This window comes from Aequorivita sp. IT1183 (assembly GCF_058068265.1).
In genome coordinates this window covers 1-57,671 of the sequence record NZ_JBYRHS010000006.1, presented here as the reverse complement: position 1 = coordinate 57,671, position 57,671 = coordinate 1, and the positions used below count along the sequence as shown (strand labels likewise).

Below are 57,671 nucleotides of genomic sequence, written 5' to 3'. Positions count from 1 at the left end.
TGCAGGATACTGCCGAAGTGCTTTCAAAGCTAGATCTTTCAGCTTCAAAAAGTAAATTGTTGGCCATTATTGCGAACCTTCGCGGAGCCGAAGACGCCGTAAAGCATCCCGAAATTGATTATTTAGGTTATCCATTTTCTATTTCTGAAAACTTTCAGATGCGCAATACGCATAAGACTATTTCAGAATCTTTGGTATTACTTCAAGATATATTAAACCTTGCTCATAAAAATGATAAAGAAGTTGTAGCCTATCTATCAATGGGCTTCGGAAATCCATATGGCGACCCGTGGAATGTTGAAATAGTGGGGGAGTGGACAGAAAAACTTTCAGGAATGGGCGTTAAAATATTGTCGCTTAGTGATACGGTAGGGACTTCGACACCAGAGATTATATCCTATTTATTTGCTAACTTAATACCTAAATATCCTAATATAGAATTTGGAGCGCATCTACATACCACTCCAACCGCTTGGCACGAAAAAGTTGATGCGGCTTATAAAGCTGGTTGCCGAAGATTTGATGGCGCTATTCAAGGTTTTGGTGGTTGCCCAATGGCGAAAGATGAATTAACGGGAAATATGCCCACTGAAAAGATGCTCAGTTATTTTACAGCTTCAAAAGTTACGAGTAATATAAACCCGATGTCGTTTGAAAGTGCGCACAATGAAGCCACAAAAATTTTCACTAAATATCATTGATATGAAAAGCAAATTACTTTTAGCCATTCTTTTTGGCTATTTTGCAGTAGGTTGTTCATCAATTCAACCAACTGTTAAGAATCAAAAAAAAGATGCGGCGGTCATTACTGTTAAGTTTGTTCAGATTAATGATGTATACGAAATTGCTCCCTTAAGTGGTGGCGAATACGGTGGATTAGCTCGTGTAGCACATATTCGCGATTCAATTAAACAGAAATTTCCAAATACATATTTGTTTTTAGCTGGCGATTTTTTAAATCCTTCATTAATTGGGACTTTAAAAATAGACGGAGAGCGCTTAAATGGAAAACAGATGGTAGATGTGCTAAATGCCATGGAAATTGATTTGGTTACATTCGGAAACCACGAATTCGATTTAAGTGAAAGTGATTTACAAAAGAGATTAAACGAGTCTAATTTCGAGTGGACTACCGCCAATGCGCGTAAAGTTACCGAAAACGGACTTGTGCCTTTTACAGCCAATAGAAATAATAGTGCTATTCCAGCCACAGATTATTCCACATTTGAAGCAATAGGAACGGATGGGAATAAAATAAAATTTGGCGTATTTGGTGTGACACTGCCGTCAAATCCAAAAGATTATGTTTCGTACGGCGATATTTATGAAAATGCAGAAAGAGCTTATAAAATGGCGCTTCAAAATTCAGATTTTGTAGTTGGCCTTACTCATGTGGCAGTAGATGAAGATATAGAAATAGCTCGCCGTTTGGGGTCTATTCCTCTAATTATGGGTGGTCACGAGCATTTCAATATGCTAGAAAAAGAAGGCACAACTATTATTGCCAAAGCAGATGCTAATGCAAAAAGTGTTTATATACACACTATTACATATAACCCGAACACTAAAAATCTTCAAGTCAATTCAGAGCTGGTGATGGTAACTGATAAAATAACGTCTTCAGCAAAAATTGAACCTGTTGTGCGCAAATGGACCGAACTTGTAGACGAAAAACTCAAGGAAGTTGTGGACAATCCTGGAGATGTAATTTATAATGCTGTAGTTCCATTAGATGGCACCGATACCGCTAATAGAAGCAAACAAACCAACATGGGCGAATTAATTACGCGCTCGATGGCTTATGCATATAATGATAAAGTTGCCGGCGCTCTTGTAAACGGTGGCTCTATTCGTATTGACGATAAACTAGAAGGCGACATTAGTAGTATCGATATTTTTAGAGTGCTTCCCTTTGGAGGAAGTGTGCTGAAAGTAGATTTGAAAGGAAGTCTTTTAAAGCAAGTTTTAGATTACGGTGAATTACAAAGTGGAGAAGGGGCCTATCTGCAGCGATATAATTTCTCAAGAAATAATAAGGGAGCTTGGCAAATAGGCGATGGTGTTGAAACTATAAATGATTCAAAAACATATACAGTTGCTTTCAGCGACTTTTTACTAAAAGGATTAGACATTCCGTTTTTAACTTCAGATAATGAAGGGATTATAAAAATTCACACCCCAAAGGAAAACGAAACTGCTGCCGACATACGGAAAGCGATTATTTTCTATTTAAAATCTCAACAAAAATAAAGATGAAAAGAATTATTAAAATAGTTTTAATAGTAGCACTTCTTGCTTTAATCGCAATTCAATTTATACGCCCTGAAAAAAATAACGGTGGTTACGATAGTGTCGCTTTGTTTGAAGCAGAAACAAAACCTTCAACTAAGGTTGCGGCAATTTTAAAAGAAAGTTGTTATGACTGCCATAGCAATCAAACCGTCTATCCGTGGTATGCAGAAATTGCGCCTGCTTCTTTTTGGCTGGATGACCATATTATAGATGGAAAAAAACATTTAAATTTTTCTGCTTGGGAAGGTTATACCATAAAAAAGAAGGAGCACAAACTAGAAGAACTTGTTGAAATGGTAGAAGATGGCGAAATGCCGTTGCGATCCTACACAATAATCCACGGCGATATTTCCGAAGACGATAGAAAATTATTGTTGCAATGGGCTGGTATGACGCGACTTCAATATAAAAAGCAGTTGGAGGTTTCTGCAACCGAATAAAATTTCTATAATCTATTTAAATTAAGTCTAAATAAACTTGTGAGATTTCATAAACGCTATTATTTTTGCGGCTGAAAAACTAATCTATATTAATTCAGTCTAAATAATATTAAATGAAATCAATCATCACCTTCGCAGTTTTGTTTTTTAGTGCAATAGCCTTTGCGCAAAACGATTCCGACACAATTCCATCAAATTCTCAACAACAACAAAATTCTTCTCAACGTATACTTTCCAATTCATTAGGAAATGCAGTAACGCTTGGAGGTTATGGACAAATAGACTTTAACCAACCAGAAGGCGATAACGGCACCTTGGATGTTCACCGATTGGTACTACTTTTTGGATATAAATTTGATGACAGAACCCAATTTGTTACCGAAATTGAAGTTGAACATGTAGAAGAAATTTATGTAGAGCAGGCATTTGTAAATTATGCAGTAAGCAATAATGTAAGCCTTCGCGGTGGTTTAATGTTAGTACCAATGGGCATAGTAAACGAATACCACGAACCTACTACATTCAATGGTGTGGAACGACCGGCTGTAGACCACGATATAGTACCTACCACTTGGCGCGAATTGGGAGTAGGGGTAACGGGGCGTTTTCCTGCAATATCCTTAGGCTACCAAGCGTATATTTTTAATGGTTTTAAATCTACCGCCCCAAACGATGAGGGAGGAATAAAAGGATTTTTAAAGGGTAAGGATGGTTTGCGTGGCGGACGTCAAAAAGGAATTGAATCTACCGTAGATAGCCCAACTTTTTCCACAAAATTAGATTATTACGGAATTCCGGGCCTTCGTTTTGGATTGTCTGGATATTTTGGAAAGACTCAAGCAGAAGATGAGATAGAAGATATAGATGGCGCCAATATTGGTATTTCGATGGTAGGATTTGATGTACGCTATGCCTTCCGCAAATTTACCGCTCGCGGCGAGTTTATTTATGCTTCCCTTTCAGATACAGATAAATACAACTCCTTAACAGGAATGGACCTAGGTAGTGCTTTGATGGGCTATTATGTTGAAGGAGCGTATAATTTGTTACCACTTACAGCCAAACAAAAACTCTTCGCCTTTGCTAGATATGAACAATATGATACCCACGCTGGCACTGAAGGAAGTTTAATTGGCAACGATGCCTATAACCGTCAAGATATAACCGCGGGCTTATCATACCATATAGCCAATGGGGTTGTAGTAAAAGGCGATTACCAAATTAGGGATAATGCTATGGAAGGTGCCGAAGTTGCTAATCAATTAAACTTTGGAATTGGCGTTTGGTTTTAATAAGCCTTGTTGAATACTAAATTTGAAATCAATACCTTTGCGTTATGAAAATGAAACTGTCCATACTTTTTATTTTAGCACTCGTTTTTGCAGCCTTTTCCGTACCGGATAATGTTGCCAAAGTAGCCCAAAAAGAGATGGTAAAATTTTATGGGACCGAAAAAATTTCGAAAGAAATTATTTCGGTCACCAAAGATTTGAACGCGAAGACCATGACAGAGTTTGGCGATGAAAATTTATTTAAGATTAAGTCTGGCGAGAAGCTGTTGGGCTACGGTTATATAGGAAACGCCCCAAGTAAGACTGCTACTTTTGATTATCTGGTTTTGTTCGACAACAATTTCGTTATAACCACAAGCAAAGTGCTTATTTATCGCGAAGAATACGGCGGGGAAATTAGCAGCAGACGGTGGCTAAAGCAATTTGTGGGTTCTTCACCAACCTCTAAAGAACTTGAATATAACCGCAATATCATGCCTATAAGTGGCGCAACAATTTCAGTGAGATCCTTAACCACCGAAATGAACTCACTATTGAAGAGTATTGCAATTCTTCAGAAAAATAAAGCTCTTTAAATGCAGCTGCACGGCCGTATCCATGACCTCCCTCGCTACGCCAAGCAATTTATTGCGGCATTTATTATTGTGTTGAGTGTAGGTTATTTTATCGGTATAAACTTTGTTCGCGAAACCGACTCGGCCAACCCTAGCGGCCTGGAGGAAAACTATCTTGGCAATGAAGATGCTGAAGATATAGCGGTAATGAAGTTTAAAAAAGGGCAGCGCGAAATGCTAACCATTTTGCACACCCACATTCTTTCCATTTCGTTTATCTTTTTTATGCTTGGTGGTTTGGTGGCTATCACTTCACTGCCTGCCAAGGCAAAAGCTTTTTTAATGGTTGAGCCCTTTGTTTCAATCCTTTTAACTTTTGGCGGCATATATTTTATGTGGAAAGGCGTGCTTTGGATGAAATGGATTGTTATGATTTCTGGTTCCTTGATGACGGTAGTCTACATAATAGCCGCAGGAGCAGTGCTGCTGCAATTGGTTACTTCGAAAAAGAAATATTAATTTTTGATTGACTGCCCCACTCTAATTGCTGCGTTGAAGGTTAAACTATAAAATAATTCAGAATCCATAATTCTTAATTATTTTACTGTACATTTGCACGCAATTAATCCATAACCACTTTCGCTCTTTCGGAAGTTAACTTAATTGCAATGACTGCACACAACAACAAAATTCTTGGAGAAGGCCTTACTTACGACGACGTACTTTTAGTGCCTGCCTATTCTGAAGTTTTACCACGCGAAGTTTCTATCGCCACAAAATTTTCTCGAAATATTACACTTAACGTTCCTATTGTTTCCGCAGCGATGGATACAGTTACGGAAAGCGCTATGGCTATTGCCATTGCTCGTGAAGGTGGTATTGGAGTGCTTCATAAAAATATGAGCATTGAAGAGCAAGCAGCCGAAGTGCGCAAAGTAAAACGTGCAGAAAGTGGAATGATTATAGACCCCATTACACTTCAGAAAGAACACACTGTTGGCGATGCCCAGAAAACAATGCGCGAATACAGCATTGGTGGAATCCCCATTACTGATGAAAAGGGAAGTTTGATAGGGATTGTTACAAATCGCGACCTACGTTTTGAAAAGGACGTTAAACGTCCGTTGAGCGAGGTTATGACTACCGAGAATTTAGTTACGGTTGCTCAGGGTACTTCCTTGAAAGAGGCTGAATTAATTCTTCAGAAAAATAAAATTGAAAAACTTCCAGTTGTAAGTGATGATGGAAAGCTTTTAGGGCTTATTACATTTAGAGATATTACAAAACTTACTCAAAAACCAAGTGCAAATAAAGATCAGTACGGAAGGCTTCGTGTTGCTGCCGCTCTTGGCGTAACCGCAGATGCTGTTGAAAGAGCTGAAGCTTTGGTAAATGCACAGATAGATGCAGTAATTATTGATACTGCCCACGGCCATACAAAAGGTGTGGTGGAAGTTTTGAAAAAAGTAAAACAACGATTCCCAGATCTTGATGTCGTAGTAGGAAATATTGCAACTGCCGAAGCTGCATTATATTTAGTTGAAGCTGGCGCTGATGCTGTTAAAGTAGGAATTGGACCTGGTTCTATTTGTACAACTCGTGTAGTTGCCGGAGTAGGTTTCCCACAATTTTCAGCCGTGCTTGAAGTTGCAGCTGCTTTAAAAGGAACGGGTGTTCCCGTTATTGCCGATGGAGGAATTCGTTATACAGGCGATATCCCAAAAGCACTTGCAGCAGGTGCTGATTGCGTAATGTTGGGTTCTCTACTTGCAGGAACAAAAGAGTCTCCAGGAGAAACTATTATTTACGAAGGAAGAAAATACAAGTCGTACCGTGGAATGGGTTCTGTTGAAGCCATGAAACAAGGCTCTAAGGACCGATATTTCCAAGATGTGGAAGACGATATTAAAAAATTGGTCCCTGAAGGAATTGTGGGCCGCGTACCATATAAAGGCGAACTGGTAGAAAGCATGACTCAATTTATTGGTGGCCTAAGAGCGGGAATGGGCTATTGTGGCGCCAAAGATGTAGAAGCATTAAAGGAAAATGGTAGGTTTATAAAAATTACCGCTTCCGGAATCAATGAAAGCCATCCGCACGATGTTACCATTACAAGTGAATCTCCTAATTACAGTAGATAGAGCTTCAAAAAAATATAATTTCTAAAAAGCACTGGATTTTTCTGGTGCTTTTTGCGTTTAAAAGAGTTGCAACTTTTCTAGAGTGTAGTTAATAAAGCTTGAAAGTATTCAACTATATTCTCTAATTGATCGCTGTTTTTTCTTTTTAATTTAGCGGTGTATGAAATTTGGTTGTTTTGAACGGTAATCTTTGAAACTGGAAAGTAAAGTAGCGCGCGGGTGTATTGATTTGAAACTAATTTTTCTGACAGTTCTGTTCTATCGCCGCTCATATTGTATTGTGGCGATCTTAAAATTGATCTTAAAAATTGTAATTTTTTAATTTCGAAAATAGCAGTATCCGTAATTAGTGACTGCTCGCGACGAATATTAATAGTGATTAGTCTTTTCCATTGATAGCTAATTTGATACTCAAGATCGTCTATAAAAATAGATTCATCTATATCCCCGAAAGGGTTATTTTTAATTTTTTCAATAGTTGCTTGAGACATCTTCGGTATTAATTTGTTTTTCAATGCATTTTAAGATTTCGATGAAACTTTCAAGCTGTACGTCACTTTCAATTCCGTGTGGTGGTGTTAGTATTATATTTGAAGTGTTTGCCTTCGAGATACGGATATAAACCTTATGTTTCTGCAGCTGTTCTATGAACGATTTTTTCTTCAGCAATTGTTCTACAATTTTTCCATTTCCTTGAAATACATACTTGTATTTCAGCTTTTTATTTTTGGTTTGCAATATCTTTTGAAACATCCTTTCTATAAAAGTAGAAGGATAGATGTCCAAGCTATCTTCACTGTTTTTAGAAAGATGAAGTGTTATTCTGAAAGGCTCTGCCGTGGGAATCGCTCCGCCAACTTCATCAATATTTAGTGAGATTTTTGAACCATCAATTAAGAATTTTGCCTTTTTTGGCTGGTAAATCATTCTGCCAATTTGTGAGTAAACATTTTTAATGTTTACTTCTTCATATTGCCCGTTATGTTTTTCGGCAAAATCTTTAATAATATTCATTGTGAAACGAATTTGGAGTATTTAAAAATATACTTTCCGGATAAATATAGGCAAAAAAAAACGTGAGACTTAGCGCCTCACGTTTGTACTATTAGTAAAGAAAGGACTATTTACCTTCTTCTACTGTAATTGTGATGCCTAATTCAGTAAGAATTGGTACCGTTAAGTCATAACTTGGATCCAAGAAAACCAAGTCTTGAGTGGTTTGCATTACCTGCGTATAATTTTGAGCCATCGCTACTTTTTCCAAAGCTACACCTATTTTAGCATATAGGGGCTTAAGGCCTTCCTGCTGCTTAATTTCCATTAATTTGGCACCGTTTTGCTGAAATTTTTGAATGTCGTCATCAAGTTTTAAAAGCTCGGTTTGTTTTGCCTTTTTTTGCTCTGCAGTAAAGGTGGCTACTCCAGCTTTATAGGCTTCGGCTAGTTTTTTGTATTCGTCCACCTTTTTGTTTAGGTCGATGTCCAATTGTTGGCCATACGTTTCTACCTGGGTTCTTACGGTTTGTAATTCAGGCATTTTTGAAAGAATGTATTCTACGTCTACTGCTCCAACCTTGCTCTGTGCAAAAGCGGAAATACCAATAAAGAATATGGCGATTTTAAGAAAATTCATTGTAAATGTTTTAAAAATTTAGAGCACAATATTACTATAAATATTGCAATTATTAGTGCTGAATATCAGCGTTTGTAAAAAATATAGTCGGTAACGATTGGTTCTACTCCTTCAGACTTTAAAAGGCTAATTAACTGACCCCGATGATAGGTGCTGTGATTTATAAAATGAAAAAAAATATCGCTCACCGTATTTGTGAAATTTTGCCCTTTACTATTGGTGTAATTTATTTTCTCGTCTAATTGTATTGTTTCAATAAGTTCAATGCTGTGTTCAAAGTTTTCGTCGTTTATCTTTTGTAAATAACCAATCTCCAGTTCCTGCCAAACTGAAAGTGCTGGCCTAACTGTAAAAATTCTATGATTCCAAATATGATGTGCGTTAAGCGTATGGCTTGTTAAAGCGCTTATTTTTTTCTGAAAGAGACTGGGGTTTTTTAGCAATACATCAATTAATTGCTGGTTGCAATGGTGGGTGTATTCAAAGGTATTTTTAAAAAAGACTTTCATTACTCATCGTATAATTGCCCACGGGTTGGTTTTAAAGATTCACGTAAAGTGTTCATCAATGATTTCTCAACTACCATAAATGCTATAAAGTGCATAGGCGTTACTTGTTCGTGGCCTGTAAAACTGTCCTTTAAGTTTTCAGATTTAGAAAATTCACTAAGATGTTTTGCGTGGTGCTCGGCTATTTGTTGGGCGTTTGCACCTCTAAAATCCCATATAAGTTTTACTCTTTCAGTCATTTGTAAATAGTTGTGGAGAAATTTTAAAGTATTATTTTTCTCCTTTTTAAAAACTAATGCAAGTTACGGCTTTTCAACATTTTTTTTAAAATTGTAAAACACTATAATTATATTAAATTCGTTTGCTATTCTGATGTGTGTTACCATAGCTTTTTGCTATTTTTGCGACGCTTCAGTAAAAAATAAATATTCAATAACAATGATGAAAAATTTTCTTACCCTATTCATTTTAGGCTTTTTGAGCGCCACTACCGTTTTTTCTCAAAACAAAAAAGAAGTGTTAATGACTATAGACGGGCAATCTGTATATGCCAACGAATTTGAGCGTGTCTACAAGAAAAACCTCGATCTGGTTCAGGATGAATCACAAAAAGATATTGATGGCTATTTGCAGCTTTTTATAGATTACAAATTGAAAATTGAAGAAGCACAAGCTCAAAATTTACATAAAGAAAGTGCTTATATAAACGAGTTTTCAAAATACCGCGACCAGCTTTCAAGAAATTATCTTTTCGAAGATAAGGTAACGGAAGAACTGGCTAAAGAAGCGTATGAGCGCAGTAAATTTGAAGTTAAGGCTTCTCATATTCTAATTAGAGTAGATTATGAATCTGTGCCGCAAGATACTTTAGCGGCATACAATAAAATGAAGTCAATACGCGAAAGAGCGCTAAAAGGGGAAGATTTTACACAGTTGGCAAAAACATATTCTGAAGAGCCTGGCGCAAAAGAAAGAGGAGGAGACTTAGGATACTTTACAGTATTTAACATGGTTTATCCTTTTGAATCTGAAGCGTATAAAACCAAGTCTGGCGAAATTTCAAATATAGTGAGAACAAGTTTTGGTTATCACCTTATTAAAGTAAACGACAAAAGAGCAAAACTGCCGAAAATTGCAGTTTCGCACATTATGATTTCTGAGAGTAAAGGAGCCCGTACATTCAACCCAGAGGAGCGCATCAACGAAATTTACACTATGCTTAAGCAAGGCGAATCTTTTGAAAGCCTAGCAAAGCAATTTTCAGATGATAAAAATTCTGCCGTAAAAGGAGGAAAATTGAATCCATTCACAAAAGGTGATCTTCGGGCTACAGAATTTGAAAATGCAGCCTACGAACTTAAAAATGTAGGCGATTTTGGTAAGCCAATTAAAACAGATTTTGGCTGGCACATTATTCGTTTGGATGAAAAATTACCAATGGAAAGCTTTGATGAGCAAAAGCAAACACTAGAGAAAAAAGTTTCTGATGGCGATCGCGCTAAACTAGTAACAACCGCTACAAATAATAAAATAAAGCAAAAGTATGGCTTCAAAAAAGGAGCGAGCTTTTTGCCTTACTTCGATACATACGTTACAGACGAAGTACTGAAAAGAAAATGGACCATGGAGCCTATTCCAGCAGATAAGGAGCAAACGCTTTTCACTATTGGGGATAAAAAAGCAACTTATACAGATTTTGCAAAATTTATTGATAGCCGCCAAAAAACCACTAGACTTTACAAACTAAAGGAATCATTATTGGTTGAACTTTATGATGAATTTGAAACGGAGCAGCTAAAAGATTACTTCAAAGAAAAACTGGAAGACGACAATGAAGAGTATGCCGCAGTGCTTACTGAATATCGCGATGGCCTTCTAATTTTTGATGTGATGAGCAAAAATATCTGGCAAAAAGCAAAGACCGATTCTTTAGAGCTTCAGCAATTTTTCAATAAGACAAAGGAAAACTACAAGTGGAAACAACGTGTTGATGCAGATATCTACTCGGCTACTTCAGAAAATTTCGCGAAGCAAATTCAAAAAATGTTAGCAGAAGGCAAAACTTCCGAAGAGATAAAAGCGGTAATTAATACAGATGATAAAATAAACGTATTGATAACGCCGGGAATTTTTGAAATTAACCAATCTGAGCTTCCAAAGAACTTAGAGATAAAAAGCGGCGTTTCTTCTGTATATCCAAACAACGATTCGTTCGTGGTAGTTAATATTAAAGAAATACTCGCTCCCGGATATAAAACTTTAGACGAGGTTAAAGGTAAAGTTTTGAGCAATTATCAAAATGAATTAGAGCTGACTTGGATGGAAAGCCTTCGCAAAAAGTATAAAGTTGAAGTAAATCAAAAAACTTTAAAACACGTTAAAAAGGAGTTGAAATGATTCGTCAAATTCTTTATATAACTATTGTTAGTGCTTTCTTGGTTTCCTGTGAGTATTTTAAAACGGAAACTAAAGAAAATGTTATAGCCCGTGTAAACGACAACTATTTATATGAAGCAGACATTGTAAAACTGATAGGCGCAAATACTTCGGCAGAAGATAGTACGCTCATTGTAAATAATTACATAAACCGTTGGGCTACCCAACAGCTGCTTATTGACCAAGCAAGAATAAATATACCTGCAGATAAGCTAGATCAATACGATAAGCTTGTTCAGTCATATCATAATGATTTACTTACCGAAGCTTATAAAAATGTAATTGTTAGCAAGCAATTAGATAGCGTTATTACAGAGCAGGAATTTCGGGAATATTACGAAACCAATAAAGAAAACTTTAAATTAAAAGATCAATTGGTAAAATTGCGTTACGTTCAATTACCTGTAAATTATGACGGTTTGCCCGCTGTAAAGGAAAAATTGAACCGTTATAACGAAAAGGATAAAAAATCGCTCACCAGTCAGAACTACCAGTTTATTTCCTCAAACTTTAACGACACTGTTTGGGTGAAAAGAGAAGTTTTACTGAACACTTTACCAGTAATTAGAAGCACTAGCGATCAAGTGTTAAAAAAATCCAATTTTACACAATTGCAAGATTCATTAGGAGTATATTTGGTGAAAATTGAAAATGTGCTCAACCCCAATGATACGGCACCTATTTCCTACATTATGCCTACTTTAAAACAGATTATTCTGAATAAAAGAAAGCTTGAGCTTATTAAAAAACTTGAAACAGATATTACAAAAGATGCTATTGAAACAAATAATTTTGAAATCTATAAAAATGAATAAATTTTTATTGGTGTTGCTTTTTTCTACTGCAATACTACAAGCACAAACCGTTGTGGAGCCAGATAGTACCGGCGTTGCAAAAAGCAACGACTCATTAGTTATGCAGAAAACGGTAAAGCGCGATACATTAAAACCTTTTAAAAGATATAAAGCCGAAGGCGTTAGCGCCGTTGTTGGAGAATATGTTATTCTTGACAGTGATATTGATAAGGCTTATGTTGAAATGCAATCGCAAGGAATGTCTATTGAAGATATTACCCGTTGCCAATTAATGGGTAAATTAATGGAAGACAAATTGTACGCTCACCAAGCTAAACAAGATAGTATCTTGGTTCCAGATGCAGAAATTAATGGAATGATAGATCAGCAATTACAATATATGATTGGTGAATTGGGAAGCGAAGAAAAAGTAGCGGCTTATTATAGAAAAGATAATATGGCCGATTTAAGAAGAGATCTTTTTGAAGCCAATAAGAGTATTAAACTCGCAAGTTTGATGCAACAAAAGGTAATTGAAAAACTAGAAGTAACACCTGAAGAAGTACGAACTTTTTTCTACTCAATTCCAGAAGAAGATCGCCCAATTTTTGGCGCTGAAATTGAAATTGCTCAAATAGTGGTAGATCCAGAAGTTACAAAACAAGCAATAGATGAAGTTGTTGGAAGGTTAAATGCTATCCGCGCAGATATTCTAGACAATGGGGCTAGTTTTTCTACTAAAGCGGTTCTTTATTCTAAAGATCCAGGCTCAAATTCTAAAGGAGGACTTTACACGGGCGTTAAGCGCGATTCACCTTGGGCTAAAGAGTTTAAAGATCAGGCCTTTTCACTTTTAGAAGGTGAAATCAGCGAACCTTTTGAAACGGAATTTGGATGGCACATACTGTATGTCGAAAAAATTCGAGGACAAGAAGTTGATGTTAGGCATATATTGATGTTTCCAGAAGTTTCTCAGAAATCTATCGATGCAGCACAAAAGAAGATTGAAGATTTAAAAACGAAAATTGAAGCAGGCGAAATTACTTTCGCTGAAGCAGCTCGAAAAAATTCAGACGATAAAGAAACCCGTAATAACGGCGGACAATTAGTAAATCCAATTTCATTCGACACTAAATTCGATCTTACCAAAATGGATCCAACTCTTAGTGCACAAGTGTATAATTTAAAAGAAGGTGCAGTATCAGAAATTTTTACCGACCGCGACCGCACAGGAAAGAGTAGTTTGAAAATTCTTACCGTGACTAAAAAATACGTTGAACACCAAGCCGACTATACAAATGATTATGAGCGAATCAAGCAACTAGCATTGCGCGAAAAGCAAATTAAGGTAATCAACAAATGGCAGAACGAGAAAATAAAAGATACGTATATTAGCATCAATCAAGATTACCAGGATTGTGAATTTGCTGGAGGTTGGTTAAAAAAATAATATAGAAAAACACTATGTCAGACGTAGCAGCGGTAAAACAACTGGTTTCAAAATACAACGCCCTTAAACAAGAAATTAAAAAAGTAATAGTAGGTCAAGATGAAGTGGTTGAGCAGGTTTTGCTCGCTATCTTTTCTGGCGGACACGCATTGCTTATTGGCGTTCCGGGTCTTGCAAAAACCTTGTTGGTTAATACCGTCGCCGAAGCACTTGGCCTTAATTTTAAGAGAATACAGTTTACGCCAGATTTGATGCCGAGCGATATTTTAGGTTCTGAAATCTTAGATAATAATCGCGAATTCAAATTTATAAAAGGGCCAATTTTCGCCAATATTATTCTAGCAGACGAGATTAACAGAACGCCGCCCAAAACCCAAGCGGCTCTTTTAGAGGCTATGCAGGAACGCGCAGTTACTGTAGCTGGCCAACATTACAAACTAGATTTACCATATTTTGTACTCGCTACACAAAACCCAATAGAGCAGGAGGGAACTTATCCTTTGCCAGAAGCACAATTAGACCGTTTTATGTTTGCCATAAACCTTGAATATCCTTCGTTTTCTGAAGAAGTTGAAGTAGTTAAACAAACCACTTCAGGCGAAACCCAAAAAGTAAATGCACTTTTTTCAGCTCAAGAAATAATCGATTTTCAACAGTTAATTAGAAGAATTCCAGTGGCGGATAACGTTGTGGAATATGCAGTTACTTTAGTTAGCAAAACCCGCCCTAATAGCGATACTGCAACAGAAACTGTAAAGAACTATATTGATTGGGGCGCTGGCCCAAGAGCTTCACAAAACCTTATATTGGCAGCAAAAACAAACGCCGCAATACACGGTAAATTTTCTCCAGATATCGAAGACGTGCAAAAGGCTGCAGTTGCAATCCTTCGTCATCGATTAATTAAAAACTACAAAGCGGAAGCAGAAGGCTTAAGCATTGAAGAAATCATTAAAAGTTTGTATTAAATAAGGTACAATCACGCTCCACTCAAAGATTTTTTATAAGCATTAAAACCGAAAATTTTGAATTTCTTAAAATTAGCTATCTAATATTAAGGATTTGATAATTTTACGCAATAGAAATTACTATTTAGTGAATTATATTCACTAAATAAGCAATTCCTTTATATACTTTTTAATTATTATAAAATTTTGTAATTTCGCAACTAGAAAAAATACAACTATGGCATTTGATATTGATATGATTAAAAAGGTTTACGCCCAGATGGCAGAACGTGTTGATAAAGCACGTGAAATCACGGGAAAACCACTTACACTTTCAGAAAAAATATTATACTCTCACCTTTGGGACGGCAATCCGAATAAAACATTCCAACGCGGAAAGGATTATGTAGATTTTGCGCCTGATAGAATAGCTTGCCAAGATGCAACTGCACAAATGGCTCTTTTGCAATTTATGCAAGCGGGTAAGAAAACAGTTGCAGTTCCAACCACTGTACATTGCGATCACTTAATACAAGCCAAACAAGGCGCAGTGCCAGATTTAAAGCGCGCTAACGAAACTAGTAACGAGGTTTTTGACTTCTTAGAATCTGTTTCAAACAAATACGGAATTGGTTTCTGGAGACCGGGTGCTGGAATTATTCACCAAGTTGTTTTAGAAAATTACGCTTTTCCAGGTGGAATGATGATTGGTACCGATAGCCACACTGTAAATGCAGGTGGTTTAGGAATGGTTGCCATTGGTGTTGGTGGCGCAGATGCTGTTGATGTAATGGCAGGAATGCCTTGGGAATTAAAATTCCCAAAATTAATAGGTGTTAAATTAACTGGCGAACTTAACGGCTGGACGGCTTCAAAAGATGTTATTTTAAAAGTAGCTGGAATCCTTACTGTAAAAGGAGGAACAGGGGCTATTGTTGAATATTTTGGACCAGGAGCAAAAAACCTTTCTTGTACAGGTAAAGGAACAATTTGTAATATGGGTGCCGAAATTGGTGCAACCACTTCAACCTTTGGTTATGATGATGCAATGGAGCGTTTCCTAAGAGCAACAGACCGTGAAGATATTGCAGACGAAGCAAATAAAGTCAGAGAACATTTAACAGGTGATGACGAAGTCTATGCGAATCCTGAAGCCTACTTCGATCAAGTTATTGAAATAGATTTAAACACTTTGCGTCCACACTTAAATGGACCTTTTACTCCAGATTTAGCAACTCCGGTTGGCGAATTGGGTGAAAAAGCAAAAAAGAACGATTGGCCTATAAAAGTAGATTGGGGTTTAATTGGTAGTTGTACAAACTCATCTTATGAAGATTTAACGCGTGCTGCTTCTATTGCGCAACAGGCAATCGATAAGAAATTAAAACCTAAAAGTGACTTCGGAATAAATCCTGGTTCGGAAACAATTCGTTTTACTGCGGAACGTGATGGCCTTTTGGATGTTTTCGAAAACCTTGGCGCAACTATTTTCACAAACGCTTGCGGACCGTGTATTGGTCAGTGGGATAGAAGTGACAGAAAAGGAGATGAAAAGAATACGATCGTGCATTCTTTCAACAGAAACTTTTCTAAACGTGCCGATGGAAATCCTAACACCCACGCTTTTGTTGGTTCACCAGAAATGGTTGCCGCAATTGCAATTTCGGGCCGTTTAGATTTCGACCCAATGAATGATACGCTTTTAAACGAAGACGGTCAAGAAGTAAAATTTGATATACCAGTTGGTTTAGAACTTCCTCCAAAAGGATTTGCTGTAGACGACAATGGATATTTAGCACCTAAGGAAGATGGTAGCTCGGTTGAAGTGAGAGTTGCTACAGATAGCGAACGTCTTCAATTATTGAAGCCATTTGTACCTATTACGAATTCTGAATTGCAAGGCGTAAAATTGCTAATTAAAGCTTTCGGAAAATGTACAACAGATCATATTTCTATGGCTGGACCTTGGTTGCGTTACCGCGGACATTTAGACAATATCTCTAACAATACTTTAATTGGAGCTATAAATGCTTTCAACAAAAAGACCAATTTTGTAAAAAATCAATTTACAGGCGAATACGGTGGTGTACCAGATGTGCAACGTGAGTATAAAGCTAAAGGAATTAAAACTATTGTTGTGGGCGATCACAACTATGGTGAAGGTTCCTCAAGAGAACACGCAGCTATGCAGCCAAGATTTTTGGGTGTTGCCGCGGTTCTAGTAAAATCTTTTGCAAGAATTCACGAAACAAACCTTAAAAAACAAGGAATGTTAGGTCTTACATTTGCGAATGAAGCAGATTATGATTTAATCCAAGAAGATGATACTTTCAACTTTGTGGATATTGCAGATTTTGCTGAAAACACGCCCTTAACTATTGAAATCGTTCATAAAAATGGAAATAAAGACACGATTAAAGTGAACCATACTTATAACGATGCGCAAATAAAGTGGTACCGTGAAGGATCGGCTTTGAATTTGATTAAAATACAAAACGGTTAAAAACCGTTTACTAAATATTCAAAACCTAACAGATTTAAAATACCTGTTAGGTTTTTTTATACCCTAAAATTATGATTCCATTTCTAAAAAAACACTGGAGCAACATTTTATTTGTCGCTATATTGGTTTTGCTTATTTTTCCGCAAACACGCATGCCCATTCAGGTATTTGTGCAACGACTTATTTCTTTTTCTCCTTCTGAAAAAGCTGAAAGTGAGCGAGAATCACTTCAAGATTACGATTGGAATTTGCGAAAATTAAATGCCGAAGAAGTAAACTTTTCACAATCTAAAGGGAAAGTAACTATTGTGAATTTTTGGGCTACTTGGTGCCCTCCCTGTGTAGCAGAAATGCCTTCATTCCAAAAATTATACGATGTTTATGGCAATAAAGTAGACTTCTATTTTGTGACTTCGGAAATGCCTGAAAAAGTTGAAAAATTTATGGTGAAGAATGCTTACACCCTGCCCATCTTTCTTCAAACTTTTGAAGCACCAAAAAAGTTGGAGGCACACGTTTTGCCCACTACTTATTTAATTTCCAAAAAGGGCGAAATTATAATAGATGAACAAGGCGCAGCCGATTGGAATAGCGAAAAAATGAAAACACTTCTGGATAAACTGCTAGAAGAATAATCTGTAAAAACTATACAGAATAGTAAATTTCTTTAATAGATTTCATCTCCTTTTTTCCTTCTGCAATTGCAGTAATTCTATCCCACGATTTCGCACTTAATAAAGATTTCAAAGGTTGATCTACCTTTATAATTTTTGGAAAATTTTTAATGAGTTGCTTGTCCCAAGTTTCGTGATGATTTAAAAGATCGTCAGGATATACAGTTTTACGGCGCGTGCCTTCTTCTATACCTGTAAAAGGCTCAGAAACATTTAGGTATCCATAATCATCGGTTAATTCTTCTCCGGGATGTATATCGCGGATTGCAATTTCAAAGTCGTAGGCGGTAGATATGCAATTGCTTTTAAAACTATGGTTTACGTAGCGGCCATAATCCCAACAAAGCACGTAGTTTCCTTTCCGGTTTCTATAGCAATAAGTGTCTAAAATGTTTTGGTAAAGCGCGTTCATTTTCTTTAGTTTGGCGGGAGTAAACTCACGGTCCAAATCGTCTAAAGCCCACGTTATTGTGCCAGCGGGAATAAATTCTGTAGCAACTACGCCATATCCTACTTCCTTGCTTATAAACTTTAATTCTGTTTTAGGGTGTATCATAAACAATGTAATTTTGCGGAATAAATGTAATGCAAATTCTTAATCAATTTACATCTTTCCTTCTATTGCATATGAAATTTTATAGCAGTTAATTTGTCGATTTTTTCAGAAAATTATTTTGCTATTTCAATTGGTTTTGAACCGTATTTCTCCCTAAATTTTTCCATTAAAACATAGATAGTCAGCAACATTGTTAATGCATAAATACTGTCTTCAATCGGTACTGTGCCTACTCGTATACCCAAATTTTGTGCGTCGTTATACCAAACTACTTCTTCGTGAATCCAACTTCCAGTAAGGAAACCATTCACAATAAAAAAGGGAACCAAAAGGATGAGGAAAACTGGAAAGAAAACGTTTAAAACATCGCGTTTATAATTATAAACCATAACCAATAAAACGATTGCATATCCAAAATTTACGGCCGTATACCACCGATCATAAAAATAAAGTAGCGTAACAATTAAAACAGTCTGTAGTGTATAATATACTATATCCGTGGTTTTATTTGATAATGAAAACTTGGGAAGCAAATTTTTAAACGCATAAATGGTAAAAATACAAGCGTATGGAATGCAGATAAAGAAAATCCATTCCTCTAAAGGAAGGGCAGCTAAACTTATTCCGGAGAGATATTTTTCATTAAAACCCCAATAGCCATTTTGCGTAAAAATGATATCCCAGGGTATAAAAAAAGCCATCATAATAAAGGTGGCGGGGAAGAAGTATTTCCAAAGTTTATAAAACTTCAATTTTGGGTGAAAGCTGAACAAAAATGGAACGCTAAACGATGCAATATTCAGCAGAAAATAAAGATGCCACATGGTTTATTTTTTAAAATATTTTAATGGCGGAAAAAGCATCCCGAAGCACTCACCTTTATCTTTTCCTAAGTGTTTGTGGTGCATTTTGTGAGCGCGTCTTATACCACGAGCATACCAATTATTGGCGTTTCGGAACATTTTAAAACGTTGGTGTATAAAAATATCGTGAACAAAAAAATAGGCAAGTCCGTAAGCGAAAATACCCAAACCTATAGGCAATCCAGCCCAAAAGCCGAAATAGCTCCAGCCAATAAAACAGCTGATGCTAACCAATGCGTAAAAAATGAAGAAATAGTCATTACGCTCCCACCAACTACCGTGATCTTTGTGGTGATGGTCCTTGTGTAGCTTCCACAGAAAACCGTGCATAACGTATTTATGGGTAAACCACGCCATAAACTCCATAATACTGAAAGTGACAATGAAAATTAATATCCAAAGAACAGTGGTCATTTTACTTTTTAATTTGTGATTTTGAAATTCCTAATGTGAAATAAATAGGAAAAATAACTAAAATTATTTCACCAAATTTAATTGATATTTTACATAGCTCCGCGTTAAAAGCCCAATTTTTTCAACATTCGGAACGCGGATGCGCACATTTTTAATTTCGGTTGCGGGTGTTTGCTGAAGTTTTTTCAATAAACGTTTGTAATATCTATACGCTACAAAAACACCGAGTTTAGAATCGTGCGGTAATTGTAAAATTCCCTGGTATCCGTGGTTGAAGTTTTCTTCAATCTCTTGTATTATTTGCGCTTTTGAAGCTTCGTCTAAAGCAGCCAAATTTGTATTTGGAAAATAGGTTCTGTTTAAGTTTTCAAAATCTTCTTTTAGGTCGCGTAAAAAATTTACTTTTTGAAACGCCGAACCCAAACTCATAGCAGATTCTTTTAACTGATGGTATTTTGCGTCATCTCCTTTTACAAATACTTTTAAACACATTAAGCCTACAACATCTGCAGAGCCATAGATGTAATCATTAAATTCTTCAGTAGTATTATAAACACTTTTGGTTAAATCTAAGCGCATACTCGACATAAATTTGTCGATTAAGGTTTTGTCAATTTCGTATTTACGGACTGTTTCCTGAAATGAATTTAAAATTGGGTTCAAACTAATACCATCTTCAAGTGCTTCAGCCAAACCGTACTCAAAGCGGTCGAAAAGAACTTCCTTATTATAATCGTGAAATGAATCAACAATTTCATCTGCAAAACGCACAAAACCGTAAATATTATAAATGTCTTGGCGAATGGAAGGTCCAAGCATACGAGTGGCTAACGAAAAGGAAGTACTGTAAGTTCCAGTAACCTCTTTGCTGCATTTACGCGATACTATGTCAAAAAGTTCTTTCAATGTGTGTTCTCTTTTTAGATTAAACCTGCAACTAATTTTCCTGAGATAAGGGCGGGTGGAACTCCTGGTCCCGGCACGGTGAGCTGTCCGGTAAAAAAAAGATTTTTCACTTTACCACTTTTCAATTTTGGTCTTAAAAAGGCCGTTTGCAATAGTGTATTTGCCAAACCATACGCATTACCCTTGTAACTGTTGTAGTCTGAAACAAAATCATTAATACAAAACGATTCCTTAAATATAACGTATTTTTTAACCTCTTGGTTTGTTGTTTTTTCAAAACGATCCATTATTTTCTCGAAATAATCTTCTCTAATTTCTGGAATATCATCTAATCCAGGAGCTAACGGAATCAGGAAAATACCTGCTTCTTTGCCTATAGGCGAAACACTAGCATCTGTTTTTGAAGGGAAACTTGCATAAAATAATGGTTCATCTGGCCATTGTGGGGAATCGTAAATTTCTTGTGAATGCTTTTCAAAATCTACATCGAAAAACAAGGTGTGATGATCTACGTTTTCAATTTTTTTATCGAAACCAATATAGAACAGCAGGGCAGAAGGGGCAAAGGTTTTTTTACTCCAATAGCTTTCTGAATATTGACGAAACTGCTTGTCTAAAAGTGTTTCGGTATGGTGGTAATCGGCGCCGCTTAAAATTACATCGGCCTCAATTTTTTCACCGTTTATAAGCAACGAATTTGCTTTTCCGTTTTCAACGATTATTTTTTCTACATTCTGATTGGTTTTTATGGTTACCCCTAAGTCTTCAGCTAGCGTTTTCATTCCTTCAACTACAGAATACATGCCTTCTTTTGGATGAAAAGTTCCGAGTCCGAAGTCGGCATAATTCATAAAACTATAAAATGCTGGGGTGTTGGAAGGCTTCGCTCCTAAAAATAAAACAGGGAATTCTAAAATTGAAATTAATTTTGGATTCGTAAATTCTCTGCGAACGTCCTTACTAATAGTGCTGAAAAACTGCCCAATCTTTTTCATTGTAGTAACAGTAACCAGCTCTAAAGGAGAAACGCCTGGGCGATATACCAAATCTTTGATAGCTATGTTGTAGTTATCCATAGCTTGATCCATGAATTTCCGGAGTTTTATGGAACTTCCAGATTCTTCCTTTTCAAAAGCAGCGCATATTTTTTCGAGCGTATCTTCTATTGTGATGAAATCATCTTTTCCAAAATACACACGGTATGCTGGATTTAGCTTTTCAAGCTCATAATAATCTGAAGGTGCTTTCCCGAAATCATTGAAAAAGCGTTCAAAAACGTCTGGCATCCAGTACCAAGTAGGGCCCATGTCAAAAGTGAAACCGTCTTTCTTTAACTGCCTAGCTCGGCCACCAATCGTACTGTTTTTTTCGTAGATAGTTACATTATTTCCCGCTTGAGCCAAGTAACACGAAGCCGCGATGGATGAAAAGCCGGAACCAATAACTGCGATTTTTTTCATATTGTTTAACAAATCTACATTATATTTAAACAAAAATAAAAGTTGCAGATCATTTTTGGCTTTTATTTAATAAATTAGAGAGACTAAACCTTTGGTAGATTTATTTTAAAAGGACTAGAAATTAACTGTTTGAAAGGCTTTCAACTTGATCTGTAAAATGTTTTACGTCTTTAAAAAGCTTTACATTTTTTGTGCTCTTGTAGTTCTTACTAAACTTGCGGCCTAAAACCCAAAGTTCACTGGGGCCTTTGGCGCAAACTTCATTTTGAAATTCGTTTAAATATTTCTCAAGGTTATCATTCTCTGGTTGTACAGTAAAATAGGTGACAAAAGTTATTTTGGTTTTGGTCTTTAGAACGTGCTTTAAGCTATCCATCGGTATATTAGCGCCTAGGTATATGGTCCTGTATCCAGCTGATAGCAGCTCATAATTAGCATAGAGTAAGCCAATCTCGTGAATTTCTTGGAAAGGAAGATAAAGCGCAAATAGCTGCGTATTTTTTCGGTCAGTAGTATGCTTATGCTTAGCCGAATGCTCGATAATGGAATGTTTTATTTTCTCTGAAATAAAATGTTCGTGCGATGGATCAATAGTTCCCGAATGCCAGAGAATACCCATTTCATTAAGTAGTGGCACGAATATTTGTATGAAAACATCTCTGAAAGATCGTTTCTCCAAAAATTTGTCCAAGGTAGCGTCAAAAAGTTCATCGTCAAATTCAAACATTGCCGATTTAAAAACATTGAGCATATACTCTGAATCGAGCCCATTTATGCTTTCCCTAATCAACTTTTGAATTTGCGTAGAATCTAAACTTGCAAGTTTCGAAATTTTATACCCGGCATTATATAGGTAAGCTATATTTAATAGCTTTTTTAGATTTTCGAGATTGTACTTTCTAATGTTTGTATCGGTACGGTCTGGCTCAAGAAGGTTGTATCTTTTCTCCCAAATCCTAATGGTATGGGCTTTTACGTTGGAAAGATTCTCGAGATCTTTAATGCCAAATTGTGTTTTGACCACTGAAGAATAATTTATTATTACGAGGTGAAAGTACTAAAAAGATGTGAGATTGTTTAGAAAAATGTTGAAAACTCTAAACAAATATTAATGTCAGATTTTAGGGATAGAACTAGCTTTTTCTAAATAAGAATTGCGGGCCCCATTTTTCATTCTCGGAGTACATTCGAATGTAAGTCAGATTATAACAATTTTGTTATATAACAAAATTGTTATATATTTGGATTATGAAATCAAGTTCCTTGATAAAGATGATTGAAAAGGATGGTTGGTACATTGTGAGAACCAAGGGCAGCCATCACCATTTCAAACATCCAGTGAAAAAGGGATTAGTTACTATTCCCCATCCAAAAAAGGATGTGCCGATAGGAACAGTAAATTCAATCTTAAAACAAGCGGGGCTTAGTATTTAACACCACTTTCATTATTAAAGAATTAGGTGGCAATGCAGGGTAAAAAAAGACAGCAAAAATGGAAAAAAAAAGAATTAAAGTCTATGTCGAAAAAGCAACGGACGGTACCTATTGGGGTACGACAGAAAATTTAGACGGAGTAGTTTCAGCCTATGGGAATTCACTATCTGAATTGAAAAAAGAAATTCAAAAAGTATTTGATGAACACTTGGAAGTAGCTCAGGAATTAAAAGAGGACTGGGTCGTTAAGTATAAAAATGGAGTGGAATTTGAGTATAAAATGGACCTTGAGAGTTTCTTCAATCTTATACCAGAGGTAAAAATTGGATCAATAGCCGAAAAAGCAAATATCAATTCTTCCTTGTTACGTCAATATAAAACCGGCAAAGCAAATGCCTCAGAAGATCAGGCCAAAAAAATCGAAAAAGCGGTGCACGATCTCGGAAAGGAGTTACTATCCGTTTCCTTCTAATGCTATCAATATTAAAGAAGTAGAAATTTTCTGAAGACTGTTCCTAAATTTGATAATCCAAAAATTGAAAAACCCCATAAAACATAGTCTTACGGGGTTTTATTCGTACCCGGAATGGGACTTGAACCCACACGCCCAAAGGACACATGGCCCTCAACCATGCCTGTCTACCAATTCCAGCACCCGGGTGGGTACATATTATAAAAATACTTAAAGCCGCTGCAAAAATGTGCAAAACAAAAAAAAGTTAAACCATTGGATTAACTTTTTAACCTGTCCAGGTTAGTATTATTACAATGTGCAAAAGTAATCATATTAATTGAGTCGTCCTAAAATGAAATTCAAAGATTCACGCAGGATTAGGGCTTGTATTCCCTGGTGATTTGAAAATCTGTAAGTTGCGAGATTTATTGTTTGATATGTTTTTAAATTCGGCCTACAAAGCCACAATCCCTGTTGAAAAAGCAATAGTTAAATTCAATATTAATGTCTTGTTTACCCTTCACCTTATTGCTAAATTTATAACCTAAATTAAACCCCATTCTATAAATAGTAGTTTTCCCTTCATCCTAGCTTTGTAATACTTCATGTTATCCCTAATTGAATCTTATTTTTCGGTTTTAATGCTTTTTGGTGCGTCCCAAGCGGTGACGGGTATTTACCTCACAACCAAAAACAAAGACAGGCCCTTTGCCAATAATATGCTTGCCCTACTTCTGTTTGTATGGGGATTTTCCTGTTACTGGTTTTTTGCCTTCATCCACCAAGGCCCATTTTTTAGCGTAGCGCTTACTACTTTTATAGGCCCGATGATCGCCCTTGTTTTGTTTCCTCCCATCTATCTCTATGTTAAATTTCTTTTCTACGAATATGAAGGCTTCCAAAAGAGTGACCACCTGCATTTTTTGCCAGTGTACCTTTATGTAGCCTTTACTTTATATCTGTTTTTTGACAGTGACTTTTCTATTGCTACTATGCGGCAGCACGAGTGGTATCGTACTAGAACCTTGCTTTGCTCTTACCTCGCAACTATACAGGGGCCTTTTTATTTTATTAAAACAAACCGCATTTTAAAACTGAGGCATCAGCGGCTCAAGGAGCGATATTCTGAAATTGAAAGCAGGCAACTGGAATGGCTACATATTATAAATTACAGTTTTGCCTTGGTCTTTGTTATTGGTGGAGTATCTACCATTTTACGGATTACCTATCTTGATCCTTATATTCTATACATGGCATACCACGCCGTGATTGCTGTTAGTTTATTCTATATAACCTTAATGATATATAAATACCCTTTAATTTTCGATCGGGTAGACCCTCATGCCGAAACTTATTCAAATGAAACCCATTTAAATGATGTTCCCCAAAGCGCATACGATTCGCCTAAAATTTTACACGCCTATAAACTAGATCTTCTCAAAGACGATACTATTATCGATAAAGTTGAAAAGCTTATGAGCGAACAAAAAGTATATAAAAACCCAAACTTTAGCCTAAACGATTTAGCCGACGCAATTTCGGAAAGCAGAAATGCCATTTCGCATAGCCTCAATAATAGTTTAAATAAAACCTTCTACAATTATATAAACGAATTGCGCATCGAGGAAAGCAAACGCTTGCTTGCTGGGGAAACCCTTCTTCATTTTACCATTGAAGGTATTGCCGCAGAAGCTGGTTTTAAATCTATGTCTGTCTTCTATAGATTTTTTAAAGACATTGAAGGAGTAACCCCAGCTGTTTATCGGAAAAAACACCTCAATTCATAAAATATTCATATATAACATCTTATCATTTCTGGGTGTCTGTTTGGGACCAAACGGAGTAATAAAATTTGGTCAATTGAAGCTAAACTGATTAGTTTGCTCCCTCAATATATTTTTTTGAATTAAGTCTTCTTGATTGTAAAAAAACCCTAAAAAAAACATTTAGAATGAAAAAAACAAACGCTACTTTACTGTTTGCCCTCTTAATTGCCATTACTGGCTGGGCGCAGGGACAGTTACAACCCTTTAATGATGATGTAGAATCACATGCCGATTTTACACAAAATAATATCCTTGGATGGACCTCCGTCGATGTGGATGGTTTAAATACCGCTGGCCCATTTCAAAGTTTTCCAGGAAAGGGCGACCCATTAGGATTTATAGTTTATACACCTTCGCAAACCAGTCCACCTAACACTCTTAATGGTTTCGACACCCATTCAGGTGAAAAATATTTCGCAAGTATCTCTTCATGGGATGGCCCAGTAAACGACTGGCTAATTTCTGATGAATTGGTAAATCATCCAGGTGGAAGCTTCTCGTTTTACCTTAAAAGTGCCGCCGATTTTTTGGGTCCTGATGCCTTCAAAGTAGGCTATTCAACTACAGGAACAGACCCTCAGGATTTTATACTCTTTAATGGAGGAAACACCACAACTCCCTCATTAAACTGGACAAAGTTTGAGTATGTAATTCCTGCTAATGCAAAATACTTAGCTATAAATAGTGTATCCCAAGGTTATATGATGCTTGTGGACGATCTTCAATTTTCTCCAAATACAGAGCCTTTAGCGCCAGGCGCGATCACTCAGTTTACTGTAGAAACACAAATTGGAACTGAATTTGAAGCTCATTTTGACTGGGTTAATCCTACGGTAGATAATGCGGGTAATACGCTTTCAAATATGACGGGCGTAAAGATTTATAGAGGTACAAACCCAATGAATCTTATTGAAATTGCAGATCTTCCTTCAGCTGTGGGCCAAAGCATGAACTATATAGATGTACTGCCTGCAGAAGGCACTTATACCCATAGATTTGTACCTTATAATAATGCTGGCAATGGTATTCCTTATAATACCCCATCTACCTTTTTTGGATATGAAACTACTCCTGGAGCTCCTGCTAATATAACATTTACACAAGATGCAAGCTCAAATACAGTGATCTCTTGGGACGCGGTAGATTACGGCGCAAATGGAGGTGTATTACAAGATCCTGTGGTAGGTTATACTATTAAACGTAGTCTTGGTGCTACTACCGAAACATTAGTAGAGATGCATCCAGGAACCACTTTTACTGAAAACAATATTCCCGCATTATACCTTTATACTTATAGCATCACCGCACAAACGAGCCCTGCTAATTTAGGCGTTTCTGCAATTGTGTCTGCTTACTCAGGCCTGGGAGAAAACCAAATGTCTGTAACCAGCGGCAATGCTGTTGCCACCCAGCCTTTCGAACTTAGTAGAGGTTCTGTTATTTCGCAAAGTATTTATACGCCTGAAGAAATAGGTAACAGTGGCCTTATTACATCAATTTCTTATTTTGGAAATTTAGGAACTACAACTACAGCTCGTTATAAAGTATATATGAGTTTATCGAATCGCGATACTTTTGGAACAACCATTTACAATGCAGTATGGGAATACTATGGCGATCAAAAACTATTGTTTGATGGCGATGTTGAATTCCCTGCAGGAACAAATGAAATTGCAATCGATTTAGACCAACCTTTTTATTACGATGCTAGCAGTAATCAAAATGTAATTATAACCATCGTAAAACCATTACTGGCAAATCCACCGTCGGTAAATCCAAGAAACTTTTACAATACACCGGTCGACGGAATGCGTACGTATTATGCAAATGGTACCTCTGTAGATCTAAGTGTAGTTACATCGCAACCGGCATCTTGGGCTACTACGGTAGTACCTACTATCCCAAGTATCGTTGTTGAAAAAACCACAGATTACGGTAGCTTATCGGGTACAGTTACACTTCTTTCAGATGGCTCACCATTGCAAGATGTAACAGTAACTATAACTCCAAATGGAGGTAGCGCTTACCAAACCGAAACAACTACTACAGATGCTACAGGAAATTATACAATCCCAGCGCTTATGGCTGGCGATTACGTAGCTACCTTTAGCAAAAATACGTTTAACACTATTGAAATAGGTTTTACTATTGCACCTAACGAACAACTTGTTCTAGATGCTGTTTTAGATAATTCGCTTCCAATAGTAATCTCTGGAACTGTGATTGACGAGGCAGGGTTAGGAATAGAAGGTGTTAACCTTCATTTAACTGGCTTTTCTGAATTTTCTACCATCAGCGATGCTACTGGTAATTATACTTTAGATGCCTTCGCCAATAAGCAATACGATCTTGAAGCTGTACATCCGTTATATAGTGCGGAAACAATAAATATTACAAGTGAGGCGGCAGATTATACACTAGACCCTATTACCCTAAATCTAGCAACACCTAAGCCAGGTAATGTGATGGCGGTAAATAATAATGGTGTTGGCGAAGTAAACTGGAGAGTTCCAGTTGGCTATTCTAACGAAACCTCAATAGGGTGGGGAGACTTTGTTACCGCAGGAGATTCTTGGGGGAATGGAGGCGATCCGTTTATTGCAGGTATAAGATTTCTGCCTTCAGATTTGCAAAATCAAGTAAATGCTGATGCAGAACTTACACATGTAAAAGCTTACATAGCTAACAATGCCGAGATCATCATTAAAATTTTTGAAGGAGCCAACGGGGCAGAACTAATACATTCACAAACCGCTTCTATCACAACGGAAGGATGGTATGATTTTGAACTTTCACAGACAATTGCTATTGATAATACGAAAGAACTTTGGATAGGAATTGAATTTCTTGCCGGTCAATACGGCGCTTACCCAATAGGACTAGACGATGGACCAAACGTCCCAGCTTACAAGGGAAGTATGAAGTACGAGAATGGTGTATGGACCGCGATGAGCCTTACTAATAAGAACTGGAACATCTACGGTATTACTAATAATACTACAGCTGCCAATCCATCAGGTTATAGAGTTTATAGAAGCCCTGCAGCCGCAACTACGTGGACAGAGCTTACTACGGCCCCTATTACAGCTACCACTTTTAACGATCCCACTTTAAGCAGTGCCGCGCCCGATATGTACAAATACGGAATTACCGCTGAATATGGTAATAGCCTTGTTTCTGAAAAAGGTATTTCAAATGAAATTGAACATAATATGTTCTTCGATTTCACTTTAAACCTAACAACCGATAGTGGTAGTTTAGAAGGAGCCTATATTTCTATTTCGAATAGCAATAATTTTGCAGAAACAACTGTGGCAGCACCACCATCTGTAACATTCGATCATTTATTACACGGTACGTATAACATACGTATTGAATTGGATAACTACGAAATCGTAGAACTTACTGACGTAGTAGTAGAAGAAAACGGTAGTCTTACAGTTCCGGTTAATTTGAATAAAGTACAACCTTCAAATCTTACAGCTACTATTATAGGTACAGATGCAGCCCAACTTGATTGGACACTTCACAGTACCTATACAGATCAAATGGAAAGATATGACGATTTTGAACGTCAGAATATTTCAAATTATATTCTTAGGGATTTAGACGGATTAGAAACGTACACCTATACTAATTTCAACTTCCCAAGTGCTGGAGACCCTATGTCGTTTATGGTTTTTAATCCATACGCAACATCGCCACCAATAGCAATGGAGGCAGTTTCTGGACGTAGATTTTTAACTGGCTTTGCTGGTCCTAATGGTGCTAATAACGACTGGATAATAATTCCTGCCGGAACTGGTGAGTTTTCATTCAGCGCAGCTTCTTTAGTAGGCGCAACCCCAGAAAATATTAGAGTACTATATTCTACTACTGGAACCGATGTATCAGATTTTACAGCATTCGGAAATGAAATTACTGTTCCTGAAGCTTGGACTCAATATTCTTTTGATACACCCGTAGATGCTAAATATGTTGCTATTAATTATGTAAGTAACGACAGTTATATCCTTAAAATAGATGACATCAAATTTGAAAGAGAGTATGACCACGCTCTTTCCTATAACATTTATCTAGATGGCAACTTAATTTCTGAAGATGTAACAGAAACAACATTCTTGTTAGAAAACCTTACACCACAAGGGCACATAGCAGAAGTTGAAGCAGTTTATGAAACTGGAGTTTCAGAAAAGACACAGGTAGAGATATTTATGTTGGGAGTAGAAGACCAAAACTTACCCGAATTCTTGGTATATCCTAACCCAACTTCAGGTAGATTCACATTAGAACTGCCAAGTCGCGCTACGGTACGTATAGTAGATCTTAATGGAAGATTATTATACTCTGCTGTAAAGGAAGCTGGAGCAACTATGATGGAACACCATCTTTCTGCCGGCACCTATATTATTCAAGTAGAAACAGAAGCAGGAGTTTCCACCAAGAAACTACTCTTTCTATAATTAGCACATTTTAATTCCTCAATTCTACCCCAAGTGTAAGCCGTCTCATTTTCTAAAAATGAGGCGGTTTTTTTTATTATTTAGTTATCGAATAGTACTACATCTTCAATTTCAATTTAACCAACCTCACTACCAAAGGCACGATCCAAAATCTAAATTCAACAACTTACAACTTAATCCCCACATCCTACGTCCTACGTCCTTCAGTCCTACGTCCTAAGTCATTCAATCCTAAATACTACAACCACAAGCTACACCCTACAACCTATATCCCACCGTCCTAAGTCTTTCAACCTAACGTTCTTCACCACTAATTCTCAGCCTCAACAAAGGATTTTCGTTAATCTTCTTTTTATTTACGCGGTCAAAGTGTATTTTCGTCCCTCAATTTTAAAAACAATACTATGAAAGACTTAATCGAGAAAATCAACGCTGAATTTGAAACTTTTAAAACAGAGGCAGATTCGCTTACTGAAAAAGGAGTTAAAGCCGCAGGGGCAAGAGCGAGAAAATCTACGCTAGAAATGGAAAAATTATTAAAACAATTTAGAAAAGTTTCTATCGAAGAATCAAAAAAATAATGTTTTCAAATCTATTCTGATACTTCTAAAGAATGACTTTATAAGTATCAGACATAGATGTTGATGTTATATTTTATTAAAAAGGCTGGTGCTAAAACACTGGCCTTTTTGTATTCCTAAAGTTGATCAATTTAGATGTGGGTGTTTTTTTTTGACCGGCACATCAAAGCTTTTATATTTAATTTTACAAGTAAACTTCCAACTTCCAACTTCCAACTTCCAACTTCCAACTTCCAACTTCACATTTCACATTTCCCATTTCCCATTTCGTATTATGTATTTCATATTTCCAACTTCACATTTCACATTTCGTATTTCCCATTTCGTATTATGTATTTCATATTTCCAACTTCACATTTCACATTTCGTATTTCGTATTTTGTATTTCCAATTTCCCATTTCCAATTTCCAATTTCCCATTTCGTATTATGTATTTCTTATTTCCAACTTCACATTTCGTATTTCCCACTTCGTATTTCGTATTTTCTCCATCCCACTTCCCATTTCCCATTTCTTATTTCCCATCCCATTTCCCATCCCACTTCCCTGATATAGATTGACCATTTTAAAATGGAAATCAATGAAAATAAATGCAGCGAGTAATCGCTATCTTATTCCTATAAAAACAAAAAAAATCGCCTGAGGAATTTCCTCAGGCGATTTGATTTTAAAAATTATTAATTCTGAAAACTACTCTTTTATAAGTCGTTTGGTTATCTGCCCTTCTTTGCCTTTGATTATCACTACATAAGTAGCGGCGGCAAGGTTGTCAACGTTCAGGGTCTTGGCTGTAGTCATTCCCTTTAGGTTGAAGGTTTGTACCAACCTTCCCGTCAAGTCGTAAATATTAGCACTCTCAAGCTCTAGGCTCTGTGGGTTTCCGATAGTCACACTTCCTTTTGCTGGGTTGGGGTACATTGCTATGCTTCCAAGATTTTGGTTGTTATCACCAACACCAAGTACACTTTCTACTATTAGCTCGAAATCGCAAGTACTAGTGTTGCCGTATTCGTCTGTCGCTGTTAGTGTGATTGTATACGTTCCATCAGAAAGTGGTGTTCCTACTGCTGGGCTCTGTGTTGTTATTGTAACAGGATCTGTACAGTTGTCGATAGCTGTAGCTTCACCTGTTGCAAAGTAATCTGGAAGAATATAGAATATATTTCCAGGTCCCGGATCAACAGTTTGATCTGCTGGACAAGTAATTACTGGTGCTAATAAATCTACAACTGTTACTTCTGCAGTACAAGTTGCAAGGTTGCCATTTAGATCTATTGTAAATACCTGAACCGTAATTGGCGCGCCAATATCTGAACAATCGAAAGCTGTAATATCTACTGCCGAAGCAAAGATGCCACAAGCATCATCGTTAGAGGCTATCACATTACTTGGGTCAAGGATAGCAGTACCATCTGCACCAAGTTCTAAAGTGAAGTCTTGACAAACAAGTACTGGGCTAGTATTATCTTCAACCGTTACTGTAGCATTACAAGTTGACGTGTTTCCGTTTACATCGGTTACAGTTAATATTACTGTGTTTGCTCCAACATTTGAACAATCGAACGTGGCCATATCCAAAGTATAGGTATCTATTCCACAAGCATCAGTGCTTCCGCCGTCAACGTCTATTCCCGCAATGGTTACTGTACCCGAAGCATCGAGTACTACTGTAATGTCTTGGCAAACCACTACTGGCGCCGTTACATCTTCAACAGTTACTACAGCTGTACAAGTTGAAGTATTTCCGTTAACATCTGTTACCGTTAATATCACATTGTTGTCTCCAACATCTGAACAATCAAATGTATTGATGTCAATAGTTGTAGAGGCTACACCACATTGGTCTGTGCTTCCACCATCAACATCTGCTGCCACAATTGTTGCATTACCAGCTGCATCAAGTTGAATAGTGATATTCTGACAAACAGCTACTGGAGCTTCATTGTCGGTCACTGTAATATTGAAGCTACAAGTGCTTGTATTTCCGTTTACGTCTGTTGCAGTAAACTCAATAGTATTTACACCTACTGGGAAACTGCTTCCGCTTGGATCGCCCATTGTTTGAATAATAGTAGCAATGCCACAATTGTCAAAAGCTACTGGTGTAACAAACGTAACCGTAGCAAAACAATCTCCCGGATCTGTGTTTGCGGTGATGTTTGCTGGACAAATTATGGTTGGTGGGATGCTATCTTCAACAGTTACAATTGTTGTACAAGTTGAAACGTTTCCGTTAACATCTGTTACAGTTAAGGTCACTGTATTTGGACCAACATCTGCACAAGTAAATGTTGATTTATCAATTGTTGTGCTTGCAATGCCACAGGCATCTGTACTTCCATTTTCAATATCTCCAACTGTAATGCTTGCATTTCCAGCAGCATCTAATTGAATTGTGAACGGAGCAGCACAATTTGCTACTGGCGCAACATTGTCTTCAACTGTTACAACTGTTGTACAAGTTGAAACATTTCCGTTTACATCAGTTACCGTTAAAGTAATTGTATTTGGACCAACATCTGCACAATTGAACGTTGATTTATCAATTGTGGTACTTGCAATGCCACAGGCATCTGTACTTCCGTTTTCTATATCTCCAACTGTGATGCTTGCATTTCCGGCGGCATCTAATTGAATGGTGAACGGCGCAGCGCAATTTGCTAAAGGCGCTACATTATCTTCAACTGTTACAACTGTTGTACAAGTAGAAACATTTCCGTTTACATCAGTTACCGTTAAAGTTATCGTGTTTGGACCAACATCTGCACAAGTGAATGCTGATTTATCTATTGTTGTACTTGCAATGCCACAAGCATCAGTGCTTCCGTTTTCAATATCTCCAACTGTGATGCTTGCATTTCCAGCAGCATCTAATTGAATAGTGAACGGCGCGGCACAATTTGCTACTGGCGCAACATTGTCTTCAACAGTTACAACTGTTGTACAAGTTGAAACATTTCCGTTTACATCGGTTACAGTTAAAGTAATCGTGTTCGGACCTACATCTGCACAAGTGAACGTTGATTTATCAATTGTTGTACTTGCAATGCCACAGGCATCGGTGCTTCCATTTTCAATATCTCCAACTGTAATGCTTGCGTTACCCGTAGCATCTAATTGAATCGTAAATGGTGTAGCACAATTTGCTACAGGCACTACATTGTCATCAACAGTTACAACTGTTGTACAAGTAGAAACGTTTCCGTTTACATCAGTTACCGTTAGGGTTACTGTATTCGGACCTACATCTGCACAAGTAAAACTTGTTTTATCTATTGTTGTAGTTGCAATTCCGCAGGCATCCGTACTTCCGTTTTCAATATCTCCAACCGTAATGCTTGCATTTCCACTGGCATCTAATTGAAGGGTAAACGGTGCAGCACAGTTTGCTATTGGCGCAACATTGTCTTCAACAGTAACAACACTTGTACACGTAGATACATTTCCGTTATCATCCGTTACCGTTAGGGTTACCGTGTTTGGACCAACGTCCGCACATGTAAAATTATTAGGGCTCACCGATATATTGGCAATACCGCAATTATCTGTACTTCCACCATCAATAGTCGCGGGATCCAATATTGCTTGGCCATTTACATCCAATTGTATTACAATAGGAGAGGAGGTAGCCCAAACATAATTTATTTTACTATAATCAGAATGATCATTTACCCAAGCAGATACCGCAGAACCTAATCCACCTGGATCACTATAGCCGGGGGCTCCAGTATCCAAACTATAATTTTCAGCATTGATCGCAAAACCAGACCCCCAACTATCAGTCCAACCAGTATTGGTAATGGTGTTCGGATCAGTTGTGTTGGGATCAACAGAGATTGCATAATCTGATGCATTACCTCCAAAAATTAAAGCAGCGGCATCTTGCGGGCTATAAACGGGAGGATTAGTACCCCAATTTGGTCCATCACTAACCTTATAAGATCCTATGAATATTGGAGTAGATCCAACACATACCGCTATCGGTGCTATGTTATCCTCAACTGTTACAATTGTTGTACAAGTTGAACTGTTGCCATTTACATCGGTTACTGTTAAAGTAATTGTATTTGCACCTACATCTGCACAGGTGAAAGTTGATTTATCTATTGTAGTGTTCGCAATTCCACAGGCATCGGTGCTTCCGTTTTCAATATCTGCAAGAACAATGCTTGCATTTCCAGCTGCATCTAATTGAATAGTAAACGGAGCAGCACAATTTGCTACAGGCGCAACCTTGTCCTCAACAGTTACAATGGTGGTACAAGTTGATACATTGCTATTCGCATCTGTTACTGTTAATGTAACTATGTTTGGTCCCAAATCTGCACAAGTAAAGTCTGTAATGTCTATCGAAGTGCTTGCTACCCCACAGTTGTCGGTACTGCCATTTTCAATATCTAATACTGTAATACTCGCATCTCCATTAGCATCCAATTGAATGATAAATGGGGCAGCACAGTTGGCTACTGGATTCTCGGTATCGTTTATTGTTACATCAAAACTACAACTGTCGGTGTTCCCACTCGCATCGGTTACTACAAAAGTATTCGTAGTAGTCCCGACTGGGAATATTTGCCCTGAAGCCAAACCTGCCGTTTGAACCGTGGAAGCGCCAGAACAATTGTCCGTTCCAACGGGAGCAATATAGGTTATCATTGCACCACAATTCCCTGAATCATTATTCGCAATTATATTTGATAAACAAGTGGAACCACCACTATAAACCTTAAAAGTATAATCATAGTTAGGAAATGGGTTATACCCTGCATTTGCATAAATATTTCCATTTGGATAAGGATTTGCTGTATCTCCCGCTATGCACTGTATTCCATTGGTACCGGTAAAAACAAGATAATATGTATTTCCCGGTGTAACCGAAACAGTGGGCCAAGAGGTATCTGCCCATTCATTTTCCGATACGCCAATTGCCGTTCCACTCGCCATTAAAACACCTCCATTGTTAGGTAAATTATCATAAAGTGCTATGGTAACGTCTCCTGTTCCGGGATTTCCTGAGAGTAATATAGAAGCTCCGCTCAAATTGTTCAAAGATGGAATAAAAGACTGCGCAAGATCTAACTGACTAAAGTTAGCCATACAAGTATTATTTGATAAGCTTTCTTGATCAACCACTAGTGGATCTCCAAAAGTTGGTGCCTCTGTATCATTCACTGTTACCTCAAAACTACAGCTTTCAGTATTGCCATCGCTATCAGTAGCCTCAAAAGTGTTAGTGGTAACACCAATAGGAAACACTGAACCAGATGGTAAACCAGCTGTTTGCGTTGGTACTAATGGCCCATCGTCAGGGTCTGATGCTGTTACTGTATAATTCACTACTGCACCACAAATACTTGAGTCGTTAGGCACTATTATGTCTCCAGGACAGCTTACATCTGGAGTGGAAATAATCCGCCAAACGTAATTTGTACTTCCTAAACAGTTGTCAGTAACATATGCTGATGTAGCAGTATTTGTTCCTCCTGGATCATTATAACCAGGGGCTCCTAGATCAAGAAAATAATTTTCAGCTACTTCTTGACAATTAGATACACCCCAAGTAGTTACCCATGCGGTATTGGTTATTGTTGTAGGATCAGTAGTATTTGAATTTGTAGAAATAGCATAATCAGTAGGGGAACCTCCAAATAGTAGTGCAGCAGCCTCCACAGCACTCAGTGCTGCTGGGTTAGTAGTATAAAATGGACCGTCATTAGTTTTAAATGATCCTACGTATGTAGCAGTTAGTGATCTGTTAAAGGTCGGCGGAACAGTAATGGACTGCCGCCTCAGGGCCACTTCTATTTGACCTTGCATCTCTAAAGAAACAGCTACTGTATTTGCACTGCCCGATGAGGTGGATATTGTTTGTGCCGAAACGGCTCCCACAATACCCAATAATATAATAGTTAAGAATTGGGTAATTTTTTTCATTGATTTGGAGTTTTAATTAAGGGCGCTAAAGTAAAAAATTATGTTAAAGTGGATATACGTGGTACTACGTACTTAACATAAATTGAATTAAAAAAACATATAAACAATTGCTATTCATGGTTTTAAAAATTAAAAAAAAATTATTTTGTTGAAATAAACGATAGAAATGGACATTTTATACCTCTGAAAACAACTTATTTAACCAATTTGCTATGGTATTCCTTTAAAAATTGCTCACATCAGCAGCATTCGTTATCCGCTTTTATTGATTTTTTATAATTTTTAATGCCTTACTGTAAGCATCGAAATTGGTAGCAGGGCTAAATTTGAGAGTTAAGCTGTATCAAGTTCAAGTTGAAAATGTATTTTAGTAACCTTGCTTCAAAACAATTAAAGAATATCGCTCAAGGAAATTCCTCGTTCAACTTCATTTTAAAGATTAATTCCGAATTCTATTTTTTTAGCAAATGTTTGTTGTCTATCATATAAGCTTTACCAATTCCAACCTTTTCACCTCCAAACCTCAGCCTAAACCTAATGCCAGTGTAAGCAGCCTGTCCTGAGCGTAGTTCTGATGTCAGGGTGAGCGCAGTCGAACCCCCTTATACCTCCAAACGTATGTAAATCGCTACGGAGAAAAACAAAAAACATTTCAATATATGAATGAGGCAAAACACTTCAATTTTTTATCCCAGACAATTTTTCATCCTATAATTTTATATTTCCGGAGATGAAGATAAAACCTCACATTTAAATAATCAATTTATTTGGGCCTCATCATGTGAGTTGAGCGATTCTGATAGTGAACACCCCCCTAGTGCCAGTGAACGACCTATTTAACAATTTTTTCAAATTGTCATTTTAATGATATTGCTTCATAAAAAATAATGCTTCCTCAAGCAACGCGAGTTTAAAATGTTTGCCAATACCACTCTAGCTGTCGCGCGTTTGCATCGCGAATCAATGCACCAATCCAATAAACCAATCAACGAATCCCGTATTCGTTTTCGATTTCACCCAAAATGTCGAAATCGGTTTCAACACCGCGCGCTCCTTCCCCTTTTAAAAATCATCAATACTACCTCTAAAGCTACAACAAAGGGGAAGGTGGCAGCTGGACGAAAAAGTTCGATTGTACCTCTAAATCTCCATCCCGGCTGACGGAAGGGGTAAATCATACTTGGAATTGGGAACTTTATTCTTGGTTTCTGCCTAGAACATCCCCCCAGCCCCCCTTCAAAGGGGGGAGTAACAGGGCGTTTTCGGTATTAACGCTGTGTTCCTTCCACATGTGATTCGTGTTCCATCTTTTAAATTGAAGTGACTCCAGCACCTGCCCACCGAAGGATCGTCGTGATTCCCTTAAGTCGTGGTTCGTGTTTCCATTTTGTCTTACGTCTTACGTCGTTTTCAATTTCATCTTCATCTCCGTTTCTTCCTTTCCACCGAGCTCCTTCCCCTTCTCGATATTTTAGTTTGAAAGAAAGAAGTTTCTTGAAGGGGAAGCCAGCCTAAACACATACGGGCAGGGTGGCAGCTGGGCTAAAATGTTTGTTCGCACCCCCAAATCTCAATCCTAGCTGACGGAAGGGGTATAAGTATATTTGCTTGCATCCTATATCTCTCATTTAGTCACTACAGCAAGGTCCCCAAGTACCCGACGACAGGAGGGTGTATCGAGGGGCCCGACTTCGGAATCCTATAACCTCAATACAAATTTTAGATCCCGCGCCCTCTGTGTCCTCTTTGCCACTATAGTAAACCATTCCTGTTTTCTTTCATCCGGGTTTCCTATTTACTGACCTGCGCCCCGCTGGCCCGAGTGTACAACGCGTGACCTTGCTATTTGTAATTACAGTGATAAAATTAATGAGTGTAAATGAAAAAGGAAGGTCGGAATACGCTAAAAATAAACCGATTATGCCTAAAAAAGTAACGATTGTGCCTAAAAGCTTAGGTTTTGTAAATAATAATTTAATAATAAGGAGGTGACACTAAATTTTATGGAGCCTCAAAATATGAAGGGCTGTCCGCATATTAAATATAGTTTTGCCTTTTTAATACTCTCAACAAATCAGTATCAATCTTCCTCAAGTAGTGCGCGTTTAAAATGTGTATCACCAACCCCAACTCCTTCCTTTCCACCTCTGTGCTCTTTGTGGCTCCTTAGCGCCCTCTGTGGTTAACCTACGCAAACGTCATTACGATGCAGCCACCATCATGAGCCCCCGGCCTCCAATACCATAAATGCATTCGTGGCACCCCTCATCAATCCGCACTCCCCCCCTTCGAAGGGGGGCAAGGGGGGATGTAATCCCGACCCTGCCAAACCGAGAAAATAAAATTCGTGTATTCGTGGTCCCCTTAACCTGTCTACAAACCCGTCACACTCAGCCCACTCGAAGTACCCAAATTCTCAACCCCCACTGCATTTGCACTTCTAAATAAATAATACGTCCCCTGCACTTCCTGATAAAACTTCATCCCCAGCACGGCCATTGCAGTCCCAGTTACCTCTGGCAGATCCACCTGCATTTCAAAAGAATTCGCACTGTAGTTCTTGTCCAGATAGAGCGGGGCACTATTCTTTAAACGATATTCAAGCGTGTCGAAGTCGAAGTGTAAAAGACCCAAAGTAAGCGCCATATGCGTGGCACCGCCGGGAAATTTAATAGTCTTCGCATCAAAATTTGTGATGCTTAGCCTTCGCGTAGTAAAATCAAACTCGGCAGAGGCCGCTAAGGTCTCTATAACATTGCAGGCAGGCGTAAATTCAAAATCCTTCAGCAATTTGCTGCCCATGGGAGTTTCTAGGCCACGACCCACATTTCTTTTGCCGCGAGTGTTTATTTTATCCCTATCCTTAATTCTAGTAAACATTTGCACCATCCGACCGTGGAGTTCGCCGTCCTTGCGCACGCATAAAAATGGCGCCAATGCAATTTTAAAAAACTTCTTGGTCTTACTACAACGTCCAAATTCTGAAGCGTTTTCCATAGTGCGCACAAGACTCTCCTTATTCTTCCTGTCCTTACTAAAGCCACCTCCTGCTGCTCGCGCAAGGTGCCCTCCGTTCTTGGAGTTGTAATAATTAATATCTCCAATAGTTCCTTTCAGTTTAACAATCCCTACTTGCTTTGCCATAATAAAATGTTTTAGATACGACTAATATAATCATTAATCAACTAAAAGTCAGGTTTATAGCGTATTTAAAGTATGGTTATAGTATATATATAGTATGTCTACAGTAACTATAAAGTATGTTTATAGTATCTAAAGCATATGCAAAACACATCACAAATCTATTCCCCCCCTTCGAAGGGGGGCCAGGGGGGATGTTCACATAAACCCGTGCAAAGCGAGAAATAAATAAAATTCGTGTATTCGTGGTGGTTTTAAGGCAACCGTAGAAAAAAGTATTCGTGTATTCGTGGTCCCACTACCATAAACTCGAGCAAAGCGAGGAATAAATAATATTCGTGTATTCGTGATCCCACTACCATAAGACCGCGCAAAGCGAGGCATAAAAATAAATTCGTGTATTCGTGGTCCCACTACCATTATTCCTTTAAAGAATAACCCCAATTTTTATATAACTAAATCAATTGAACTTGATCTATTCCCCCCTTCGAAGGGGGGCCAGGGGGGGATGTTCATTCGCAGAACTCAAAAACCCTATAAAACAATAAAAACCCCTTGAGTTATCAAGGGGTTTTAAGCATTTTGTGACCTGGCCGGGGCTCGAACCCGGGACCACCTCCTTAAAAGGGAGGTGCTCTACCAACTGAGCTACCAGGTCTTCCTTTATGCGGGTGCAAATATACTATGATTAAATTAAATTTTCAAAACGAAATTGCAATAAATTTCAATAAATTTCAAAAGCACTGAAATACAGGGTCTCCCAACTCAACTTTTTTTTAAATCTTCCTTTTTAAAGTAAATATCTGCATAATATTGGACGATTCCTTGCTCAAAGAAGCAGAACTTCGCAACTTTACAGCTATGCAAATACTCTTAATTGGATATATGGGAAGTGGAAAATCTTCCGTGGGAGAAAAACTCGCCAAAGTTTTAAAGATTCCCTTTAAAGATATGGACTCCGAAATTGAAAGCGCCGAAGGTTTAACCATACCCGAGATTTTTTCAACTAAAGGAGAAATTTATTTTAGGAAAGTAGAAAATAAAGTTTTAAAAGACCTTTTAAACCAATCGGGCAGTTTTGTTTTAGCCACTGGCGGCGGCACACCTTGTTACGCCGATTCCTTGTCTTTTATGCTGCAACAGCAAGAAACTATTTTAGTGTATTTAAAGACGCCTCTCGATGTTTTGACAGCCAGATTGCTTTCAGAAAAGGATAACAGACCATTGCTGGCACATTTAAACACCGAGGAAGAGGTGAATGACTTTATTCGTAAACATCTTTTTGAAAGAGCATTTTACTACAATCAAGCAAATATTAAAATAGATACTACTACAGAAGATGTAGCGGAAACTGTTGAGAAAATTATCGCAAAACTATTCTAAAATTGCCCTGTCACTACCGTCCTCGAAAATAACTGAAACGTTTTCGTTTAATGATGTGGATAGTGAAATACCTTTAAAATCGGCCTTTATAGGGTATTTTTTGTGATTCCTATCTACTAGCACTGCGGTTTTAAATTGCTTTAAAGGCACTTCTAAGAAATGTTTAACCCCGTAAATTAGCGTTGTCCCCGAATGTAGCACATCATCTACCAACAAAAGAGATTTGTTTTGGTAGTCTTCCCTTTTTAAAGAAGTTTCAATTTCTTTTGTCGGATTCTTTTTATCAATAATTACTTCGCAAAGCAAAACTTTTATAGGCGAAATTGTCTCTAGTTCCGTTTTAATTTTTTCTGCTAAAAGAAAGCCATTGCCTGTAATTCCAGCCACTACCACTTCTTTTTCGTCCACGTTTGTTTCGTAAATTTGGTAAGCTATCCGCTTTATTTTATGAGCTATTTGCTTTTTGTCTAGAATTACGGTGTTCATTTCTTGCATCTGCTAATTTTTATAAATATAGTTATTGCGCTTCGTTTTCCTCGTCAGTAGATTCGGTAAAATCATCTATGTCTCTTCGGTCTTTTTTGGTGGGTCGTCCCACGCCTTTTTTACGGTAGTAAGATTTAGCGTATTGAAGCATTTCATTAGTTTCAAAAGCTTCTTTTGGGGTGGTATCTTTTCTGTAAATATCTACCAACTTAGCGCCAACTCTGCTTTCCGGAAGGTCTAATACTTCTAGCTGATAATTAATTTGATTTTTCCGAAGCGTTATCTTATCGCCTTGATATACGTTTCGCGATGCCTTTACAATATCACCATTCACACGTATTGCGCCTTTTTTACAAGCTTGCGTAGCGATGTTTCTAGTCTTTAGATACCGAACTGCCCATAAATATTTGTCAATCCTCATAATTATTATGCTCAAAACAACGTTAATGTAGTGTGCAAAAATAGCGGAAAATTGTATCTTGCGCCCACAAAAAATTGATGATGATAAAAATTAAATACGCGATCGCTCTATTAATTGTAATGCTCGTTGTTACTGTTTCTTGTAAAAAAGATGACGGTGATGATATTGTAACAATTCCACCAAGAGATCGAGGACCCGAAGCAATAAGAGCTCAAGCCGAGATTGAAGCGTTTTTGGAAACTCACTTTTACAATTATGAAGAATTTGCGGCCGATCCACAGAACTTCAAAATAAAATTTGATACTATCGCTGGCGATAACGCCTCTAAAACAAAGTTGATAGACCAAGTAGACTTCCTAGAGGTTGTCGATCTTTTTGATACTGATGTTACCTATAAACTTTACTATTTAAGTGTTCGTGAAGGTAGTGGAGATAAGCCTAATTTTTCAGATTATACCACTAACACCTATGATGGAAGGTTGATGAATTTAGACTTGTTTGATAGCTCAGTTATTCCAGTTCGGTTTAACCTTGTAGATACCCAAACATCGTCAGGCATTATTAGAGGCCTGCAACAAGCTATTATACAGTTTAGAGGCGCTGCAAGCGTTACGACTAATCCTGATGGCACCCTGTCTTTTGAAGACTTTGGTATTGGAGCGGTATTTATACCTTCAGGTCTAGCTTACTATCAATTTGGTGCGACAGGTGGTCTTGATGAATATGAACAAGTAATATTTTCTTTTGAATTATTCGCTTCCGAAGTTGCAGACCACGATGAAGATGGAATTCCTTCTTTTATGGAAGACCTTAGCGGAAATGGCTACTTGATGGATGACGATACTGATGGAGACGGTATTGTGAATTATTTAGATACTGACGATGATGGCGACGGCAGACTCACTAAATTTGAAATAGAAATAGATGGTAATGGTGTAATAACATTTCCAGATTCAAATGGTGATGGCATTCCAGATTACTTAGATCCTGAGAATTAATCTCTGAAAAATCAATAACTAAAAAAGCCCGATTCTATAAAGAGTCGGGCTTTTTTGATATTCTGAAATTGCTATTGCATTTATTTGCGAGCTATAACTTTTTTCACTGCATTTACAATTGCTGAAGCATTAAGGCCGTATTTATCCATTAATTGCTCTGGTGTTCCCGATTCACCAAAAGTATCTTGAGTGGCTATTAATTCTTGCGGCGCAGGATGCTGCGTTGCAAGCAAACGCGCTACGCTTTCACCTAAACCACCAAGAAAATTATGCTCTTCGGCAGTAACTACACAACCGGTCTTTTTAACGCTTTTCAAAATAGCTGCGTCATCTAAAGGTTTTATAGTGTGAATGTTTATAACATCGGCTGTAATTCCGTTTTCGTTCAAAGTATCTGCTGCTTGCAAAGCTTCCCAAACTAAATGACCCGTTGCAATAATAGTAACATCAGTTCCTTCCTGTAACTGAACCGCTTTTCCTATCTGAAAATTCTGATCGGCAGGGGTGAAGTTAGCAACTTTTGGTCGTCCAAAACGAAGATAAACTGGGCCTTCATAATCTGCGATAGCAATAGTTGCAGCTTTAGTCTGGTTGTAATCGCAAGTATTGATTACAGTCATTCCAGGTAGCATTTTCATCAACCCTATATCTTCCAATATTTGATGCGTCGCGCCATCTTCACCTAGAGTCAAACCTGCGTGAGATGCACATATTTTTACGTTTTTACCGCTATAGGCAACACTCTGTCTAATTTGGTCATAAACGCGACCGGTAGAGAAATTAGCAAAAGTTCCTGTAAAAGGAATTTTCCCGCCAATAGTCATTCCCGCAGCCATACCAATCATATTTGCTTCGGCAATTCCTACTTGAAAAAAGCGCTCCGGATGGTTTGCTTTAAACTCGTCCATCTTTAATGAACCAGTAAGATCTGCGCAAAGTGCAACAACATCTTTATTTTTCTTTCCAAGCTCAGTCAATCCATCACCAAAACCTGAACGTGTATCTTTTTTGCCTGTATCTGTGTATTTTTTCATTGTGAATCTTTTCAAATTTAATAATCTCCCAGAGTTACAGGGTTTTGTGAAAGTGCGTTTTCCAACTGCTCATCGTTTGGAGCTTTTCCGTGCCAATCATGGGTGTGCATCATAAAATCTACACCGTTCCCCATAATGGTATGCAATAGAACACAAACAGGCTTTCCGTTGCCAGTTTTTTCTTTTGCTTTCTTCATTCCAGAAATGATTGCTGTTAAATCGTTTCCTTTTTCAATATCCATAACATCCCAACCAAAGGCTTCAAATTTTCCTTTAATGTTTCCCATAGGAAGCACATTGTCTGTTGAGCCATCAATTTGTTGGCCGTTTAAATCTACGGTTACAATTAGATTATCCACTTTGTTTCCGGCAGCATACATTATTGCTTCCCAGTTTTGGCCTTCTTGTAATTCGCCATCACCACAAAGTGTGTAAATAATATGCTTGTCGTTGTTTAGTTCTTTTGCCTGTGCAGCACCAATAGAAGCTGAAATACCTTGACCCAAAGATCCCGAAGCAATACGAATGCCTGGTAAACCTTCGTGCGTAGTTGGATGTCCTTGTAAACGTGAATTAAGTAGGCGGAATGTGTTCAATTCTTCCACAGGGAAATATCCTGCACGTGCCAAAACACTGTAAAATACAGGAGAAATATGACCGTTAGACAAGAAAAATAAATCTTCGCCAATGCCATCCATTTCAAAAGTATCGTTGCGTTCCATTAGCTCGTTGTAAAGTGCAACGAAAAATTCGGCACAACCTAGAGAACCTCCAGGATGTCCAGAATTAACCTTGTGTACTTGCCGTAAAATATCTCTGCGGACCTGAACTACCAAATCCTCCAGTGCTTTGTAATCTGCCATAATATGTTTTAAATTTCAGCCTCAAAAGTAAGGTTTTCTAGGGGGCGTACAAAGTGTATATCAATGCTTTTATTAACGATTTAGAAGTTTTGTTAACATGCTTTCAATTCAGATTTTAGAATTCAAACTTTACAATAATCTGGGTTTCGCTAATAAGTAGCAATATTCATAATTCATAATTCACAATTCTGAATTAATAAAATTATCTTTGCCCCCTCAATAAAATTTGCTGAATGCACTTTAAATTAGAAGCCACCGACTTACAAAGCAGCGCCCGCGCCGCAACTATAACTACAGATCACGGAGTAATTGAAACTCCTATATTTATGCCTGTTGGCACCGTGGGCACCGTAAAAGGTGTACACCAGCGCGAACTAAAAGAAGATATAAATCCGGATGTTATTCTAAGTAACACCTACCATTTATACCTAAGACCGCAAACGCCTATTATTGAAAAAGCGGGAGGTATCCATAAATTTATAAACTGGGACCGTAATATTTTAACCGATAGTGGCGGCTACCAAGTGTATTCGCTTTCGGCAAATAGAAAGATTAAAGAAGAAGGTGTAAAGTTTAAAAGTCATATAGACGGTAGTTACCACGTGTTCACCCCCGAAAATGTAATGGAAATTCAGCGCTCGATTGGTGCCGATATTATTATGGCGTTCGATGAGTGTACGCCATATCCTTGCGAATATAATTATGCAAAACGTTCTATGCACATGACGCATCGCTGGCTAGATCGCTGTATAAAACATTTGGATAAAACCCCGCTGAAATACGATTACGGCCAAACATTTTTCCCAATCGTTCAGGGTAGTACTTATAAAGATTTAAGAAGACAATCTGCAGAGTATATTGCTTCGGTAGGCGCAGAGGGTAACGCAATTGGCGGACTTTCAGTTGGCGAACCTGCAGACGAAATGTATGAAATGACGGCAGTAGTAACCGAAATTCTTCCGAAGGATAAACCGAGGTATTTAATGGGTGTGGGAACACCAGCAAATATTTTAGAAAACATCGCTTTAGGTGTAGATATGTTCGACTGCGTTATGCCAACTAGAAATGGGCGCAATGGGATGCTTTTCACTTCCGAAGGAATTATCAATATAAAGAACAAAAAGTGGGGAGATGATCTTTCAGTCATCGATCCTATGGCTATAACTTGGGTAGATACAGACTATAGCAAAGCATACCTTCGTCATCTGTTTACCGTGAATGAAATGTTAGGAAGACAAATAGCAACTATTCATAATCTAGGGTTCTATTTATGGTTGGTTCGCGAGGCCAGAAAACATATATTAGCGGGTGATTTCGCCCAATGGAAAAACATAATGGTAAAAAAATTGGAACAACGATTGTAAGATGCTTAGCATACTCGATAGATACATACTTAAAAAATACTTGGGCACTTTCACGCTCCTGCTATTGCTATTTATACCTATTGGAATCACCGTTCACCTTGCAGAGAAAATAGATAAAATCCTCGAAAACGAAGTGCCTTTTATGGAGGTGATGATTTATCTCTATAATTTCACTATTTACTTCGCAAACCTATTATTTCCGCTATTTCTATTTCTTTCTGTTATTTGGTTTACCTCAAAACTCGCCAATGATACCGAGGTAATTGCCTTTTTGAGTAGTGGGGTTTCCTATTATCGTTTTCTGAGACCTTATATTATAGGAGCCACCATCGTTTGTATTGCAGCTCTTGGTTTCAGTATGTATTTGGCGCCAAAGGCAAGTAAAGGTTTTAATGAGTTCTCTTATAATTATCTAAAAAAAGGGAAACAGGATCGGGATCAAAGCAACGTTTACACTCAGATTAACGACAACGATTACATCTACGTAAGCTACTTTAATGTAACAGATAAAATAGGAAGCAACTTCACTTTAGAACACTTTGAAGGAAACGAGATGACCTATAAAATCTCAGCAGGACAGATTAAATATAATGACAAGGACAGTACCTATTCACTGTTTCATTACAACAAACGAAAAATAGGGGAGAACCATGATATTTTAGAAAGTAAACCCAAACTAGACACTGTGTTCTCTTTCGATTTGGAAGATTTAACGCCAGTAACCTATATCGCGGAGACATTAAATTTTACGGAGTTGAACGATTTTATCAAAAAAGAAAAAGCACGTGGTTCCTCCTATATAAATAGGTACGAAGTGGTTCGTTACAAACGTTGGAGTTTGCCCGTTTCAGCCTATATTTTAACCATTATTGCCGTTGCAGTTTCCTCAGTAAAAAGACGCGGGGGAATGGGGCTTAACCTTGCTATTGGGATTAGTATAGGGATGATTTTTGTATTTTTTGATAAAGTATTCGGTACCATGGCAGAGCAGAGTGATTTTTCTCCGCTTATAGCTACTTGGTTTCCTAACTTTGTATTCGCAATTTTAGCAATCTATCTTTTAAGAAATGCGAAACGATAAGCTCCTCAACTACCTCCACCTACATTTTATAGTATTTATCTGGGGTTTTACTGCCGTTTTAGGCGCACTAATTTCTTTGGAAGCCATCCCACTGGTTTGGTACCGGATGCTTATGGCTTCTGTAATAATTTTGATATTTCTGAAAGCGAGAAAAGAGAATTTAAAATTCCCGCTAAAAACCTTGGGAGGTTTTGCCCTAGCGGGAATTATAATAGCATTGCACTGGCTCACTTTCTTTGGAGCCATAAAAGCTTCAAACGTTTCGGTGACGCTCGCAGTAATTTCCACAGGAGCATTCTTCGCATCATTTTTAGAGCCCTTATTATACGGAAGAAAAATTATTTTATACGAAGTACTCTTCGGGCTCATAGTAGTCGTTGGGCTCTACATTATTTTTGATGTAGAAGGATCTTATACTTTAGGAATTATACTGGCGCTTATCTCAGCATTCTTAAGCGCACTATTTTCGGTAATAAATGGCAAGTTTATACTAAAGCATAAAGCCTCGGCAATTTCATTTTACGAACTACTATTCGGCGTGTTGGGAATAACAATCTACTTAGCATTTTCTGGAAAATTTACACCTGAATTCTTCACCGTTTCAACGCACGATTGGATTTATTTATTCATCTTGGCATCTGGTTGTACTGCCTATGCTTTTATTGCTTCAATACATGTAATGAAATGGATTAGCCCATACACAGTAATGCTTACCATAAATATGGAACCTGTGTACGGTATCATTTTGGCACTCATCGTTTTGGGCGATTCTGAAAACATGAGTCCGCAATTTTATTACGGCGCAGCTATTATATTACTTACAGTAGTAGCCAACGGTATCATTAAAATTACTCAGGAAAGAAAACGAAGAAGATTGAGCAACACCTAAAAACAAAATTTTATCTTTGTACACCAACCTTTATAAAACGAAGGAATAAATTATGGAATATCTTGATTTTGAACTCCCTATTAAAGAATTGCAGGAGCAATACGAAAAAGCTTGCCTTATTGGTGAGGAGAGCGATGTAGATGTAACTAACACCTGCAAGCAGATTGAAAAAAAGCTAAAAGAAACCAAATTAGACATATATAAAAACCTAACCCCTTGGCAGCGCGTTCAGTTATCGCGTCATCCCGATCGTCCATATACAATGGATTATATAAAAGCCATTTGTGGCGATTCATTTTTAGAACTTCACGGTGATCGTGGTTTTAAAGACGACAAAGCAATGGTTGGTGGCCTCGGTAAAATTGGCAACCAAAGTTATATGTTCGTAGGCCAGCAAAAAGGTTTCAATACAAAAACGCGCCAATACCGAAACTTCGGAATGGCAAATCCCGAAGGTTACAGAAAAGCGTTGCGCTTAATGAAATCTGCAGAAAAATTTAATGTACCTGTAGTATGTTTCGTAGATACACCCGGTGCTTTCCCAGGTTTAGAAGCTGAAGAAAGAGGACAAGGTGAAGCCATTGCCCGAAACATTCTCGAAATGACCCGCCTTAAAGTTCCAATTATGGTTGTAATAATTGGTGAAGGTGCAAGTGGTGGTGCTTTAGGAATTGGTGTTGGCGATAAAGTGCTAATGCTAGAAAATACCTGGTACTCTGTAATTTCTCCAGAAAGCTGCTCCTCTATATTATGGAGAAGCTGGGAATTTAAAGAACAAGCAGCCGAAGCTCTAAAACTTACGGCTATTGATATGAAAAAACTGAAGCTTATTGACGAAATTGTCAAGGAACCTTTAGGTGGCGCTCATAGTAATCGAGAAAAGACTTTTACAACAGTTGCTGAGGTAATTGAAAAGACTTATAATTCATTAAAAATGTTATCCCCAACCGATTTGGTAAAAAATAGGATGGAAAAATATTTAGATATGGGCGAGTTCAAAGGTTAAAACGTACTATAGCTTATCATACCGTAAATCCGAAGCGAGAGCCTCGGATTTTTTTACGGGTTATCAACAATAAATCGGAGTTTTCAACAGTTCAATTGTTGAAGAACGGTTAATATCGTAACTCTACTAATCTATCATTTCTCTTAACATTTTCTTTACATTCGCTTCATGGAAAAAATCAAACCCCAAACTAGTTATTCATCTCGCCCTACGCAAGTTATATCGCTTGAAAAAGGCAAAATACCGCCACAAGCCCTTGATTTAGAAGAAGTTGTACTTGGGGCTTTGATGATTGACAAAAAAGGAGTTGATGAAGTAATAGATATCCTACATTCTGAGGTTTTCTATAAACAAGCCCATCAACACATCTTTGAGGCCATCCATAATTTGTTCGAAGACAGCCAACCAGTAGACTTATTAACCGTTTCTACGCAACTTAAGAAACAAGGGAAACTGGAACTTGTGGGAGGTGAGTTTTACTTGATACAATTAACCCAAAAAGTGTCTTCTTCGGCACATATTGAGTTCCACGCGCGTATTATTCTTCAGAAATATATCCAACGAAGTCTAATAAAAATTTCAAACGAAATAATCGAAGATTCGTATAATGAAGGCACAGACGTTTTTGATCTTTTAGACAACGCTGAAGCAAAATTATATGAAGTTACACAGGGAAATATTAAACGTTCTTCAGAAACTGCTCAGAATCTTGTAATTCAAGCTAAGAAAAGAATTGAAGAAATTGCCAATAAGGAAGGCCTTTCGGGAGTTCCTTCTGGTTTTACAAAACTAGATAACCTTACTTCGGGCTGGCAACCTAGTGATTTAATTATTATTGCTGCTCGTCCTGGTATGGGTAAAACAGCATTAACGCTTTCAATGGCTCGAAATATGGCTGTTGAACACAATATTCCGGTAGCCTTTTTCTCTTTGGAAATGTCGTCCGTACAACTTATTACTCGTTTAATTTCCTCAGAAACTCAGTTGAGTTCAGAAAAATTACGTACTGGAAATCTCGAAAAACACGAATGGGAGCAGTTGAACGTTAAAGTAAAAGGCCTCGAAAAAGCCCCACTTTTTATTGATGACACTCCTTCACTTTCTATTTTCGATTTACGCGCCAAGGCAAGAAGACTTTCTTCCCAACACGGCATTAAGCTTATAATTGTAGATTATTTGCAATTAATGACGGCAGGTGGAAGCCAAAAAGGAGGTAACAGGGAACAAGAAATATCTACTATTTCGCGTAACCTAAAAGCATTAGCAAAGGAATTAAGTATTCCCGTAATTGCACTTTCCCAGCTTTCTCGTGCTGTTGAAACACGTGGAGGTAGTAAGAGACCATTACTATCTGACCTTCGTGAATCTGGAGCAATTGAGCAAGATGCAGATATTGTTTCCTTTATTTATCGCCCAGAATATTACAAGATTGACGAATGGGATGATGAAGAACACACCCCAACTGCGGGCCAAGCCGAACTTATAATAGCAAAACACCGTAATGGTGGCTTAGATGAAATTCGACTTAAGTTCGTAGGTAATTTAGGTAAGTTTGATAACCTAGAAACCTTCGACATCCCCACAGAAATTCATTCTAGAATGAACGATGCTGCTAATGACGATACGTTTAAAACCAAAAATTTGCCTTCAGCAAACGAAGCTTTCGGAAGTTCAATGAACAATGATTTCTCTGCAGATGATGATAACGACGTACCTTTCTAATTAACCTGTCCCCCTGAGCAATATGTCCCCCTGAGCGCAGTCGAAGGGTTTTTCATTCTAATTACTTTATCACGATCAACTCATGTGTCACCTTGAGCGCAGTCGAAAGGTCTTTGATTCTAATTTAACTCTGACCATGACCGCAACATGTCACCCTGAGCGCAGTCGAAGGGTCTCTCTTTCCAATTATATTTTTTCATATCTAAAACATGGCTTAAAAATTGTCGTTATATTCGCACGATGACACGATTTATTCTTATCATATTTTTACTTCTTTTTTCAATAAAAGCTTCCGCTTCATATATCCTTATTCCTATGGATGCCGAAAGTCAAAAGGAGCACCTAAAAGCTTACGGAATTACTTATTGGGTTTTGGAGAAACAGCAAAAAGTAAAATGGCTGCTCAATTATCGCGGCGGTTCATTTTTAATGCCAGATTCTCCCGAAATTCAAAGAGAATGCCAGATTCGCGGCGTCTCTTTTGAAGTTATTTCCGATAGTAAAACCGAACAAATCCTTACTGATATTAGTAGTCCATCTAAAAATATGGACGCTGTAGTTTTAGAAAAAGCACCTAAAGTTGCGGTTTATTCCCCAAAAGGAAATCTTCCGTGGGACGATGCCGTGACTATGGTTTTGACCTATGCTGAAATTCCATATACCGTAATTTATGACGAAGAGGTTTTAAGCGACCAACTAATTCTCTACGATTGGTTGCATTTACACCACGAAGATTTTACTGGTCAATACGGAAAATTCTATCGTGCCTATCGTTCTGCACCTTGGTACATTGAAGAAAAAAATAAAGCCGAAGCCCTTGCTACAAAATTGGGATATAATAAAGTTTCTGAAGAGAAGCTGGATGTTGCCAAGAAAATTCGTGATTATGTAATTGGCGGCGGATTTATGTTTGCTATGTGTAGTGCAACGGATAGTTTTGACATCGCACTTTCCGCAGAAGGTGTTGATATTTGTGAACCAATGTTTGATGGAGATCCAAGTGAAGCTGGCTACCAAAGCAAAATTGATTACAACAAAACCTTCGCATTTAAGGATTATATTTTGGAGCGTAACCCGATGGTTTATGAATTTTCGAGTATCGATATGACGGAGAAACGTCGCATTGCAAAGGAATCAGATTATTTCACATTAATGGATTACTCCGCTAAATGGGACCCGATTCCTACCATGCTTTGCCAAAACCATACTTCATTGGTAAAGGGATTTATGGGACAAACAACATCTTTTGACCCAGACGAAATTAAAAGCAATGTTTTGGTGATGGGCGAAAACAAAAGCAACGGAGAAGCGCGCTATATTCACGGAATAAAAGGAAAAGGATTCTTTACGTTTTATGGAGGTCACGACCCCGAAGATTATCAACATAGAGTAGGGGATGCCAAGACAGAATTGGCACTACACCCAAAATCACCTGGCTACAGACTTATTTTGAACAATGTGTTATTCCCTGCCGCCAAAAAGAAAAAGCAAAAAACCTAGGTTTTTGAGCGCAATCTGTCCCCCTGAGCGCAATATGTCCCCTTGAGCGCAGTCGAAAGGTTTATGATTCTAATTTAATATGCCCCCCTGAGCGCAGTCGAAGGTTTTTCATATTAATAACTTTGTCACCTTGAGCGCAGTCGAAAGGTCTTTCTTCTTACTACTTTGTCACCCTGAGCGCAGTCGAAGGGTCTCACTTAGCAAGTCCTTCGTAATAGTCTTTTGGTGGCAAAACCGTAATTTCTACTCTTCTATTAAGTTGTTTATTTTCTTTAGAATCATTCGGAACACGAGCTTTGCTTTCGCCGTAGGGTTTTATTTGGAATTCATATAGGGAATTTTCACCAAATATTTCTACTAACCTTTCCTTTACGGAAATGCATCTGTTTTCAGAAAGTATCATATTTAGAGTTTCGTCTCCGTCACTATCGGTATGGCCTTCTATCAAAATGGTTGCTTTGTCTACTCGTTGAATGGTTTTCACCAAAGAATCGAGACTGTGTTTTGCAGTTTCCTTCAAATCATATTTTGCTACATCAAACAAAACATCGGCATTTATAGTAAGTTTTATAACACTGTTTATAGCTCCAATTGCATCAATATCGGCACCAGCACTTATGCTTCTGCAAAGATCTTCCATATCTGTAATCCGTAAAAAGTAGAATACTCTTTCTTCGTCAATTCCCGCATCACTTAATTCTATAGACGATTTTCCGCCTGCTATTTTCCCCGCATAAACCCAATCAACTCCGTCTTGTGAAATCTCTATTTTTGCAGCCTCACGTGAGGGACCAACTTCAAAAATGTAAAGATCATCGCCGGGCAAATTCATAAAACCATTATCGGTAAATTGAACAGTTAAAGAACCACCGCACCCCAAGGAAAGAAAATTGGGCGTTTGGTAATTTCTGTAATTTGGTTCGTGAAGCGATTGTATGCTGTCTCTGTATTTTTTAATTGGCGCAGGCTTTCCAACTTTATATGCTATTAGTTTATCGGCAAATGAAATCTTACCTAGAGGCAGATATATAGATTCGTAACGATCAATTTTGTATAGTTTGCCAGTTCCTTTTTGTGCGAAAATATAGTTTCCCGAAAACGCCAAAGCTATTAAAAGAAGAAAGTAGGAGCGGAGCATCATTTCAATTTTAAACGAAGATACTAATTCTACTTTACTTGAATTTGAGGCATAAAAAAACCGCCTCATTTCTGAAGCGGTTTTTAGGCGAAATAATATAGTTAATGTCTTATTTTACTTGTTTTACGATTGCGGCAAAAGCCTCTGGATGGTTCATAGCCAAATCTGCCAAAACCTTACGGTTAAGTTCGATTCCACTACTTTTCATACTACCCATAAATTGTGAATAAGACATTCCATGCTGTCTTGCACCCGCGTTAATACGGGTAATCCATAAGGATCTGAAATTTCTCTTTTTTACACGACGGTCACGGTATGAATAAAGCATTGCTTTATCTACGGCGTTTTTAGCTACCGTCCATACATTTTTACGTCTTCCAAAGTAACCTTTGGCTTGTTTAAGAACCTTTTTACGGCGGGCTCTCTTCGCTACTGAATTTACTGATCTTGGCATAATTTTAAATGTTTTTGTAGCAGGCGATTCGCAAACACTGATTTCTGATCACTGAATACTGAATACTTTTATGAGCGCTACTCCAGGGTTTAAATAATAGTTTTAACCGGTTAAGCGGTATTACTTCATTCGAAGCATTTGCTTAACATTACTCTCGTCGGCCTTGTGAACTAACCCATCATGGGTTAATGCAAGTTTACGTTTTTTGCTTTTCTTTGTTAAGATGTGGCTTTTAAACGCATGCTTTCTTTTAATCTTACCTGTACCTGTTAGCTTAAAACGCTTTTTGGCACTGGATTTTGTTTTTTGTTTCGGCATGTTTTCCTACTTTATTATTAATTATTTCGCTTTATTGTAAACTGCAAATTCAATAAGAATCTGAAGTGTCTTTTTATTTTGAATCAATGCAGATTATTGAAACCTGCGTATAGATTACTTTTTCTTCGGCGCGATGAACATTATCATTCGCTTTCCTTCAAGTTTTGGCATCGACTCTACTTTTCCGAATTCCTCAAGATCTCTAGCAAGACGTAAAAGTAAAATTTCACCTTGATCTTTATAGATAATTGATCGTCCTTTAAAGAACACATATGCTTTCAATTTTGAGCCTTCCTGCAAAAACTTTTCGCCGTGCTTCTTTTTGAAATCATAATCGTGATCGTCTGTATTGGGCCCGAACCTAATTTCCTTAATGGTAACTTTGGTAGCTTTTGCCTTTAAAACTTTTTCGCGTTTCTTCTGTTCGTAAACAAACTTTTTATAGTCTATTACTTTACAAACGGGAGGGTTTGCATTTGGTGAAATTTCTACAAGATCAAGTTCTTGCTCTTCAGCAAATTCACGTGCTTTCTTTAAAGGATAAACTCCTATTTCAACATTGTCTCCTACAAGGCGGACTTCTTCAGCACGAATCTTTCCATTGATTCTGTGTTGATCTTCCTTAATTATCCTTGCAGGTCCTCTACTTCTTTTTCTACGTATTGCTATGGCTTACTAATTTTAGTTAAACATTAAATTCTTTCGATTCTTTTTTAATCTCTTCCTGAATCAATTTTGAGAAGGCTTGCGGAGTCATTGTACCTAGATCGCCTTCGCCGTGCTTACGCACAGAAATCGTTCCATCTTTTTCCTCCTGCTCCCCTACAATCAACATATAAGGGATTTTATTCATTTCTGCCTCCCTAATTTTCTTGCCAATTGTCTCATTTCTATTGTCAACAAGGGCGCGAATTTCGTCATTTTCAAGCAAATCTAAAACTTTTTGTGAGTATTTTTCATATTTTTCACTCAAAGATAATATGCTCACTTGCTCAGGCATAAGCCAAAGCGGGAAGTTACCCCCAGTGTGCTCTAACAATATAGCAACAAAACGCTCCATGCTTCCAAAAGGTGCACGGTGTATCATCACCGGTCTATGCATCTCGTTATCACTGCCTTTGTACTCTAATTCAAAACGCTCTGGAAGGTTGTAATCTACCTGAATTGTTCCCAATTGCCAGCTTCTTCCAAGTGCATCTTTTACCATGAAATCCAGTTTTGGACCGTAAAAGGCTGCTTCGCCGTATTCAATTTTATAATCAAGTCCTTTTGCTTCGGCAGCACTAATAATTGCTTTTTCTGCTTTATCCCAATTTTCTAGACTTCCAATGTATTTCTCTGGTTTCTTTGGATCGCGCAATGAAACTTGCGTATAGAAATTCTCAAATCCTAAAGAACCGAAAACATATAACACCAAATCAATTACCTTCTTAAACTCATCGTCTAATTGGTCTGGCATACAGAAAATATGTGCGTCATCTTGCGTAAAACCGCGAACACGAGTTAAACCGTGAAGCTCTCCACTTTGCTCATACCTATATACTGTACCGAATTCAGCAAAACGTTTCGGTAAATCTTTATAAGACCAAGGTCTGCTATTGTAAATTTCGCAATGATGCGGACAGTTCATTGGTTTCAAAAGAAACTCTTCGCCTTCGCTTGGTGTATGTATAGGTTGAAAGCTATCTGCTCCATACTTTTCATAATGACCAGAAGTAACATAAAGTTCCTTTTGACCAATATGAGGAGTGATTACCATTTCGTAACCAGCCTTTTTCTGAGCTTTCTTCAGGAAGTTCTCAAGTCTTTCACGAAGTGCAGCTCCTTTAGGAAGCCACAATGGAAGACCTTGACCAACTTTTTTTGAAAAGGTGAAAAGCTCAAGCTCTTTTCCAAGTTTTCTGTGGTCGCGTTGTTTTGCCTGTTCTAGTAACTCAAGGTATTCAGTTAAATCCTTTTGTTTTGGAAAACTGATACCGTAAATACGAGTTAGCTGCTTGTTATTTTCATCACCTCTCCAATAGGCTCCGGCAATACTCATTAATTTAATGGCTTTTACAATTCCAGTATTCGGAATATGTCCGCCTCGGCATAGATCTGTAAAGTTATCATGGTCGCAGAAGGTTATGGTTCCGTCTTCCAGATTTTCAATCAGCTCTACTTTATATTCGTTGTTTTGCTTTTTATAGTAATCTAATGCATCACTCTTCGAAGTTTCACGAATTGAAAATTCGTGCTTGCCACGAGCAATGGTTATCATTTTATCCTCTATCTCTTTTAAATCTTTTTCTGAAATAGTTTTGTCTCCAAAATCTACATCGTAATAAAACCCATTTTCAATAGCTGGACCAATCGTTAATTTGATTCCAGGATAGAATTGCTCCAAAGCCTGCGCAAGGATGTGGGCAGAAGAATGCCAAAACGCTTTCTTCCCTTCTTCGTTATTCCATGTATATAGTATAAGACTTCCGTCTTTCATTAAAGGAGTGCTCGTTTCTACGGTAAGCTCGTTAAAGGATGCAGAAATTACGTTTCGTGCAAATCCTTCGCTAATGCTTTTGGCTACATCCATAGGAGTAACCCCTGCATCAAAATTCTTTACACTTCCATCTGGTAAGGTAATGGCTATCATAAACTGAAAAATTTTAGGGTGCAAAGATACTATTAGTTTTGGCGCCTTGCAATAATTGGTTTTGCTTATTATAGGTATAAGGAATCAAATTTTATATGATCGATATAGCTGTATTTGACAGGAAGAATAGAGGAGTGAAAGCCTCTGGGTTAAAAGGTGGAATATTTGATGTTTTATTTGGTCTATATATTAAGGTATAAGTGGTCCAAAAAATATTTTTGCCGTAAGTATTATCAGTTGAGATAGTTGGTGTGAAGTATTGTAAATATTGAAAAAAAAGCTTCAAATAAGTTTGTGGGTATCGAAAAGCGATCTATATTTGCACCCGCTTAGAATAACAACCTCGGTAGTTTGAAAAGCAAAAACAAGTTCTTTTAAAATTAAGAAAAATACTTTAAAAAAAGTATTGCAGGTTACAAAAAAGGGAGTACATTTGCACCCCGCTTCAGATAACAGATTTGGTTGTCGAAAAGCTTGAAACACGCTCTTTAAAATTTAGAAAAAAAATACTTTAAAAAGTATTGCCGGTTACAAAAAGGGTGTTATATTTGCACCCGCTTAGAACAGCAGCTAGGATGTTGGGAAAGTTAGTAATTCGCTCTTAAATTTTTTTTCAAATGTTTTTCAAAAAACATTGTGAGTTTAAAAAAGAGTTGTATATTTGCAGCCGCTTAGAGATAAGCAC

At 37.6% G+C, this 57,671-nt stretch carries 48 protein-coding genes and 2 tRNA genes (1 of these 50 running past the window's edge); 26 read left to right on the top strand and 24 right to left on the bottom strand.

What is annotated here, in order from left to right; all coding sequences use genetic code 11:
- From AC3RVF_RS12925 to guaB, 7 genes are all read left to right on the top strand, one after another.
- A protein-coding gene (locus AC3RVF_RS12925; RefSeq protein ID WP_489691652.1) for a hydroxymethylglutaryl-CoA lyase crosses the window boundary here: on the top strand, window positions 1–701 show its 3' portion. Its footprint begins 163 nt before the window's first position; only the last 701 of its 864 coding nucleotides appear in the window; the start codon falls outside the window, past its left edge; the stop codon is at window positions 699–701.
- A gap of 1 nt (window position 702) precedes the next feature.
- Window positions 703–2,250 (top strand): bifunctional metallophosphatase/5'-nucleotidase, encoded by a 1,548-nt coding sequence (locus tag AC3RVF_RS12920; protein ID WP_489693525.1) that lies wholly within the window; start codon window positions 703–705, stop codon window positions 2,248–2,250.
- 2 nt (window positions 2,251–2,252) lie between these two features.
- Window positions 2,253–2,732: a heme-binding domain-containing protein gene (locus AC3RVF_RS12915; RefSeq protein WP_489691650.1), complete on the top strand. Its 480-nt coding sequence runs from the start codon at window positions 2,253–2,255 to the stop codon at window positions 2,730–2,732.
- Window positions 2,733–2,845: 113 nt separating this feature from the next.
- The gene (locus tag AC3RVF_RS12910; RefSeq protein ID WP_489691649.1) at window positions 2,846–4,024 is read left to right on the top strand and encodes a hypothetical protein; all 1,179 of its coding nucleotides are present in this window, start codon (window positions 2,846–2,848) and stop codon (window positions 4,022–4,024) included.
- 44 nt (window positions 4,025–4,068) lie between these two features.
- Window positions 4,069–4,599, top strand: coding sequence for an FMN-binding protein (locus tag AC3RVF_RS12905; protein WP_489691648.1), 531 nt, complete (start codon window positions 4,069–4,071; stop codon window positions 4,597–4,599).
- A complete protein-coding gene (locus AC3RVF_RS12900; protein ID WP_489691647.1) occupies window positions 4,600–5,097 on the top strand; it encodes a hypothetical protein in 498 nt (165 codons plus the stop codon).
- 149 nt (window positions 5,098–5,246) lie between these two features.
- Window positions 5,247–6,719: an IMP dehydrogenase gene (gene guaB, locus AC3RVF_RS12895; RefSeq protein WP_489693524.1), complete on the top strand. Its 1,473-nt coding sequence runs from the start codon at window positions 5,247–5,249 to the stop codon at window positions 6,717–6,719.
- A 77-nt stretch (window positions 6,720–6,796) separates the two neighbouring features.
- On the opposite strand, the gene AC3RVF_RS12890 is transcribed toward guaB, so the two are convergent.
- From AC3RVF_RS12890 to AC3RVF_RS12870, 5 genes are all read right to left on the bottom strand, one after another.
- The gene (locus AC3RVF_RS12890) at window positions 6,797–7,210 is read right to left on the bottom strand and encodes a hypothetical protein (protein ID WP_489693523.1); all 414 of its coding nucleotides are present in this window, start codon (window positions 7,208–7,210) and stop codon (window positions 6,797–6,799) included.
- Window positions 7,191–7,733 (bottom strand): hypothetical protein, encoded by a 543-nt coding sequence (locus tag AC3RVF_RS12885; protein WP_489693522.1) that lies wholly within the window; start codon window positions 7,731–7,733, stop codon window positions 7,191–7,193. The genes AC3RVF_RS12890 and AC3RVF_RS12885 overlap by 20 nt, the downstream gene beginning before the upstream one ends.
- Before the next feature lie 106 nt (window positions 7,734–7,839).
- Complete coding sequence (locus tag AC3RVF_RS12880; protein WP_489693521.1) at window positions 7,840–8,352, bottom strand: OmpH/Skp family outer membrane protein; 513 nt, start codon at window positions 8,350–8,352, stop codon at window positions 7,840–7,842.
- A gap of 65 nt (window positions 8,353–8,417) precedes the next feature.
- Complete coding sequence (locus AC3RVF_RS12875) at window positions 8,418–8,861, bottom strand: DinB family protein (protein WP_489693520.1); 444 nt, start codon at window positions 8,859–8,861, stop codon at window positions 8,418–8,420.
- Window positions 8,861–9,100: a hypothetical protein gene (locus AC3RVF_RS12870; RefSeq protein WP_489691641.1), complete on the bottom strand. Its 240-nt coding sequence runs from the start codon at window positions 9,098–9,100 to the stop codon at window positions 8,861–8,863. The genes AC3RVF_RS12875 and AC3RVF_RS12870 overlap by 1 nt, the downstream gene beginning before the upstream one ends.
- Window positions 9,101–9,299: 199 nt before the next feature.
- Between AC3RVF_RS12870 and AC3RVF_RS12865 the strand changes: the two genes are divergently transcribed.
- The 6 genes from AC3RVF_RS12865 to AC3RVF_RS12840 all read left to right on the top strand — a co-directional run bounded on the left by AC3RVF_RS12865 (window position 9,300) and on the right by AC3RVF_RS12840 (window position 17,626).
- Window positions 9,300–11,258, top strand: a complete 1,959-nt coding sequence (locus tag AC3RVF_RS12865; protein ID WP_489693519.1) for a peptidylprolyl isomerase — start codon at window positions 9,300–9,302, stop codon at window positions 11,256–11,258.
- On the top strand, window positions 11,255–12,112 hold the full coding sequence (locus AC3RVF_RS12860) for a peptidyl-prolyl cis-trans isomerase (RefSeq protein WP_489691639.1): 858 nt from the start codon (window positions 11,255–11,257) through the stop codon (window positions 12,110–12,112). The genes AC3RVF_RS12865 and AC3RVF_RS12860 overlap by 4 nt, the downstream gene beginning before the upstream one ends.
- The gene (locus AC3RVF_RS12855) at window positions 12,105–13,541 is read left to right on the top strand and encodes a peptidylprolyl isomerase (protein ID WP_489691638.1); all 1,437 of its coding nucleotides are present in this window, start codon (window positions 12,105–12,107) and stop codon (window positions 13,539–13,541) included. Before AC3RVF_RS12860 ends, AC3RVF_RS12855 begins: the two co-directional genes overlap by 8 nt.
- Window positions 13,542–13,555: 14 nt before the next feature.
- Window positions 13,556–14,509, top strand: a complete 954-nt coding sequence (locus AC3RVF_RS12850; RefSeq protein ID WP_489691637.1) for an AAA family ATPase — start codon at window positions 13,556–13,558, stop codon at window positions 14,507–14,509.
- A 217-nt stretch (window positions 14,510–14,726) separates the two neighbouring features.
- Complete coding sequence (locus tag AC3RVF_RS12845) at window positions 14,727–16,991, top strand: aconitate hydratase (protein WP_489693518.1); 2,265 nt, start codon at window positions 14,727–14,729, stop codon at window positions 16,989–16,991.
- A gap of 71 nt (window positions 16,992–17,062) precedes the next feature.
- Window positions 17,063–17,626 carry a TlpA family protein disulfide reductase gene (locus tag AC3RVF_RS12840; protein WP_489691635.1) on the top strand — a complete coding sequence of 188 codons (564 nt, stop codon included), beginning with the start codon at window positions 17,063–17,065 and terminating at the stop codon, window positions 17,624–17,626.
- Between the two features lie 10 nt (window positions 17,627–17,636).
- Here AC3RVF_RS12840 and AC3RVF_RS12835 read toward each other — a convergent pair whose 3' ends face one another.
- From AC3RVF_RS12835 to AC3RVF_RS12810, 6 genes are all read right to left on the bottom strand, one after another.
- A complete protein-coding gene (locus AC3RVF_RS12835; protein ID WP_489691634.1) occupies window positions 17,637–18,221 on the bottom strand; it encodes an SET domain-containing protein in 585 nt (194 codons plus the stop codon).
- 113 nt (window positions 18,222–18,334) lie between these two features.
- Window positions 18,335–19,045 carry a lycopene cyclase domain-containing protein gene (locus AC3RVF_RS12830; RefSeq protein ID WP_489691633.1) on the bottom strand — a complete coding sequence of 237 codons (711 nt, stop codon included), beginning with the start codon at window positions 19,043–19,045 and terminating at the stop codon, window positions 18,335–18,337.
- A gap of 3 nt (window positions 19,046–19,048) precedes the next feature.
- Window positions 19,049–19,498, bottom strand: a complete 450-nt coding sequence (locus AC3RVF_RS12825) for a sterol desaturase family protein (protein WP_489691632.1) — start codon at window positions 19,496–19,498, stop codon at window positions 19,049–19,051.
- 63 nt (window positions 19,499–19,561) lie between these two features.
- A complete protein-coding gene (locus tag AC3RVF_RS12820; protein ID WP_489691631.1) occupies window positions 19,562–20,404 on the bottom strand; it encodes a phytoene/squalene synthase family protein in 843 nt (280 codons plus the stop codon).
- 14 nt (window positions 20,405–20,418) lie between these two features.
- The gene (locus AC3RVF_RS12815) at window positions 20,419–21,864 is read right to left on the bottom strand and encodes a phytoene desaturase family protein (RefSeq protein ID WP_489691630.1); all 1,446 of its coding nucleotides are present in this window, start codon (window positions 21,862–21,864) and stop codon (window positions 20,419–20,421) included.
- A 121-nt stretch (window positions 21,865–21,985) separates the two neighbouring features.
- Window positions 21,986–22,888: a MerR family transcriptional regulator gene (locus AC3RVF_RS12810; RefSeq protein ID WP_489693517.1), complete on the bottom strand. Its 903-nt coding sequence runs from the start codon at window positions 22,886–22,888 to the stop codon at window positions 21,986–21,988.
- Window positions 22,889–23,112: 224 nt separating this feature from the next.
- On the opposite strand from AC3RVF_RS12810, the gene AC3RVF_RS12805 reads away from it, so the two are divergent.
- Both AC3RVF_RS12805 and AC3RVF_RS12800 read left to right on the top strand, forming a co-directional pair.
- Window positions 23,113–23,298: a type II toxin-antitoxin system HicA family toxin gene (locus AC3RVF_RS12805; RefSeq protein ID WP_489693516.1), complete on the top strand. Its 186-nt coding sequence runs from the start codon at window positions 23,113–23,115 to the stop codon at window positions 23,296–23,298.
- A 58-nt stretch (window positions 23,299–23,356) separates the two neighbouring features.
- Window positions 23,357–23,770, top strand: coding sequence for a helix-turn-helix domain-containing protein (locus AC3RVF_RS12800; RefSeq protein WP_489693515.1), 414 nt, complete (start codon window positions 23,357–23,359; stop codon window positions 23,768–23,770).
- Between the two features lie 106 nt (window positions 23,771–23,876).
- Here the strand turns inward: AC3RVF_RS12800 and AC3RVF_RS12795 are convergent.
- Window positions 23,877–23,959, bottom strand: a tRNA-Leu gene (locus tag AC3RVF_RS12795).
- Between the two features lie 398 nt (window positions 23,960–24,357).
- Here AC3RVF_RS12795 and AC3RVF_RS12790 point away from each other — a divergent pair.
- From AC3RVF_RS12790 to AC3RVF_RS12780, 3 genes are all read left to right on the top strand, one after another.
- Complete coding sequence (locus AC3RVF_RS12790) at window positions 24,358–25,539, top strand: helix-turn-helix domain-containing protein (RefSeq protein ID WP_489691626.1); 1,182 nt, start codon at window positions 24,358–24,360, stop codon at window positions 25,537–25,539.
- Window positions 25,540–25,703: 164 nt separating this feature from the next.
- Entirely contained in the window at window positions 25,704–30,041 is a 4,338-nt protein-coding gene (locus AC3RVF_RS12785; protein ID WP_489691625.1) for a carboxypeptidase regulatory-like domain-containing protein, read from the top strand.
- A 404-nt stretch (window positions 30,042–30,445) separates the two neighbouring features.
- On the top strand, window positions 30,446–30,622 hold the full coding sequence (locus AC3RVF_RS12780; RefSeq protein ID WP_489691624.1) for a histone H1: 177 nt from the start codon (window positions 30,446–30,448) through the stop codon (window positions 30,620–30,622).
- Window positions 30,623–31,312: 690 nt separating this feature from the next.
- Here AC3RVF_RS12780 and AC3RVF_RS12775 read toward each other — a convergent pair.
- The 3 genes from AC3RVF_RS12775 to AC3RVF_RS12765 all read right to left on the bottom strand — a co-directional run bounded on the left by AC3RVF_RS12775 (window position 31,313) and on the right by AC3RVF_RS12765 (window position 40,355).
- A complete protein-coding gene (locus tag AC3RVF_RS12775) occupies window positions 31,313–36,556 on the bottom strand; it encodes an HYR domain-containing protein (RefSeq protein WP_489693514.1) in 5,244 nt (1,747 codons plus the stop codon).
- 2,373 nt (window positions 36,557–38,929) lie between these two features.
- A complete protein-coding gene (locus AC3RVF_RS12770) occupies window positions 38,930–39,700 on the bottom strand; it encodes a hypothetical protein (protein ID WP_489691622.1) in 771 nt (256 codons plus the stop codon).
- Window positions 39,701–40,282: 582 nt separating this feature from the next.
- Window positions 40,283–40,355 (bottom strand) — tRNA-Lys (locus AC3RVF_RS12765).
- 203 nt (window positions 40,356–40,558) lie between these two features.
- Here AC3RVF_RS12765 and AC3RVF_RS12760 point away from each other — a divergent pair.
- The gene (locus AC3RVF_RS12760; protein ID WP_489691621.1) at window positions 40,559–41,080 is read left to right on the top strand and encodes a shikimate kinase; all 522 of its coding nucleotides are present in this window, start codon (window positions 40,559–40,561) and stop codon (window positions 41,078–41,080) included.
- Here AC3RVF_RS12760 and AC3RVF_RS12755 read toward each other — a convergent pair.
- Window positions 41,072–41,575: a phosphoribosyltransferase family protein gene (locus AC3RVF_RS12755; protein WP_489691620.1), complete on the bottom strand. Its 504-nt coding sequence runs from the start codon at window positions 41,573–41,575 to the stop codon at window positions 41,072–41,074. The genes AC3RVF_RS12760 and AC3RVF_RS12755 overlap by 9 nt on opposite strands.
- Window positions 41,576–41,597: 22 nt before the next feature.
- Entirely contained in the window at window positions 41,598–41,987 is a 390-nt protein-coding gene (locus AC3RVF_RS12750; protein ID WP_489691619.1) for an RNA-binding S4 domain-containing protein, read from the bottom strand.
- 77 nt (window positions 41,988–42,064) lie between these two features.
- On the opposite strand from AC3RVF_RS12750, the gene AC3RVF_RS12745 reads away from it, so the two are divergent.
- Window positions 42,065–42,985 carry an FKBP-type peptidyl-prolyl cis-trans isomerase gene (locus AC3RVF_RS12745; protein ID WP_489693513.1) on the top strand — a complete coding sequence of 307 codons (921 nt, stop codon included), beginning with the start codon at window positions 42,065–42,067 and terminating at the stop codon, window positions 42,983–42,985.
- A gap of 80 nt (window positions 42,986–43,065) precedes the next feature.
- Here AC3RVF_RS12745 and AC3RVF_RS12740 read toward each other — a convergent pair whose 3' ends face one another.
- The gene (locus tag AC3RVF_RS12740; RefSeq protein WP_489693512.1) at window positions 43,066–44,019 is read right to left on the bottom strand and encodes a transketolase family protein; all 954 of its coding nucleotides are present in this window, start codon (window positions 44,017–44,019) and stop codon (window positions 43,066–43,068) included.
- A 17-nt stretch (window positions 44,020–44,036) separates the two neighbouring features.
- Window positions 44,037–44,882 carry a transketolase gene (locus tag AC3RVF_RS12735; protein ID WP_489691616.1) on the bottom strand — a complete coding sequence of 282 codons (846 nt, stop codon included), beginning with the start codon at window positions 44,880–44,882 and terminating at the stop codon, window positions 44,037–44,039.
- 233 nt (window positions 44,883–45,115) lie between these two features.
- Between AC3RVF_RS12735 and tgt the strand changes: the two genes are divergently transcribed.
- From tgt to AC3RVF_RS12705, 6 genes are all read left to right on the top strand, one after another.
- The gene (gene tgt / locus AC3RVF_RS12730; RefSeq protein ID WP_489691615.1) at window positions 45,116–46,246 is read left to right on the top strand and encodes a tRNA guanosine(34) transglycosylase Tgt; all 1,131 of its coding nucleotides are present in this window, start codon (window positions 45,116–45,118) and stop codon (window positions 46,244–46,246) included.
- Window position 46,247: 1 nt separating this feature from the next.
- Window positions 46,248–47,327 (top strand): LptF/LptG family permease, encoded by a 1,080-nt coding sequence (locus tag AC3RVF_RS12725; RefSeq protein WP_489691614.1) that lies wholly within the window; start codon window positions 46,248–46,250, stop codon window positions 47,325–47,327.
- Window positions 47,314–48,216: a DMT family transporter gene (locus AC3RVF_RS12720; protein WP_489691613.1), complete on the top strand. Its 903-nt coding sequence runs from the start codon at window positions 47,314–47,316 to the stop codon at window positions 48,214–48,216. Before AC3RVF_RS12725 ends, AC3RVF_RS12720 begins: the two co-directional genes overlap by 14 nt.
- 52 nt (window positions 48,217–48,268) lie before the next feature.
- A complete protein-coding gene (locus tag AC3RVF_RS12715) occupies window positions 48,269–49,222 on the top strand; it encodes an acetyl-CoA carboxylase carboxyltransferase subunit alpha (protein WP_489691612.1) in 954 nt (317 codons plus the stop codon).
- Between the two features lie 168 nt (window positions 49,223–49,390).
- The gene (gene dnaB, locus AC3RVF_RS12710; RefSeq protein ID WP_489691611.1) at window positions 49,391–50,944 is read left to right on the top strand and encodes a replicative DNA helicase; all 1,554 of its coding nucleotides are present in this window, start codon (window positions 49,391–49,393) and stop codon (window positions 50,942–50,944) included.
- A 240-nt stretch (window positions 50,945–51,184) separates the two neighbouring features.
- Window positions 51,185–52,444, top strand: coding sequence for an asparagine synthetase B (locus AC3RVF_RS12705; RefSeq protein WP_489691610.1), 1,260 nt, complete (start codon window positions 51,185–51,187; stop codon window positions 52,442–52,444).
- A 193-nt stretch (window positions 52,445–52,637) separates the two neighbouring features.
- Here the strand turns inward: AC3RVF_RS12705 and AC3RVF_RS12700 are convergent, their stop codons facing one another.
- The 5 genes from AC3RVF_RS12700 to thrS all read right to left on the bottom strand — a co-directional run bounded on the left by AC3RVF_RS12700 (window position 52,638) and on the right by thrS (window position 56,986).
- Window positions 52,638–53,651 (bottom strand): OmpA family protein, encoded by a 1,014-nt coding sequence (locus AC3RVF_RS12700; protein ID WP_489693511.1) that lies wholly within the window; start codon window positions 53,649–53,651, stop codon window positions 52,638–52,640.
- Between the two features lie 40 nt (window positions 53,652–53,691).
- On the bottom strand, window positions 53,692–54,036 hold the full coding sequence (gene rplT / locus AC3RVF_RS12695) for a 50S ribosomal protein L20 (RefSeq protein ID WP_489691608.1): 345 nt from the start codon (window positions 54,034–54,036) through the stop codon (window positions 53,692–53,694).
- Window positions 54,037–54,156: 120 nt separating this feature from the next.
- Complete coding sequence (rpmI, locus tag AC3RVF_RS12690) at window positions 54,157–54,354, bottom strand: 50S ribosomal protein L35 (RefSeq protein WP_435679519.1); 198 nt, start codon at window positions 54,352–54,354, stop codon at window positions 54,157–54,159.
- Window positions 54,355–54,468: 114 nt separating this feature from the next.
- Window positions 54,469–54,981 carry a translation initiation factor IF-3 gene (gene infC, locus AC3RVF_RS12685; protein ID WP_489691947.1) on the bottom strand — a complete coding sequence of 171 codons (513 nt, stop codon included), beginning with the start codon at window positions 54,979–54,981 and terminating at the stop codon, window positions 54,469–54,471.
- Between the two features lie 58 nt (window positions 54,982–55,039).
- Window positions 55,040–56,986, bottom strand: coding sequence for a threonine--tRNA ligase (thrS, locus tag AC3RVF_RS12680; RefSeq protein WP_489693510.1), 1,947 nt, complete (start codon window positions 56,984–56,986; stop codon window positions 55,040–55,042).
- Window positions 56,987–57,671: the final 685 nt, after the last annotated feature.

Coding starts and splice junctions, on each gene's coding strand:
- guaB (WP_489693524.1), top strand. CDS start 5,247: ATGACTGCACACAACAACAAAATTCTTGGAGAAGGCCTTACTTACGAC.
- AC3RVF_RS12745 (WP_489693513.1), top strand. CDS start 42,065: ATGATGATAAAAATTAAATACGCGATCGCTCTATTAATTGTAATGCTC.
- AC3RVF_RS12910 (WP_489691649.1), top strand. CDS start 2,846: ATGAAATCAATCATCACCTTCGCAGTTTTGTTTTTTAGTGCAATAGCC.
- AC3RVF_RS12760 (WP_489691621.1), top strand. CDS start 40,559: ATGCAAATACTCTTAATTGGATATATGGGAAGTGGAAAATCTTCCGTG.
- AC3RVF_RS12720 (WP_489691613.1), top strand. CDS start 47,314: ATGCGAAACGATAAGCTCCTCAACTACCTCCACCTACATTTTATAGTA.
- AC3RVF_RS12875 (WP_489693520.1), bottom strand. CDS start 8,861: ATGAAAGTCTTTTTTAAAAATACCTTTGAATACACCCACCATTGCAAC.
- AC3RVF_RS12860 (WP_489691639.1), top strand. CDS start 11,255: ATGATTCGTCAAATTCTTTATATAACTATTGTTAGTGCTTTCTTGGTT.
- AC3RVF_RS12775 (WP_489693514.1), bottom strand. CDS start 36,556: ATGAAAAAAATTACCCAATTCTTAACTATTATATTATTGGGTATTGTG.
- AC3RVF_RS12805 (WP_489693516.1), top strand. CDS start 23,113: ATGAAATCAAGTTCCTTGATAAAGATGATTGAAAAGGATGGTTGGTAC.
- tgt (WP_489691615.1), top strand. CDS start 45,116: ATGCACTTTAAATTAGAAGCCACCGACTTACAAAGCAGCGCCCGCGCC.
- rpmI (WP_435679519.1), bottom strand. CDS start 54,354: ATGCCGAAACAAAAAACAAAATCCAGTGCCAAAAAGCGTTTTAAGCTA.
- AC3RVF_RS12800 (WP_489693515.1), top strand. CDS start 23,357: ATGGAAAAAAAAAGAATTAAAGTCTATGTCGAAAAAGCAACGGACGGT.
- AC3RVF_RS12880 (WP_489693521.1), bottom strand. CDS start 8,352: ATGAATTTTCTTAAAATCGCCATATTCTTTATTGGTATTTCCGCTTTT.
- rplT (WP_489691608.1), bottom strand. CDS start 54,036: ATGCCAAGATCAGTAAATTCAGTAGCGAAGAGAGCCCGCCGTAAAAAG.
- AC3RVF_RS12785 (WP_489691625.1), top strand. CDS start 25,704: ATGAAAAAAACAAACGCTACTTTACTGTTTGCCCTCTTAATTGCCATT.
- AC3RVF_RS12915 (WP_489691650.1), top strand. CDS start 2,253: ATGAAAAGAATTATTAAAATAGTTTTAATAGTAGCACTTCTTGCTTTA.
- AC3RVF_RS12870 (WP_489691641.1), bottom strand. CDS start 9,100: ATGACTGAAAGAGTAAAACTTATATGGGATTTTAGAGGTGCAAACGCC.
- AC3RVF_RS12700 (WP_489693511.1), bottom strand. CDS start 53,651: ATGAGGCGGTTTTTTTATGCCTCAAATTCAAGTAAAGTAGAATTAGTA.
- AC3RVF_RS12740 (WP_489693512.1), bottom strand. CDS start 44,019: ATGAAAAAATACACAGATACAGGCAAAAAAGATACACGTTCAGGTTTT.
- AC3RVF_RS12835 (WP_489691634.1), bottom strand. CDS start 18,221: ATGATACACCCTAAAACAGAATTAAAGTTTATAAGCAAGGAAGTAGGA.
- AC3RVF_RS12705 (WP_489691610.1), top strand. CDS start 51,185: ATGACACGATTTATTCTTATCATATTTTTACTTCTTTTTTCAATAAAA.
- AC3RVF_RS12890 (WP_489693523.1), bottom strand. CDS start 7,210: ATGTCTCAAGCAACTATTGAAAAAATTAAAAATAACCCTTTCGGGGAT.
- AC3RVF_RS12920 (WP_489693525.1), top strand. CDS start 703: ATGAAAAGCAAATTACTTTTAGCCATTCTTTTTGGCTATTTTGCAGTA.
- AC3RVF_RS12855 (WP_489691638.1), top strand. CDS start 12,105: ATGAATAAATTTTTATTGGTGTTGCTTTTTTCTACTGCAATACTACAA.
- AC3RVF_RS12830 (WP_489691633.1), bottom strand. CDS start 19,045: ATGTGGCATCTTTATTTTCTGCTGAATATTGCATCGTTTAGCGTTCCA.
- AC3RVF_RS12825 (WP_489691632.1), bottom strand. CDS start 19,498: ATGACCACTGTTCTTTGGATATTAATTTTCATTGTCACTTTCAGTATT.
- AC3RVF_RS12755 (WP_489691620.1), bottom strand. CDS start 41,575: ATGCAAGAAATGAACACCGTAATTCTAGACAAAAAGCAAATAGCTCAT.
- AC3RVF_RS12845 (WP_489693518.1), top strand. CDS start 14,727: ATGGCATTTGATATTGATATGATTAAAAAGGTTTACGCCCAGATGGCA.
- thrS (WP_489693510.1), bottom strand. CDS start 56,986: ATGATAGCCATTACCTTACCAGATGGAAGTGTAAAGAATTTTGATGCA.
- dnaB (WP_489691611.1), top strand. CDS start 49,391: ATGGAAAAAATCAAACCCCAAACTAGTTATTCATCTCGCCCTACGCAA.
- AC3RVF_RS12790 (WP_489691626.1), top strand. CDS start 24,358: ATGTTATCCCTAATTGAATCTTATTTTTCGGTTTTAATGCTTTTTGGT.
- AC3RVF_RS12780 (WP_489691624.1), top strand. CDS start 30,446: ATGAAAGACTTAATCGAGAAAATCAACGCTGAATTTGAAACTTTTAAA.
- AC3RVF_RS12715 (WP_489691612.1), top strand. CDS start 48,269: ATGGAATATCTTGATTTTGAACTCCCTATTAAAGAATTGCAGGAGCAA.
- AC3RVF_RS12750 (WP_489691619.1), bottom strand. CDS start 41,987: ATGAGGATTGACAAATATTTATGGGCAGTTCGGTATCTAAAGACTAGA.
- AC3RVF_RS12725 (WP_489691614.1), top strand. CDS start 46,248: ATGCTTAGCATACTCGATAGATACATACTTAAAAAATACTTGGGCACT.
- AC3RVF_RS12900 (WP_489691647.1), top strand. CDS start 4,600: ATGCAGCTGCACGGCCGTATCCATGACCTCCCTCGCTACGCCAAGCAA.
- AC3RVF_RS12865 (WP_489693519.1), top strand. CDS start 9,300: ATGATGAAAAATTTTCTTACCCTATTCATTTTAGGCTTTTTGAGCGCC.
- AC3RVF_RS12885 (WP_489693522.1), bottom strand. CDS start 7,733: ATGAATATTATTAAAGATTTTGCCGAAAAACATAACGGGCAATATGAA.
- AC3RVF_RS12905 (WP_489691648.1), top strand. CDS start 4,069: ATGAAAATGAAACTGTCCATACTTTTTATTTTAGCACTCGTTTTTGCA.
- AC3RVF_RS12770 (WP_489691622.1), bottom strand. CDS start 39,700: ATGGCAAAGCAAGTAGGGATTGTTAAACTGAAAGGAACTATTGGAGAT.
- AC3RVF_RS12815 (WP_489691630.1), bottom strand. CDS start 21,864: ATGAAAAAAATCGCAGTTATTGGTTCCGGCTTTTCATCCATCGCGGCT.
- AC3RVF_RS12840 (WP_489691635.1), top strand. CDS start 17,063: ATGATTCCATTTCTAAAAAAACACTGGAGCAACATTTTATTTGTCGCT.
- AC3RVF_RS12850 (WP_489691637.1), top strand. CDS start 13,556: ATGTCAGACGTAGCAGCGGTAAAACAACTGGTTTCAAAATACAACGCC.
- AC3RVF_RS12735 (WP_489691616.1), bottom strand. CDS start 44,882: ATGGCAGATTACAAAGCACTGGAGGATTTGGTAGTTCAGGTCCGCAGA.